Source organism: Luteimonas campi, from assembly GCF_051162505.1.
Classification (GTDB): domain Bacteria; phylum Pseudomonadota; class Gammaproteobacteria; order Xanthomonadales; family Xanthomonadaceae; genus Luteimonas.
Map to the genome: position 1 here is coordinate 1 of NZ_JBNWEM010000004.1, position 57009 is coordinate 57009.

Annotated in this window: 46 protein-coding genes and 2 tRNA genes (1 of these 48 only partly in view); 33 read left to right on the forward strand and 15 right to left on the reverse strand. The window is 70.1% G+C overall.

The window, feature by feature from the left end:
• The first annotated feature begins 67 nt into the window (after positions 1–67).
• The 3 genes from trmD (at position 68) to ACQYVW_RS12625 (ending at position 1950) form a co-directional block, all read left to right on the forward strand.
• Positions 68–802 carry a tRNA (guanosine(37)-N1)-methyltransferase TrmD gene (gene trmD / locus ACQYVW_RS12615; RefSeq protein ID WP_434947225.1) on the forward strand — a complete coding sequence of 245 codons (735 nt, stop codon included), beginning with the start codon at positions 68–70 and terminating at the stop codon, positions 800–802.
• Between the two features lie 134 nt (positions 803–936).
• The gene (gene rplS, locus ACQYVW_RS12620) at positions 937–1347 is read left to right on the forward strand and encodes a 50S ribosomal protein L19 (protein ID WP_434932376.1); all 411 of its coding nucleotides are present in this window, start codon (positions 937–939) and stop codon (positions 1345–1347) included.
• 195 nt (positions 1348–1542) lie between these two features.
• Positions 1543–1950: an RNA-binding S4 domain-containing protein gene (locus ACQYVW_RS12625; protein WP_434947226.1), complete on the forward strand. Its 408-nt coding sequence runs from the start codon at positions 1543–1545 to the stop codon at positions 1948–1950.
• 144 nt (positions 1951–2094) lie between these two features.
• Here ACQYVW_RS12625 and ACQYVW_RS12630 read toward each other — a convergent pair whose 3' ends face one another.
• On the reverse strand, positions 2095–4707 hold the full coding sequence (locus tag ACQYVW_RS12630; RefSeq protein ID WP_434947228.1) for a TonB-dependent receptor: 2613 nt from the start codon (positions 4705–4707) through the stop codon (positions 2095–2097).
• 711 nt (positions 4708–5418) lie between these two features.
• Here ACQYVW_RS12630 and mutS point away from each other — a divergent pair.
• The 15 genes from mutS (at position 5419) to ACQYVW_RS12705 (ending at position 23276) form a co-directional block, all read left to right on the forward strand.
• Positions 5419–8025: a DNA mismatch repair protein MutS gene (gene mutS / locus ACQYVW_RS12635; protein ID WP_434947229.1), complete on the forward strand. Its 2607-nt coding sequence runs from the start codon at positions 5419–5421 to the stop codon at positions 8023–8025.
• Positions 8026–8062: 37 nt separating this feature from the next.
• The gene (locus ACQYVW_RS12640) at positions 8063–8698 is read left to right on the forward strand and encodes a DUF937 domain-containing protein (protein ID WP_434947230.1); all 636 of its coding nucleotides are present in this window, start codon (positions 8063–8065) and stop codon (positions 8696–8698) included.
• A gap of 70 nt (positions 8699–8768) precedes the next feature.
• Entirely contained in the window at positions 8769–9965 is a 1197-nt protein-coding gene (locus ACQYVW_RS12645) for a BaiN/RdsA family NAD(P)/FAD-dependent oxidoreductase (protein ID WP_434947231.1), read from the forward strand.
• A 140-nt stretch (positions 9966–10105) separates the two neighbouring features.
• Complete coding sequence (gene katG / locus ACQYVW_RS12650) at positions 10106–12358, forward strand: catalase/peroxidase HPI (protein ID WP_434947232.1); 2253 nt, start codon at positions 10106–10108, stop codon at positions 12356–12358.
• A gap of 273 nt (positions 12359–12631) precedes the next feature.
• Positions 12632–13135, forward strand: a complete 504-nt coding sequence (locus tag ACQYVW_RS12655; protein WP_434947233.1) for a CinA family protein — start codon at positions 12632–12634, stop codon at positions 13133–13135.
• A gap of 31 nt (positions 13136–13166) precedes the next feature.
• Positions 13167–14846 (forward strand): ABC1 kinase family protein, encoded by a 1680-nt coding sequence (locus ACQYVW_RS12660; RefSeq protein ID WP_434947234.1) that lies wholly within the window; start codon positions 13167–13169, stop codon positions 14844–14846.
• A gap of 47 nt (positions 14847–14893) precedes the next feature.
• Positions 14894–15529: a transcriptional repressor LexA gene (lexA, locus tag ACQYVW_RS12665; RefSeq protein ID WP_434932384.1), complete on the forward strand. Its 636-nt coding sequence runs from the start codon at positions 14894–14896 to the stop codon at positions 15527–15529.
• Between the two features lie 161 nt (positions 15530–15690).
• Complete coding sequence (gene recA, locus ACQYVW_RS12670) at positions 15691–16725, forward strand: recombinase RecA (RefSeq protein WP_434932399.1); 1035 nt, start codon at positions 15691–15693, stop codon at positions 16723–16725.
• 228 nt (positions 16726–16953) lie between these two features.
• Positions 16954–17256 (forward strand): putative quinol monooxygenase, encoded by a 303-nt coding sequence (locus ACQYVW_RS12675; RefSeq protein WP_434932386.1) that lies wholly within the window; start codon positions 16954–16956, stop codon positions 17254–17256.
• Positions 17253–17744 carry a recombination regulator RecX gene (gene recX / locus ACQYVW_RS12680; protein WP_434932387.1) on the forward strand — a complete coding sequence of 164 codons (492 nt, stop codon included), beginning with the start codon at positions 17253–17255 and terminating at the stop codon, positions 17742–17744. The genes ACQYVW_RS12675 and recX overlap by 4 nt, the downstream gene beginning before the upstream one ends.
• Before the next feature lie 192 nt (positions 17745–17936).
• Positions 17937–20588, forward strand: a complete 2652-nt coding sequence (gene alaS / locus ACQYVW_RS12685; RefSeq protein ID WP_434947235.1) for an alanine--tRNA ligase — start codon at positions 17937–17939, stop codon at positions 20586–20588.
• A 158-nt stretch (positions 20589–20746) separates the two neighbouring features.
• Complete coding sequence (csrA, locus tag ACQYVW_RS12690; protein ID WP_434932389.1) at positions 20747–20953, forward strand: carbon storage regulator CsrA; 207 nt, start codon at positions 20747–20749, stop codon at positions 20951–20953.
• Positions 20954–21029: 76 nt separating this feature from the next.
• Positions 21030–21122: transfer RNA gene (locus ACQYVW_RS12695), tRNA-Ser, on the forward strand.
• A 59-nt stretch (positions 21123–21181) separates the two neighbouring features.
• Positions 21182–21258: transfer RNA gene (locus ACQYVW_RS12700), tRNA-Arg, on the forward strand.
• A 377-nt stretch (positions 21259–21635) separates the two neighbouring features.
• Entirely contained in the window at positions 21636–23276 is a 1641-nt protein-coding gene (locus ACQYVW_RS12705; RefSeq protein ID WP_434947236.1) for a right-handed parallel beta-helix repeat-containing protein, read from the forward strand.
• A gap of 39 nt (positions 23277–23315) precedes the next feature.
• Here ACQYVW_RS12705 and ACQYVW_RS12710 read toward each other — a convergent pair whose 3' ends face one another.
• Positions 23316–24017 carry a class I SAM-dependent methyltransferase gene (locus tag ACQYVW_RS12710; RefSeq protein WP_434947237.1) on the reverse strand — a complete coding sequence of 234 codons (702 nt, stop codon included), beginning with the start codon at positions 24015–24017 and terminating at the stop codon, positions 23316–23318.
• A gap of 527 nt (positions 24018–24544) precedes the next feature.
• Between ACQYVW_RS12710 and ACQYVW_RS12715 the strand changes: the two genes are divergently transcribed.
• Positions 24545–25657 (forward strand): glycosyltransferase family 4 protein, encoded by a 1113-nt coding sequence (locus ACQYVW_RS12715; RefSeq protein WP_434947238.1) that lies wholly within the window; start codon positions 24545–24547, stop codon positions 25655–25657.
• A 12-nt stretch (positions 25658–25669) separates the two neighbouring features.
• On the opposite strand, the gene ACQYVW_RS12720 is transcribed toward ACQYVW_RS12715, so the two are convergent.
• Positions 25670–27175, reverse strand: coding sequence for a pyridoxal-dependent decarboxylase, exosortase A system-associated (locus ACQYVW_RS12720; RefSeq protein WP_434947239.1), 1506 nt, complete (start codon positions 27173–27175; stop codon positions 25670–25672).
• On the opposite strand from ACQYVW_RS12720, the gene ACQYVW_RS12725 reads away from it, so the two are divergent.
• The 4 genes from ACQYVW_RS12725 (at position 27165) to ACQYVW_RS12740 (ending at position 33272) form a co-directional block, all read left to right on the forward strand.
• On the forward strand, positions 27165–28805 hold the full coding sequence (locus tag ACQYVW_RS12725; protein WP_434947240.1) for a hypothetical protein: 1641 nt from the start codon (positions 27165–27167) through the stop codon (positions 28803–28805). The two genes, ACQYVW_RS12720 and ACQYVW_RS12725, sit on opposite strands and share 11 nt — an antisense overlap.
• Positions 28802–30616, forward strand: a complete 1815-nt coding sequence (locus ACQYVW_RS12730; protein ID WP_434947241.1) for an FG-GAP repeat domain-containing protein — start codon at positions 28802–28804, stop codon at positions 30614–30616. Before ACQYVW_RS12725 ends, ACQYVW_RS12730 begins: the two co-directional genes overlap by 4 nt.
• Positions 30617–31142: 526 nt before the next feature.
• Positions 31143–32072, forward strand: a complete 930-nt coding sequence (locus tag ACQYVW_RS12735; RefSeq protein WP_434947242.1) for a class I SAM-dependent methyltransferase — start codon at positions 31143–31145, stop codon at positions 32070–32072.
• 72 nt (positions 32073–32144) lie between these two features.
• A complete protein-coding gene (locus ACQYVW_RS12740; RefSeq protein ID WP_434933773.1) occupies positions 32145–33272 on the forward strand; it encodes a glycosyltransferase family 2 protein in 1128 nt (375 codons plus the stop codon).
• Positions 33273–33301: 29 nt separating this feature from the next.
• Here the strand turns inward: ACQYVW_RS12740 and ACQYVW_RS12745 are convergent, their stop codons facing one another.
• From ACQYVW_RS12745 to ACQYVW_RS12795, 11 genes are read right to left on the reverse strand one after another with little or no spacing between them, the layout of a single operon-like run.
• Positions 33302–34303: a glycosyltransferase family 2 protein gene (locus ACQYVW_RS12745; RefSeq protein WP_434947243.1), complete on the reverse strand. Its 1002-nt coding sequence runs from the start codon at positions 34301–34303 to the stop codon at positions 33302–33304.
• Positions 34304–34329: 26 nt separating this feature from the next.
• Complete coding sequence (locus tag ACQYVW_RS12750) at positions 34330–35109, reverse strand: polysaccharide deacetylase family protein (protein WP_434933770.1); 780 nt, start codon at positions 35107–35109, stop codon at positions 34330–34332.
• A gap of 47 nt (positions 35110–35156) precedes the next feature.
• On the reverse strand, positions 35157–36341 hold the full coding sequence (locus tag ACQYVW_RS12755) for a hypothetical protein (protein WP_434947244.1): 1185 nt from the start codon (positions 36339–36341) through the stop codon (positions 35157–35159).
• The gene (locus ACQYVW_RS12760; RefSeq protein ID WP_434947245.1) at positions 36338–37534 is read right to left on the reverse strand and encodes a glycosyltransferase family 4 protein; all 1197 of its coding nucleotides are present in this window, start codon (positions 37532–37534) and stop codon (positions 36338–36340) included. The genes ACQYVW_RS12755 and ACQYVW_RS12760 overlap by 4 nt, the downstream gene beginning before the upstream one ends.
• Positions 37531–38184, reverse strand: a complete 654-nt coding sequence (locus ACQYVW_RS12765; protein ID WP_434947246.1) for a polysaccharide deacetylase family protein — start codon at positions 38182–38184, stop codon at positions 37531–37533. Before ACQYVW_RS12765 ends, ACQYVW_RS12760 begins: the two co-directional genes overlap by 4 nt.
• Before the next feature lie 8 nt (positions 38185–38192).
• Entirely contained in the window at positions 38193–39341 is a 1149-nt protein-coding gene (locus ACQYVW_RS12770; protein ID WP_434947247.1) for a glycosyltransferase family 4 protein, read from the reverse strand.
• Positions 39338–40447 (reverse strand): glycosyltransferase, encoded by a 1110-nt coding sequence (locus tag ACQYVW_RS12775; RefSeq protein WP_434947248.1) that lies wholly within the window; start codon positions 40445–40447, stop codon positions 39338–39340. Before ACQYVW_RS12775 ends, ACQYVW_RS12770 begins: the two co-directional genes overlap by 4 nt.
• Positions 40444–41799: a phenylacetate--CoA ligase family protein gene (locus ACQYVW_RS12780; RefSeq protein WP_434947249.1), complete on the reverse strand. Its 1356-nt coding sequence runs from the start codon at positions 41797–41799 to the stop codon at positions 40444–40446. Before ACQYVW_RS12780 ends, ACQYVW_RS12775 begins: the two co-directional genes overlap by 4 nt.
• Positions 41796–43352, reverse strand: coding sequence for an oligosaccharide flippase family protein (locus tag ACQYVW_RS12785; RefSeq protein WP_434947250.1), 1557 nt, complete (start codon positions 43350–43352; stop codon positions 41796–41798). The genes ACQYVW_RS12780 and ACQYVW_RS12785 overlap by 4 nt, the downstream gene beginning before the upstream one ends.
• A complete protein-coding gene (locus ACQYVW_RS12790; protein ID WP_434947251.1) occupies positions 43352–44623 on the reverse strand; it encodes an O-antigen ligase family protein in 1272 nt (423 codons plus the stop codon). Before ACQYVW_RS12790 ends, ACQYVW_RS12785 begins: the two co-directional genes overlap by 1 nt.
• A complete protein-coding gene (locus ACQYVW_RS12795) occupies positions 44623–45720 on the reverse strand; it encodes a polysaccharide deacetylase family protein (protein WP_434947252.1) in 1098 nt (365 codons plus the stop codon). The genes ACQYVW_RS12790 and ACQYVW_RS12795 overlap by 1 nt, the downstream gene beginning before the upstream one ends.
• 271 nt (positions 45721–45991) lie before the next feature.
• On the opposite strand from ACQYVW_RS12795, the gene ACQYVW_RS12800 reads away from it, so the two are divergent.
• The 3 genes from ACQYVW_RS12800 to asnB are packed head-to-tail and all read left to right on the forward strand — an operon-like array spanning position 45992 to position 49309.
• The gene (locus tag ACQYVW_RS12800; RefSeq protein ID WP_434947253.1) at positions 45992–46711 is read left to right on the forward strand and encodes a hypothetical protein; all 720 of its coding nucleotides are present in this window, start codon (positions 45992–45994) and stop codon (positions 46709–46711) included.
• 4 nt (positions 46712–46715) lie between these two features.
• Positions 46716–47327, forward strand: a complete 612-nt coding sequence (locus ACQYVW_RS12805; RefSeq protein ID WP_434947254.1) for a class I SAM-dependent methyltransferase — start codon at positions 46716–46718, stop codon at positions 47325–47327.
• Between the two features lie 44 nt (positions 47328–47371).
• Positions 47372–49309 (forward strand): asparagine synthase (glutamine-hydrolyzing), encoded by a 1938-nt coding sequence (asnB, locus tag ACQYVW_RS12810; protein WP_434947255.1) that lies wholly within the window; start codon positions 47372–47374, stop codon positions 49307–49309.
• Between the two features lie 436 nt (positions 49310–49745).
• Here asnB and ACQYVW_RS12815 read toward each other — a convergent pair whose 3' ends face one another.
• The gene (locus tag ACQYVW_RS12815; protein WP_434947256.1) at positions 49746–51137 is read right to left on the reverse strand and encodes a PQQ-dependent sugar dehydrogenase; all 1392 of its coding nucleotides are present in this window, start codon (positions 51135–51137) and stop codon (positions 49746–49748) included.
• A 31-nt stretch (positions 51138–51168) separates the two neighbouring features.
• Here ACQYVW_RS12815 and ACQYVW_RS12820 point away from each other — a divergent pair, with 31 nt between their 5' ends.
• The 7 genes from ACQYVW_RS12820 to ACQYVW_RS12850 all read left to right on the forward strand — a co-directional run.
• Positions 51169–51417, forward strand: a complete 249-nt coding sequence (locus ACQYVW_RS12820) for an acyl carrier protein (RefSeq protein ID WP_280943499.1) — start codon at positions 51169–51171, stop codon at positions 51415–51417.
• Between the two features lie 13 nt (positions 51418–51430).
• Positions 51431–52918 carry a class I adenylate-forming enzyme family protein gene (locus tag ACQYVW_RS12825; RefSeq protein WP_434947257.1) on the forward strand — a complete coding sequence of 496 codons (1488 nt, stop codon included), beginning with the start codon at positions 51431–51433 and terminating at the stop codon, positions 52916–52918.
• The gene (gene nadE / locus ACQYVW_RS12830) at positions 52915–53901 is read left to right on the forward strand and encodes an NAD(+) synthase (RefSeq protein ID WP_434947258.1); all 987 of its coding nucleotides are present in this window, start codon (positions 52915–52917) and stop codon (positions 53899–53901) included. The genes ACQYVW_RS12825 and nadE overlap by 4 nt, the downstream gene beginning before the upstream one ends.
• A gap of 4 nt (positions 53902–53905) precedes the next feature.
• Entirely contained in the window at positions 53906–54940 is a 1035-nt protein-coding gene (locus tag ACQYVW_RS12835) for a hypothetical protein (protein ID WP_434947259.1), read from the forward strand.
• 62 nt (positions 54941–55002) lie between these two features.
• Positions 55003–56247: a PQQ-dependent sugar dehydrogenase gene (locus tag ACQYVW_RS12840; protein ID WP_434947260.1), complete on the forward strand. Its 1245-nt coding sequence runs from the start codon at positions 55003–55005 to the stop codon at positions 56245–56247.
• 288 nt (positions 56248–56535) lie between these two features.
• Positions 56536–56808: a hypothetical protein gene (locus tag ACQYVW_RS12845; RefSeq protein WP_434947261.1), complete on the forward strand. Its 273-nt coding sequence runs from the start codon at positions 56536–56538 to the stop codon at positions 56806–56808.
• A gap of 80 nt (positions 56809–56888) precedes the next feature.
• On the forward strand, positions 56889–57009 hold the beginning of the coding sequence (locus tag ACQYVW_RS12850) for an SLATT domain-containing protein (protein ID WP_434947262.1). 512 nt of this gene lie beyond the right edge of the window; the window shows 121 of its 633 coding nt (coding positions 1–121); it begins with the start codon at positions 56889–56891; its stop codon lies beyond the right edge, outside the window.

Consider the following 57009-nt stretch of genomic DNA (forward strand, 5'->3'; position numbering starts at 1 on the left):
TCCCGAATCCCGAATCCCGAATCCCGAATCCCGAATCCCGAATCCCGAATCCCGAATCCCGGCCCCTATGCGCATCGACCTGATCAGCCTGTTCCCCGAATTCGTCGCGCAATGCGCGGGGTTCGGTGTGGTCGGCCGGGCGCAGGAGCGAGGCCTGGTGTCGATCCACGGCTGGAATCCGCGCGGCTATGCCGAGGGCAACTACCGCCGGGTCGATGACCGCCCCTTCGGCGGCGGGCCGGGCATGGTGATGCTGATCGATCCGCTGCGCGCCGCGATCCGCGCCGCGCGCGCGGCCGATCCGGCGCCGGCGCGGCTGATCTACCTCAGCCCGCAGGGCCGCCAGCTGACCCAGGCGCTGGTGCGCGAGCTGGCCGGCCGCGAGCGCCTGATGCTGCTGTGCGGGCGCTACGAGGGCGTGGACGAGCGGCTGGTGGCGGCGGAGGTCGACGAGGAACTGTCGATCGGCGACTACGTCCTGTCCGGCGGCGAACTGGCCGCGGCCGTGGTCATCGACGCGGTGGCCCGGCTGCAGGACGGCGCGCTGAACGACGCCGGATCCGCCGCCCAGGACAGTTTCGAGGCCGACGGGTTGCTGGACTGTCCGCACTACACCCGTCCGGTCGAGCACGCGCTGGGCACCGTGCCGGAGGTGCTGCTGTCGGGCAACCATGCCGAAATCGCGCGCTGGCGCCGGCGCCAATCGCTGCTGCGCACCCGCGCCCGCCGCCCGGACCTGCTGGAGGCCGCCGGGCTGGATGCCGCCGAACGCCGCTGGCTGGACAGCCAGCCGCCCGACTGACCGGGTGCTGGCCTGGGCCGGCTGATGCGGCTATAATGCGCGGCTGACCCGCCAGAGCGGGCAGCCAGCCAAGAGCGCGCGTCCACGTGCACCGCGCCTACAACGACTCCAACAGGCTCCACCGAGATCCCGCCATGACCACCAAGCCGTCCCTGAACACCCTGCTGCAGCAGTTCGAAACCGAACAGGTGCAGCGCCAGCTGCCCGACTTCGGCCCCGGCGACACCGTCGTCGTCAACGTGAAGGTGAAGGAAGGCAACCGCGAGCGCGTCCAGGCCTACGAAGGCGTGGTCATCGGCAAGAAGAACGCCGGCCTCAACTCCTCGTTCACCGTGCGCAAGATCTCGCACGGCTACGGCGTGGAGCGCGTGTTCCAGACCCACAGCGCCACCATCGACTCGGTCGAGGTGAAGCGCCGCGGCAAGGTCCGCGCCGGCAAGCTGTACTACCTGCGTGGCCTGGAAGGCAAGAAGGCGCGCATCAAGGAAGACCTGTCCGCGCACGCCAAGGCCAAGGCTGCGGCCGCGGCTGCCGCTGCCGAGTAAGGCAGGGCCTCCGGGTCACCGCAACGGCCGCCGCAGGGCGGCCGTTCGCGTTTCAGGCCCGTGTTGCGGGCCCCCGGGCGTTGGCCAGCCTTTGCCGGCGGGTGCGCATTGGCGCCAGCCGAAGACCGGAGCCGGCCGCCACGGGGCCCCGATGTCGACGCCACCGGCACGTCCCCGGCCCCAGGATCGATCTCCATGACAGAAGCAGCATCCGCGATGCATGCCGTGCGGCTCGATGTGTGGCTCTGGGCCGCGCGGTTCTACCGCACGCGCGCGCTGGCCAAGCAGGCGGTCGAAACCGGCAAGGTGGAGGTCGGCGGCCAGCGCGCCAAGCCCTCGCGCGCCGTGCGGCCGGGCGATGCGATGCGCATCGAGCGCAGCGGCGAGACCTTCGTGATCGAGGTCCGTCGGCTGTCGGACATGCGCGGGCCGGCGACGCGGGCGCAGGCGCTGTACGCGGAGACGGAAGCGTCGCGGACGGCGCGCGAAGCCGCCCGCGAACTCGCCCGGGCCGAGCGGACCGGCTATCGCGCCCCCGAGACGCGGCCCGACAAGCGGGCGCGCCGCCTGATCCGCGCGCTGGGCGACATCGACGCGAGCTGACAATTCGCGTCCGGCCCGCGCCGGCGCCACCGTCCAGGAGGGGCGCTTCTCCGGTCTGTGGGCAGCCTGATCGAGCTGTCACGAAGGGCCAGAAAAAAAGCCCGCGCATCCTGCGATGCGCGGGCTTTCCGACCGGCGGCCGGCTCAGTAACGAACGCGGAGCGTCACGCCGTACATCCGCGGTGCGGCGGGGAAGGCGTTGAAGGTGTTGAGCGGGTTGCCCGGATCCGGGAACAGCCCCTGCAGCGGCGCATCGAATCCGACCTGCAGATACTCGGTGTCGGTGATGTTGGTGCCCCACAGCTCCACCATCCAGCGGCTGTCTTCGGCACCGATGCCGAACCGGGCGTTGACCACGGTGTAGGACGACTGGTGCTTCTCGACGTCCAGGTCCGAACCAGTGTTGTAGTCGCCCATGTACTTCGCGCCGATGTTGAAGCGGCCGACCATTGCGTTGCTGAAATCCCACTCGTAGGTCACCGCCATCGAACCCGACCACTCGGGTGCGAATGGCATCGTCGCGCCGGGCAGCTTGTACAGCGCGCCCGATGCGCTGAGCGGCGTACGCTGCTGGAAGTCGACGCCCGGGATGTCGTCGCCGAACTCGGTATCGGCGTACATCAGGCCACCCTGCAGCATCAGGCCGGGCACCGCCTGAGGCTGCCACAGCATCTCCGCATCCAGGCCCTTGGAGGTCACCTTCGGGATCGAGCGCACCACGAAGCTGGTGCCCAGGAAGCTGTTGAGCTGGAAGTCCTCGTATTCCTGGTGGAAGACGGTGGCGTTGAGCAGCAGCGAGCCGTCCATCCAGGTGGTCTTGGCGCCCAGTTCGTAGCTGTCGACGAACTCGCCGTCGAAGGAGGTGTCCAGCACCGGCGTGATGCCCGCGCCGCTGGCCGAATCGCCGTCGGCCGACTGCACCCGGTCGAGGTTGAAGCCGCCGCCCTTGTAGCCGCGCGCCGCCGACAGGTAGGTCATGACGCTGTCGTTCCAGCGGTAGGCCGCCTTCAGCGTGCCCGACCACTCCTTCTCCTCGCTTTCCTGGAAGGTGTCGCGGCCGGGCGCGTTGTGCAACGCGTTGGCCCAGGGCAGGCACATGTAGCCGGCGATCTGGGCGCCGACGCCCGGGTTGCCGGGCGTCCCGGCCATGATCGCGTTCTGCACCGCCGTGGGTAGGCCGGCGAATGCGCTGCTGCGCGAGCTGAGCGCCGCGCGCAGCCGGGCATAGCGCGCCGGGTGGAGCGGATTCTGGTCGGTGAGCGCACCGGTACAGGCCAGGCTGCCGTTCGGATTGCTGTAATCGGAGGTCAGCTCCTTGTCCTCACGCGTGTAGCGAAGGCCGAGGGTGATGTCGAGCGCATCGGTGGCGCGCCAGGTGTTGTTGGTGAACAGCGCCAGGCTCTTGGCGTTCTGCTGGTAGCGGTCGAGCGCGCCGAGGCCGGTGAATCCGGTGCCGTAGGGCGTGCCGCCCACCTGCGACAGGAACGCGGCCGGCGGGATGTTCATCGGGTTGTCGAGCGGGATGCCGGCCGCGGCCAGGCCCTGTCCCACCAGCGTGTAGACCAGCGTCGAGACGTAGGGCTCATAGTGCGGGCCGACGCGGTAGCTCTCGTTGCGCGTCAGGTCCTCGTCGGAATAGAACATGCCGACCATCCAGTCCACGCGCTCGGTCGAGCCGGTCAGGCGCAGCTCCTGGCTGAAGGTCTCGAAGCCGGTATACGACTCGTCTTCCGTCGGGTTGCGGTACAGGAGGTCCGCGGTACTGAAGTCGTAATCGAGGCCGTTGATCGCCTCCCACTCGCGCGAAGCGGTGATCGAGGTGAGGGTGGCGCCGCCCAGGCCGCCAATATCCCAGTTGACCTCGGCCGAGACGCCGCTTTCCTTGATGTCCTGGGTGGTGGGGCGGTTGCTGTAGGCGACCCGGTCGAACGGGTCGTCGCCCGGTGCCGCCACGGCCTGGCCGCCGGCCAGCGCGTTGAGGATCGGGGCGGTGCCGCCGACCGTGGTCTGCACGGCGGTGCAGCAGTTCTCCTCGCGGCTGGTGAAGTCGCCCGAGAGCAGGATTTCCAGGTTCTCGGACGGTTCGAACAGCAGCTTGCCGCGTACGGTGTGGAAGTTCTGGTCGTAGTCCTCGTCCTCGACACGCGGGCCGTTGCCACGCTCCACATCCATCCAGCCGTCGCGCTTGCGCTTGGCGGCGTAGATGCTGAAGGCGGCCTGGTCGCTGAAGCTGTCGTTGTAGCTGCCCGCCACGCCCACCGCGCCGTAGTTGCCGGCGGTGATCTCGGCCTCGGCACTCTGCGTGTAGCTGGGTCGGCGGGTGACCACGTTGATCACGCCGGCCGACGTGTTCTTGCCGAACACGGTGCCCTGCGGACCCTTGAGCACCTCGATGCGCTCCAGCTGGCCGAGATCGCCGAAGCCGACGCTGTTGCGCGGCCGGTAGACGCCGTCGATCACCACGCCGACCGAGGACTCCAGGCCGACGTTGTCGCCGACCGTGCCGATGCCGCGGATGCGGGCGGTGGTGATCGCCTCGTTCTGGGTACTGGTGACGGTCAGGCCGGGCACGAGGATCTGCATGTCCTTGATGTCGCGGACGCTGGAGTCCTGCAGCAACTGTTCGTCCAGCGCGGTGACCGAGATCGGCACATCCTGCAGCGCTTCCTCGCGCTTCTGCGCGGTGACGGTGAGGGTCGCCAGGGTCCTGGTCTCCTCCGTCGGCGCAGGTTCCTGGGCGACCGCCGGGGCGGCCATGGAAACGATCGCTGTGAAAAGTGCGATGGCGAGTGTGCTGCGCTGCGGACGGCCTGGTGCCATGAGACTCCCCCAAAGTGATGAATGGCGATGCGGTGACGCGAAGCGGGTGCTGCGACAACGATGCGCGTCCGCCCGTAGCCGCGGGGCGGACCTCGGGCGACCGGCCTGCGTGGGGGACCGGCCGGTGCCCGGAAAAGCCTGGAGCGAACAAAAACCTAACATAACTGGCGAATTTGGGAAGCAGCCCATCCCATTCCGTATGGCGGGCCATCGCAGGGGCCTGTTCCCAGCGGCTCAGGGCCGGTGGAAGCGGCTGTTGGCCGTCTCGGGTTGTGCACTGCCGCAGGCCGGACACCCGCGCACGCGAAAGCGGGCGATGACGAAACCCTTGCGCGCACGCCGAACCGCAATGGGCGGCAGGGGGATGCACGCTGCAGCGCGGCGCACCGGTCGCCACGCGGCCGCCCTAATGGCCGGCCCATTCACCGGTCCACAGGCGCCCAGCTGCGGCGCAGGTTGAAGATGCACGCGAGGCCACATGCGCGCCAGCGACCTGGGGCCTGTGCCCGCACCGCGCAGGCCGGTGGACCCGGGCACGTGCGCTGCGCGGGAACGCCCGCGCCCCGGGCGGTGCCGGGGATGGAGCGCGTCGCCCGGGCGGCTACAATCCCGGGCCGACGCGCCGTCGCGCGTCCCGCCCCGGATCGAATGACGCTGGACAAGTCCCCCGAACACACCCCGCTCATGAAACAGTACTTCGCCGCCAAGGCGGAGCATCCGGACGTGCTGCTGTTCTTCCGGATGGGGGATTTCTACGAACTGTTCCACGACGACGCACGCAAGGCCGCGCGTCTTCTGGACATCACCCTGACCCAGCGCGGCAGCTCGGGCGGGCAGCCGATTCCGATGGCCGGCGTGCCGCATCATTCCGCGGAAGGCTACCTGGCACGGCTGGTGGCGCTGGGCGAATCGGTGGCGATCTGCGAGCAGATCGGCGATCCGGCCGCCAGCAAGGGTCTGGTCGAGCGCAAGGTGGTGCGCATCGTCACCCCGGGCACGGTCACCGACGAGGCTCTGCTCAACGAGCGACGCGACACCCTGCTGCTGGCGCTGGTACGCGGCAAGTCGGGCTACGGGCTGGCCTGGGCGGACCTGTCGGCGGGCCGGTTCCTGGTCAACGAGGTGGCCAACCAGGACCAGCTTGAAGCCGAACTCGCGCGGCTGGATCCGGCCGAACTGCTGTTGCCCGACGAGGACGGCTGGCCGGCCTCGCTGCACGAGCGCAGCGGCCTGCGTCGGCGTCCGCCGTGGCTGTTCGATGCCGAGAGCGGGCGTCGCCAGCTGCTGCGCTTCTTCGGCCTGCACGATCTCACCGGCTTCGGCATCGAGGATCGGCCGCTGGCGATCGCCGCGGCCGGCGCGCTGCTGGGCTACGTGGAGGAGACCCAGAAGCAGCGCCTGCCGCACCTGACCTCGATCGCGGTGGAGAGCGGCGATGGCGCGATCGCGATGAACGCCGCCACGCGCCGCCACCTCGAACTGGACACGCGCGTCGACGGCGACACCCGCCACACCCTGCTCGGCGTGCTCGACAGCACGGTGTCGCCGATGGGCGGTCGCCTGCTGCGGCGCTGGCTGCACCGGCCGTTGCGCGAGCAGGACACCGTGCGCCTGCGCCACGATGCCGTCGCCACCCTCATCCACCATCGCTGCGAGGACGCGCTGCGCGAGCGCTTCCGCGCGCTGGGCGACCTGGAGCGCATCCTGTCGCGGATCGCGCTGCGCTCGGCGCGCCCGCGCGACCTGTCGACGCTGCGCGATGGCCTGGCGATGCTGCCCGCGCTGCGCGAACTGCTGGCGCCGCTGGATGCGCCGCGCCTGCGCGCGCTGTCCGACCAGCTCGGCGAACACGATGCGGAGGCGACGCTGCTGGCGCAGGCACTGGTCGAACAGCCGCCGGTGCTGGCGCGCGATGGCGGCGTGTTCGCCGAAGGGTACGACGCCGAGCTCGACGAGCTGCGCCGGCTCAGTACCCACGCCGACCAGTTCCTGGTCGACCTCGAGGCGCGCGAGAAGGACGCCACCGGGATCGCCACGCTCAAGGTGGGCTACAACCGCGTGCACGGCTATTACATCGAGGTCAGCAAGGCGCAGGCGGGCAGGGCGCCGGGGCACTACACCCGCCGGCAGACGCTGACTAACGCCGAGCGCTACATCACCGAGGAACTGAAGGCGTTCGAGGACAAGGTGCTGTCGGCGCGGGAACGCGCGCTGGCGCGCGAGCGCCTGCTGTACGAACAACTGCTCGACGCGCTGGGCGCGCGGCTCGAGCCGCTGCGCCAGTGCGCGGCCGCGCTCAGCGAGCTCGACGTGCTGGCCGCCTTCGCCGAACGCGCGCAGGCGCTGGACTGGTCGCGGCCGCTGCTGCGATCGGAGCCGGGCCTGTGCATCGAGCGCGGTCGCCATCCGGTGGTGGAAGCGGTACGCGACGCGCCCTTCGAGCCCAACGACCTCATGCTCGAGTGCGATCCGGACGGGAACGGCCGCCGCATGCTGGTGATCACCGGCCCGAACATGGGCGGCAAGAGCACCTACATGCGGCAGAACGCGCTGATCGTGCTGCTGGCGCACATCGGCAGCTTCGTGCCCGCCTCGCGCGCGGAGATCGGCCCGATCGACCGCATCCTCACCCGCATCGGCGCAGGCGACGACCTGGCCAAGGGCCAGTCGACCTTCATGGTCGAGATGGCCGAGACCAGCTACATCCTGCACCACGCCACCGCGCAGTCGCTGGTGCTGATGGACGAGATCGGCCGCGGCACCTCCACCTACGACGGTCTGGCCCTGGCCGAGGCCTGCGCGCGCCACCTGGCCGCGATCAACCGCAGCTACACGTTGTTCGCCACGCATTATTTCGAGCTGACCGCGCTGGCCACGCCGGGCAGCGGGATCGCCAACGTGCACCTGGACGCGGTGGAACACCACGACGGCCGCGGCAACGAGACCCTGGTGTTCATGCATGCGGTCAAGGACGGCCCGGCCAACCGCAGCTTCGGCCTGCAGGTGGCCGCGCTGGCCGGCCTGCCGAAGGGCGTGATCCGCGATGCCCGTGCGCGCCTGGCCGAACTCGAGCAGCGTGGACACGACGCGGGCGCGGCGGCGCCGATGTCGGCGGCGCGCATCGACCAGCCGCAGCAGTTCGGGCTGTTCTCGCCATCTTCCGCGGCGCTCGAGGCGCTGGCCTCGATCGACCCGGACGAGCTGACCCCGAAGCAGGCGCTGGAAGCGCTGTATCGGCTCAAGGCGCTACAGTAACCATCCGCGCGTCGTGCGCGATCGCAGGAGGCCTGCCGTGTCCAGTTCCTTGACCGACCAGTTGTTCCAGCAACTCCAGGGCGCGCCGCTGCAGCAGATCGCGCAGCAGCTGGGGGTGGGGCAGGCGCAGACCGCCGGCGCGGTCAGCGCCGCGCTGCCGCTGCTGCTTGGCGCCCTGGGACGCAACGCCAGCCAGCCGCAGGGCGCCGACGCCCTGTTCGGCGCGCTGCAGAAGGACTTTTCCGGCGCTGGCGACCTGGGCGGGCTGCTGGGCGCGGTGCTCGGTGGCGCGCAGTCGCGCCAGACCAACGGGTCCGGCATCCTCGGCCACGTGCTCGGCGGCCAGCTTCCGCGTGCGGAAGCGGGCCTGGGACAGGCAACCGGTCTGGGCAACGACAAGGCCGGCCAGCTGATGAAGATGCTGGCGCCCATCGTACTCGCGTTCCTGGCGCGACAGCTGTTCCAGAACAGGGGAGAGGGTGCGCTGGCGCAGGGCGATGCGAGTGCGCAGTTGCTCGGCTCGATCCTCGGCCAGGAGCAGCAGCAGGTGCGCCAGCAGGGAGGCCTGGGCGGCGGTCTGCTCGGCGCGGTGCTCGACCAGGACGGCGACGGCCAGCTCGGCCTGGGCGACCTGCTGAAGATCGGCGGCGGCCTGCTGGGCGGCAAGCGCTGATTGCTGGCGTGGTGGCGTCGCGCCGGGCCGCAGCGGCCTGCAACCGGTGTCACGTCCGGCGCCTGATGGCGTGAGCGCATCGCTGCCCGCCGATGCCGATGTGGTGGTGATCGGCGCCGGCGCCGCCGGCCTGATGTGCGCGATCGCCGCCGGCGCGCGCGGTCGCCGCGTGCTGGTGCTCGACCACGCCAACAAGGTCGGCAAGAAGATCCTGATGTCCGGCGGCGGCCGCTGCAACTTCACCAACACCGGCACCACGCCGCAGAACTATCTCTCGGCCAATCCGCATTTCTGCAAGTCCGCGCTGGCGCGCTACACGCCGGCCGAATTCATCGCCATGGTCGATGCCCACGGCATCGCCTGGCACGAGAAGGAACTCGGGCAGCTGTTCTGCGACGAGTCCTCGAAACTGATCGTGCGCATGCTGCTCGACGAGGCCGCCGCCGTCGACGCACAGGTGCGGACGCATTGCGCCGTCGAACGCATCGAACGCGCCGGCGAGCGCCACTTCCGTCTGCGCACCGTACTCGGGACGGTGGAGTGCGAGTCGCTGGTCGTGGCGACCGGGGGGCTGTCGATCCCGAGCATGGGCGCGAGCGGCTTCGGCTACCAGGTCGCGCGACAGTTCGGCCACGAGGTCCTCGCCACCCGCGCCGGGCTGGTGCCGCTGACGCTCAGCGGCAAGCCGCTGGAGCGGCTGCAGGATCTGTCGGGCCTGTCGTTCGAGGTCGAGGCCCACTGCGGGGGCGCGGCTTTCCGCAACCAGATGCTGATCACCCACCGCGGGCTCAGCGGACCGGCCATCCTGCAGATCTCGTCCTACTGGCAGCCGGGGGAGGCGCTCAGCCTCGACCTGCTGCCCGGTCGCGATGCGGCCGCCTGGCTGGCGCAGCAGCAGCGCGAACGCGGCGCCGCCGAACTGCGGACCGTGCTGGGCGAGGTGCTGCCGCGGCGGTTCGCGCAGCGCCTGTGCGAGCACTGGCTGCCGAGCCGGCCGATGAAGCAGTACACCGCCCGGGAGCTGCAGCAGGTGGCCGCCGCGCTGGCCGACTGGCGGATCGCCGCCAGCGGCACCGAGGGCTATCGTACGGCGGAGGTGACGCTGGGCGGCGTCGCGACCGATGGCCTCTCTTCGGCCACCATGATGTCGCGCCACGTGCCGGGCCTGTTCTTCATCGGCGAGGTGGTGGACGTGACCGGCTGGCTGGGCGGGTACAACTTCCAGTGGGCCTGGGCGTCGGGCCAGGCGGCCGGCGGCGCGTGCTGAGCCACGATTGACGCGATGCATCAGAAGGCATGGCGATAGGTTCTGACTATCGCCTCCTTCACATCATTCGATTTCCTCAAGTGTCAGCGGCCCACTATCTTGACCGCTCACCGCCACACCAGCCCGGGGAGACGCCCAGCATGTCCGAGTCCAAGTGTCCGTTCCATTCCGCCGCGACCGGCGGCACCGGCAATCGCGACTGGTGGCCCCAGCAGCTGCGCCTGGACCTGCTCAACCAGCACTCCGAGCGCTCCAACCCGCTGGCCCCGGCGTTCGATTACGCCACCGAGTTCGGCAAGCTCGATTTCCACGCCCTCAAGGCCGACCTGCGCAAGCTGATGACCGACTCGCAGGACTGGTGGCCGGCCGACTTCGGCCACTACGGCGGCCTGTTCATCCGCATGGCCTGGCATAGCGCCGGCACCTATCGCGTCCAGGACGGCCGCGGCGGCGGCGGGCGCGGGCAGCAGCGCTTCGCGCCGCTCAACAGCTGGCCGGACAACGTCAACCTGGACAAGGCGCGGCGCCTGCTGTGGCCGATCAAGCAGAAGTACGGCCAGAAGATCTCCTGGGCCGACCTGATGATCCTCACCGGCAACGTCGCGCTGGAGACGATGGGCTTCCGTACCTTCGGCTTCGGCGCGGGCCGCGAGGACACCTGGGAACCCGACCAGGACGTGTACTGGGGCCGCGAGACCACGTGGCTGGGCGGCGACGAGCGCTATGCACGCGGGTCGGAAGGCGTCGAGAAGCCGGCCGACGAAGGCGTGCTGGTGTCCGACGACGATGCCGACGGCAAGGTGCACACGCGCCGGCTGGAGAACCCGCTGGCCGCGGTGCAGATGGGCCTGATCTACGTGAACCCGGAAGGCCCGGACGGCAACCCCGATCCGCTGCTGGCCGCGCTCGACATCCGCGACACCTTCGCGCGCATGGCGATGGACGACGAGGAGACCGTGGCGCTGATCGCCGGCGGCCACACCTTCGGCAAGACCCACGGCGCCGGCCCGGCCGACAATGTCGGTCCCGAGCCCGAGGCGACCGACCTGGACGCGCACGGGCTGGGCTGGCACAACCGTTACGGCACCGGCAAGGCGGGCGACACCATCACCTCCGGCCTGGAGGTCACCTGGACCCAGACGCCGGCGCAGTGGAGCAACCATTTCTTCGAGAACCTGTTCGGCTTCGAATGGGAACTCGAGAAGTCGCCGGCGGGCGCCCACCAGTGGGTGGCCAAGGATGCGGGCGAGGTGATCCCCGACGCGCACGACCCCTCGAAGAAGCATCGCCCGCGCATGCTCACCACCGACCTGGCGCTGCGCTTCGACCCGATCTACGGCCCGATTTCGAAGCGTTTCCTCGAAAATCCGCAGGCCTTCGCCGAAGCGTTCGCCCGCGCCTGGTTCAAGCTCACCCACCGCGACATGGGACCGCGCTCGCGCTACCTCGGTCCGGAAGTGCCGAAGGAGGAGCTGGTGTGGCAGGACCCGGTGCCCGCGGTCGACCATCCCCTGGTCGAGGCGGCCGACATCGCGACGCTGCAGCAGAAGATCGCCGCGACCGGACTGTCGGTGGCCGAACTCGTCTCCACCGCCTGGGCCTCGGCCTCGACCTTCCGTGGCGGCGACAAGCGTGGCGGCGCCAACGGTGCGCGCATCCGCTTCGCGCCGCAGAAGGACTGGGCGGTCAACCAGCCCGAGCAGCTGGACAAGGTGCTCAAGGCGCTGCAGCGCGTGCAGATGGAGTTCAATCTCGACGCCGCGGGTGGCAAGCAGGTGTCGTTGGCCGATCTGATCGTGCTGGCCGGCGGGGTGGGCATCGAGCAGGCCGCGAAGGCGGCGGGCATCGAACTCAGCGTGCCGTTCTCGCCGGGCCGCACCGATGCGCGCCAGGACCAGACGGATGTCGAGTCGTTCTCGGTGATGGAACCTTTCGCCGATGGCTTCCGCAACTACGTCAAGGGCGCCTCGTCGGTACCGGCCGAACACCTGCTGATCGACAAGGCGCAGCAGCTCACCCTGACCGCACCGGAGATGACCGCGCTGGTGGGTGGCCTGCGTGTGCTGGGCGCCAACCATGGCGGCAGCGCGCATGGCGTCCTCACCGACCGCCCCGGCGTGCTCGGCAACGACTTCTTCCGCAACCTGCTGGACATGCGCAACGAGTGGAAGGCGACCTCGAAGGCCGCCGACCTGTTTGAAGCGCGCGACCGCGCCAGCGGCGAGAAGACCTGGACCGGTACCCGCATCGACCTCGTGTTCGGCTCCCATTCGGTGCTGCGCGCGCTGGCCGAGGTCTATGCCAGCGAGGACGGCCAGGAGAAGTTCGTCAATGACTTCGTCGCGGCCTGGCACAAGGTGATGGAACTCGACCGGTTCGATCTCGGGCGCTGATGTCTGCACAATGAGGCGAGCAAAGCCCCGCGCATGCGGGGCTTTGATTTTGGGGCAGGCTGGCGCGTGCGCGGGCCCCGCGATCATGTGGATCGCAAATTTGGCAGGTGGCGTGCATAGAAGGGCGCGCCCGGCCTGGGGGGACAGCTGCGGCCGGCAGCCGCGTTCGCGGCTCGCGGCGCGCGGTCGGCTGCGATCCACAGCAGGCGCATGCCGCCTGCGGTCGCGCGCGGATTGGAGTAAAAAGGCAGCCCGATCCTGCAGTCTGTGCCGATGTCCGACCAAGCCTGTTCCGACGACGACCTGCGCCAGCTCGCCACCGGCGTCGGCGAACGCCTGCGCGACGCCCACCACATGCTGGTGACCGCGGAGAGCTGCACCGGCGGCTGGATCGCCAAGGTGGTGACCGACATCGCCGGCTCCTCGGACTGGTTCGATTGCGGCATGGCCGCCTACAGCTACGAGGCCAAGCAGGCGCTGCTGGGCGTGTCGCCGCAGACGCTGGAAGTGCATGGTGCGGTCAGCCGCGAGACTGCGATCGAGATGGTGTCCGGCGCGCTGGTGCATTCGGGGGCGTCGGTCGCGGTGGCGGTGACCGGCATCGCGGGCCCCGGCGGCGGCAGTGCCGACAAGCCCGTGGGCACGGTCTGGATCGCATGGAAGCGGCGCGGCGGCTATGCGCGCGCGCTGCTGTTCCAGTTCGACGGCGACCGCGAGTCGGTACGCAGGCAGACGGTCGCCGCCGCGCTCCGCGGCATCGAGGGCGTGCTGGCGTGATGTGCCGGTCACGCGAGGGAAGGGCGCGGTGATGTGGGAGGCGCTGGGCACGGTCCGCGACCTCGGTCGCCTGCAGGAAATCGCCCGGGTCCTGGTGCGCTACGGCTTCGGCGACATGGTGCGGCGCGTCGGCCTGGCGGGGGCGCTCGAGCGGGCAGGGCGCCTGGTGCACTGGCAGGCGGCGGAGGAAGGCCTGCTGCAGCTGGAGGCGCCGGCCCGTGTGCGCGCCGCGCTGCAGGAACTGGGGCCCACCTTCGTCAAGTTGGGCCAGGTGCTGGCCACGCGCGTGGACCTGCTGCCGCCGCGCTGGATCGAAGAACTGGCGGAGCTGCAGAACGCGGTGCCGCCGGTGGATTTCGAACGCGTGCGCCCGCAGCTCACCGAGGATCTCGGTGCCGATCCCGATGCGGTGTTCGCCAGCCTCGAGCACACGCCGATGGCGGCGGCTTCGCTGGCGCAGGCGCATCGCGCCACCCTGGCCGACGGCACGCCGGTGATCCTCAAGGTGCGCCGGCCGGGAATCCGCGATGTGGTCGAGGCCGACCTGCGCCTGCTCGCGCACCTGGCCGCGATCGTCGAGAAGCAGATGCCGGAACTGCGCCGCTTCCATCCGGCCGATACGTTGCGCCAGTTCGCGGCCTCGCTGCGCAACGAGCTGGACTTCGCCGCCGAGTGCCGCAACGCCGAGCGCATCGCGCGCAATTTCGAGGGTCACGCGGGGATCGTGGTCCCGACGGTGTACTGGCAATGGACCTGCGAGCGGCTCAACGTGCAGCAGCGTCTGGAGGGCATCCCCGGCAGGAACCTGGCCGCGGTCGATGCGGCCGGACTCGATCGGCGCGCGCTGGCGCGCAACGGCGCCGCGCTGGTGCTCAAGATGGTGCTGGAAGACGGCTTTTTCCACGCCGATCCGCATCCGGGCAACATCTTCTACCTGCCGGGCGGGGCGATCGGGGTGATCGACTTCGGCATGGTCGGGCACGTGTCCGAGCAGCGGCGCTTCGAGATCGTGCGCCTGTTGCACGGCCTGGTCGGGCAGGATGCGGCCGCGGTGTCGGAAGTGCTGGTGGACTGGACCGGCGACAACCCCGACATCGACGAGAGCCGGCTGCAGGCATCGGTGGAGCGCTTCGTCGACCAGTACCGGGGCGTCCCGCTCAAGGACCTGCGCATGGGGCGGATGCTGGGCGACGTGGCCGCGATCCTGCGCGGGCATGGCCTGACGCTGCCGCCGGACCTGGCGCTGATGATCAAGACCTTCCTGACCCTGGAGGGCATGGGGCGCCAGCTCGACCCGGACTTCGACATGGCCAGCGCCGCGCAGCCGTTCCTGGAACGCGCGATGCTGCGGCGCTACGCGCCCGCAGTGCTGGCCCGGCGTGGACGCCGCGCGCTGGCCGGGCTGTTCGACCTGCTGCGCGACATGCCCCAGGACGTGCACCGGCTGCTGCGCGCGGCACGGCGCGGCAAGCTGCGCGTGCACGTCGACGTCGACTCGCTCAAGGGCTTCGGCGACCAGGTCGACCGCGCGGTGAGCCGCCTGACCCTGGGCGTGATCACCGCCGCGCTGATCGTCGGCTCGTCGATCGTGCTCAACAGCGCCGGCGGCGTGTCGAGCGCCGGCCTGCGGGTGCTGGGCACGGTCGGCTTCGTCGGGGCCGCGCTGGGCGGCGTGTACATCGTGTTCTCGATCTGGCGCGGGGGGCGCTAGCCGGGAGGAGTTGCCGGCGCCGGGGTTTAGTAGTATTACTACTAACCATGAAGCTCACCGACACCCAGCAGGGCATCCTCGCGCTGATCGCCGAGCGGATCGAGGCCGAGGGCGTTCCGCCCTCGCAGACCGAGATCGCCCGCGCCTTCGGCTTCAGCAGTGTGCGCGCGGCGCAGTACCACCTCGAGGCACTGGAGGCGGCCGGCGCCATCGGTCGCGTGCCGGGCCGCGCGCGCGGCATCCGCGTGCTAGTGCCGGTCGGTGAGCCGGCGCCCGTTCCGCCGGCGGCCGGCGACGACGCGCTGCATCTGCCCGTGCTCGGCCAGGTGGCCGCAGGCCTGCCGATCGGGTCCGACATCGGCAGCGAGCAGATGGTGCTGATGGACCGCGCGCTGTTCTCGCCCGCCCCGGACTACCTGCTCAAGGTCAAGGGCGACTCGATGATCGACGAGGGCATCTTCGAAGGCGACCTGATCGGCGTGCACCGCACTTCCGACGCGCGCAGCGGGCAGATCGTGGTGGCGCGGGTGGACGACGCGATCACCGTGAAGCTGCTCAAGATCGGCCGCGACCGCATCCGCCTGCTGCCGCGCAACCCCGACTACGCCCCGATCGAGGTGCAGCCCGACCAGGACTTCGCCATCGAGGGCCTGTACTGCGGCCTGGTCAGGCCGAACCGCTGATGCCGGGCGCGGAGTTTTCCCACCGCCGCCAGGGGCGCGGCCCGGCATCCGGGGCTGGATCGGGCGGCTAGTGTCGATCCCGGTGCCGTCGTCGCAGCTTCTGCGATGGGCACCTGCAAGGATGCCCTCAACAAGAATTCAACATGACAAGGACCACCACGATGGACGAGAACAAGAAGCGCGCCCTTTCCGCCGCCCTGAGCCAGATCGAGAAGCAGTTCGGCAAGGGCTCGGTGATGCGCATGGGCGACGGCAGCGTCGAGCCGGCGGAGGTGGTCGGCACCGGCTCGCTGATGCTGGATATGGCGCTGGGGATCGGCGGCCTGCCGAAGGGGCGCGTGGTCGAGATCTACGGCCCGGAATCCTCGGGCAAGACCACGCTCACCCTGCAGACGATCGCCGAATGCCAGAAGGCCGGCGGCACCGCCGCGTTCATCGATGCCGAGCACGCGCTCGACCCGACCTATGCGCAGAAGCTGGGCGTCAACATCGACGACCTGCTGGTCTCGCAGCCCGACACGGGCGAGCAGGCACTCGAGATCGCCGACATGCTGGTGCGTTCCAACGCGGTCGACGTGGTGGTGGTCGACTCGGTGGCCGCGCTCACGCCGCGCGCCGAGATCGAGGGCGAGATGGGCGACCAGCTCCCCGGCCTGCAGGCGCGCCTGATGAGCCAGGCGCTGCGCAAGCTCACCGGCAACATCAAGCGCAGCAACTGCATGGTGATCTTCATCAACCAGCTGCGCATGAAGATCGGCGTGATGATGCCGGGCCAGAGCCCGGAAACCACCACCGGCGGCAACGCGCTCAAGTTCTATGCCTCGGTGCGCCTGGACATCCGCCGCATCGGCGCGATCAAGAAGGGCGACGAGATCATCGGCAACCAGACCCGCATCAAGGTGGTCAAGAACAAGATGGCGCCCCCGTTCAAGCAGGTCATCACCGAGATCCTGTACGGCGAGGGCATCAGCCGCGAGGGCGAGCTGATCGACATGGGCGTGGACGCCAAGCTCGTGGACAAGGCCGGTGCCTGGTACAGCTACGGCAGCGAGCGCATCGGCCAGGGCAAGGAGAACGCGCGCAACTACCTCAAGGAGAACCCCGAGGTGGCGAAGCGGCTGGAAGCCGAACTGCGCGAGAAGTTCCAGCCCGCGGACGCCAAGCGCGACGAGGACGATGCGGGTGCCGATGCCTGAGCGGATGATCTTCGCGGCCAGGGACGGCCATTTCTTGTGGCCCGCCCCCCGACGGGGGCGGGTTTCCGGCGTGGCCGGCGGCGGAGCCGGCGCCATGATCCGGGCGGGGCTCGTGCGATGCTGACCCGGCGTGGCGTACTGGCTTCGTCCGCCACCCTGCTGGCGGCTGCTGCCTGTCCGGGACTGGTGAGCCGGGATGCCAGGGCCGGGATGGCCCATGGAGGCGGAATGTACGGTCTGATCGGGAATGTCAGGGCGCAATCGGGCCAGCGCGACGCGCTGCTGGCGATCCTGCTGGAGGGCGTGGACGCACTGCCCGGATGCCGCAGCTACGTGGTCGCCGAGGACCCTGCCGACCCAGACGGCATCTGGATCACCGAGGTCTGGGACAGCGCCGACAGCCACCGCGCGTCGCTGGCGCTGCCCGCCGTCCAGGACGCCATCGCGCGCGCCAGGCCGTTGCTGGCCGGCTTCGGCCAACGCACCGAAACCAGGCCGCTCGGCGGGCATGGGCTTGCCCACGCGACATGAGCGACCACGCACCCAGGCCCCGCAGGCCGCGACAGCCGCCAACGCCCGTGCAGCGGGCGCTGGGGCTGCTGACCCGGCGTGAGCATTCGCGCAAGGAACTGGCCCGCAAGCTCGCCGCCCGCGGCGTGGAGCGGGACGAGGCACAGGCCGCGATCGTCAAGCTGGCCGACGCCGGCTGGCAGGACGATGCGCGTTTCGGCGCGTCGCTGGTGCGCAGCCGTGCCGGGAGCGGCTACGGGCCGTTGCACATCCGCGCCGAGCTGGGCCTGCACGGGCTCGACCGCGAGGCGGTCGACGTGGCCATGGCCAGTTTCGAGGGCGACTGGGACGAGGTGGCCCGCGACCTGGTGCGGCGGCGCTTCGGCGAGGCCGGTCCGCAGGACCCCGCGCAGCGGCGCAAGGCTGCTGAACTTCTGATGCGGCGCGGCTTCGACAGCGGCCGCATCCGGACGGCCACCCGGTTCGATCCCGACGATCCGGACCAGTAGCGGTCCGAGGGACCCGGCCGGGATGCCGTGCTGCCCCGGGAACGGGGAGCAACTGGCGAAGTGCCGCGCCGGCGGCGACTTGTACCGGCCGGTTTGCTAATCTGGCGTCTTTGCTGGGTTGTCTGCGCTGGCCAAGTGCCTCTTCGAGGTGTCGCGGGCGGGTTCAGGCCGCCGCCCGTCCCCAAGTACGCCATGACCACGTCCAGCCCCTACACCACCGCGCGCATCCGCAGCGACTTCCTCGACTTCTTCCGCGGCAAGGGTCACGAGATCGTGCCCTCGGCACCGCTGGTGCCGGCCAACGACCCGACCCTGCTGTTCACCAACTCGGGCATGGTCCAGTTCAAGGACGTGTTCCTGGGCGCGGAGAAGCGCGCCAATCCGCGCGCGGCCGACGTGCAGCGCTGCCTGCGCGCCGGCGGCAAGCACAACGACCTCGATTCGGTGGGCTACACCGCGCGCCACCACACCTTCTTCGAGATGCTGGGCAACTGGTCGTTCGGCGACTACTTCAAGAAGGAAGCGATCGCCTGGGCCTGGGAACTGCTGACCCAGGTGTGGAAGCTGCCGGCCGATCGCCTGCTGGTCACCGTCTACCACACCGACGACGAGGCCTACGCGCTGTGGCATGAGGTGATCGGCGTGCCGGCCGAGCGCATCGTCCGCATCGGCGACAACAAGGGCGCGCCCTACGCCTCCGACAATTTCTGGCAGATGGCCGACACCGGCCCCTGCGGCCCCTGCACCGAGATCTTCTACGACCACGGCCCCTCGCACTTCGGTGGCCCGCCGGGTTCGCCCGACGAGGATGGCGACCGCTACATCGAGATCTGGAACCTGGTGTTCATGCAGTTCGACAAGCAGGCCGACGGCACCCTGGTGCCGCTGCCCGCGCCCTGCGTGGACACCGGCATGGGCCTGGAACGCCTGGCCGCGGTGCTGCAGCACGTGCACAGCAATTACGAGATCGACCTGTTTCAGGCGCTGATCCGCGAGGCTTCCGCGCTGACCGGCACGCCCGATCTCGAGAACAAGTCGCTGCGCGTGATCGCCGACCACATCCGCGCCTGCTCGTTCCTGATCGTCGACGGGGTACTGCCGTCCAACGAAGGACGCGGCTACGTGCTGCGCCGGATCATCCGGCGCGCGCTGCGCCATGGCTGGATGCTGGGCACGCGAGGTCCGTTCTTCCACCGTCTCGTCGGCACCCTGGTGGGGCAGATGGGCGAGGCCTATCCCGAGCTCGAGGCCCGGCGCGAGCTGGTCGAGAAGGCGCTGCTCGCCGAAGAGGAGCGCTTCGCCGAGACGCTCGACGCGGGTATGAAGATCTTCGACGAGGTCGCGGCCAAATCCGGCGGCAGCATTCCCGGCGCCGATGCCTTCCGCCTGTACGACACCTACGGCTTTCCGCTCGACCTTACCCAGGACATCGCACGCGAGCGCGGCCTGGCCGTCGACGTCGCCGGCTTCGACGCCGCGATGGAGAGGCAGCGCGAGACCGCGCGCGCGGCTGGCAAGTTCGGCGGTGGCGTGCAGCTGCCGGCCGACCTGGTGGCGCAACTGCAGCCGACCCGTTTCCTGGGCTACGACCGCCTGCAGGCCGAGGGCCTGGCGGTGCTGGCCCTGCTCAAGGGCGGACGCCCGGTCGATGTGGTCGAGGCCGGCGACGAGGCCATCGTGATCCTCGACGCCACGCCGTTCTACGGCGAGTCCGGCGGCCAGGTGGGCGACACCGGCGAGCTGCACGGCCTGGACACGCGCTTCGCGGTGGCCGACACGCAGAAGCTGGCCGGCCAGTTTTTCGGCCACGTCGGTCGCCTCCAGGCGGGCATCCTGCGCCGTGGCGACGTGCTGTCGGGCAGCGTCGACGAGGCGCGCCGCGGCAGCATCGTGCTCAACCACAGCGCCACGCATCTGCTGCATGGCGCGCTGCGCGGGCTGCTCGGCACGCACGTGGCGCAAAAGGGCTCGCTGGTCGCGCCCGACCGCCTGCGCTTCGACTTCTCGCATTTCCAGCCGGTCGACGGCGAGGCGTTGGCGGAGATCGAGCGCCGGGTCAATCTCGAGGTGCGCGCCAACCATGCGGTCGTCATCGACGAGATGGGCATGCAGGAGGCGATGGACGCCGGAGCGATCGCGCTGTTCGGCGAGAAGTACGGCGAGCGCGTGCGCGTGGTGAAGATGGGCGAGTCGGTCGAGCTGTGCGGCGGCACCCATGTGGGTCGCACCGGCGAGATCGGCCTGTTCAAGCTCGTGTCCGAAGGTGGCGTCTCGGCTGGCGTGCGCCGGATCGAGGCGTTGACCGGTCAGGCGGCGCTGGATCACGTGCTGGCCGAGGAGCGTCGCCTGCGCGAGGCGGCAGGCCTGCTGGGCGGCACCACGGGCGAGATCGCCGACAAGCTGCGCGGCCTGCTCGAGCGCCAGAAGAGGCTCGAGCGCGAGGTCGAGGCGTACAAGGCCAAGGCGGCCAGCGGCGCGACTGCCGATCTGGGCGCGCAGGCGGCCGACGTCGGCGGCATCAAGGTGCTCGCCGCGCGTATCGAAGGTTTGGATGCCAAGGCGCTGCGCGACGCGCTGGACCGCTTGCGCCAGCAGCTGGGCGACACGGTGATCCTGCTCGCCGGTACCAGCGAGGGCAGGGCGGCGCTGGTCGCGGGCGTGGCCGGTGCGGCGGCCGGGCGGATCAAGGCCGGGGAACTCGTCGCATTCGTCGCGGGTCGCACTGGCGGCAAGGGTGGTGGCCGTCCGGACATGGCGCAGGGCGGTGGTGTCGATGGTCCGGAACTGACTGCCGCGTTGGCTGAGGTGCCGGGTTGGGTTGCGACCAGGCTGGGCCTGGGCTGATGTTGAGTATTTGCTCCATGACCTCTGTCGGTTGACCGGACGTCCAGTCCCCGACATCCTTCTCGTTTGTTCAGTTTGAAACGTGTGTTGGCAGCAGGCGCGTGCGCCCGGGCCGGGGGCGTTTCGGCACAGGCCAACGGCCTACGGAGATTTCCAAGATGTTGATTCTGACCCGCCGCGTCGGCGAGACCCTGATGATCGGCGATTCGGTCACCGTCACCGTGCTCGGGGTGAAAGGCAACCAGGTGCGCATCGGCATCACCGCACCGAAGGACGTTGCCGTCCATCGCGAGGAGATCTACCAGCGCATCCGCCGCGGCGACGAGCCCGATTCGCCGCGTGAGGCCGACGCCGACGGCAACTGATTTGCGGCGGCGACCGGGACTCCGGTATCCTTCGCGGCCTGTCGTGCGCGACCTGGTCGTCGCACGCGATCTACCCGGAGACTTGCCCGAGAGGCCGAAGGGGCTCCCCTGCTAAGGGAGTATGGGGTCAAAAGCTCCATCGAGGGTTCGAATCCCTCAGTCTCCGCCAGTTACATCGGAATGTTGACGGACCTGCATCGTCTCTTCATAATTCCGCTTCTGCGCAACGCGCCCGTAGCTCAGCTGGATAGAGCACCAGGCTACGAACTTGGGGGTCGGAGGTTCGAATCCTTCCGGGCGCGCCAAAACAACCGGCCAATGGCCGGTTTTTTTGTGCCCGGGCGACGGCCGGCACGGCTGCGCAATGGATCGCGCCGTGTCACGGCCCGGGACGCCGGATTGATCATCGGCAAGCGGTGTCCGCGCTGCCGGGTTGTGTGAACGATGGTGTCGAACGCCGGCGCACGGGCCGCGTGGCGCCGGCCTGGGACCGGCCGTGTGCCGCAGCAGCTCCATTCGCATCGGGATGCGCGTCCGACCGCGACTGCGAGGCACTGCCCGTTTCGGCGCGCGTTCATCGGACGGAAGGATTCGCCCCCTGGGCCGGGGGGTAAGATGCGCGCACTGTGGCCGTCACGCGGCCCGGGACAGGGGGTCCCGTTCCACACCGGAGTTCTCACGCATGCCTCGTCCCCTGTGCCGCGCCGCCCTTGCCTGTGCCTGCCTGGCGATGCCTTCCTTCGCCCTGGCCGCGACCTACACCGTCGGGCCCTCGGGGCGCCAGTACACCCAGCTTTCGACCCTGGTCGACAGCGTCGACCTGGGCCCCGGCGATATCGTCCTCGTGGATGGCGGAGCCACCTACAACGGCAACATCGTGGTGCGCAGCGCCGATCGCGGTGCGGCAGGCAACCCGGTGACGTTCCGCTGGAACCGTTCGGTCGGATCGACGCGGCCGGTGCTGAGCGGCGGCTCGCACACGATCAAGTTCCAGCAATCCAACCACGTGGTGTTCGAGGGGTTCGACGTGCGTGGCGGCACCTCGTCCTGCATCTTCAGCGAGGCGCACGACGTGACCGTGCGCGACACCATCGTGCGCGATTGCCCCTCGCACGGCATTCTCGGCGCGGACACCAACTCCGGTTCGTTCACGCTCGAGTACAGCGAGGTGTACAACTCCGGCTCGGGCACGCACCGCCATCCGATCTACATGCAGTCCGACCAGGTGGCGTATCCGGGTTCGGTGTTCCTGATGCGCTACAACTACGTGCACGACGGCAACGGCGGCAGCCTGCTCAAGAACCGGCACGAGCGCGCGCTGATCTATTACAACTGGTTCGAGAATTCGGCCTACCAGGAACTCGAACTGATCGGTCCGGACTGCGAAACCCAGCAGTCGGGCTGGACCCCGAACCTGCGGCGCGAGGACGTCGACCTGGTCGGCAACGTCATCGTGCACAGCTCCTCGTGGCGCAATGCGATCCGCACTGGTGGCGACCTCAACGGGCGCAGCCAGGGGCGCCTGCGCATGGTCAACAACACCATCCTGTTCAACCGCTCCGGGGTCGCCAACGCGGTGCTCGTCCAGCTGGGCCAGGAATCGCTGGAGATGCACAACAACGTGGTCTTCCAGACCGGCTCCGGCGCCGCACCCAACATCCTGCGCGTGCATGAAGCCTCCGAGGTCGAGACCCCGTATTGCGCACCGACCAGCCGCGAGCCCTGGACCAGCGGGCGCAAGGTCGCCGGCTCGAACAACTGGGTCCAGTCCTCGGCTGCGCTGGTGCCGGCCGAGTTGACCGGCACCTTGCGCGGAACGGATCCAGGGCTGGTCAACATCGGCCAACTGCAGTTGCGCCCGACGGCCAACAGCCCGCTGGTGTCGGCCGGTAATCCGCAGCCGCCGTCGCCCTCGGCGTTCCCGTTCCCATCTCCGCTGCTGCTGCCGCAGTTCGATCCGCCGCAGCGCGCCAGGCTGGCGATCGGTGCGCAGGTGGCGCGCGTGCCAGGTGCCCGCATCGACATCGGTGCCATGGAAGCTGCTGGCGGCGGCGGTGCGCGCCTGCGCCGCAGCGGCGCGCAGCCCCTGACCCCGGCCCGCGCTTCGCCGGCGCAGCCGGCGGCCGGCGCCGCGCCTCAGGCCGCCGCGGCGTCCCGTCCGTCGATGGAAGCGTCCACACCGGCGATGCCTGCCGCATCCGCGGCCGCGCTGCGCGCGCAGCCCGCGGAAGTCCGGATCACGCCGCCGGTGGTGGCGCTCTGGCAGCGCTGGGTGCGTTGGTTGGGCCGCGACCCGTTCGCCACCCAGCGCGCGCGGAACTGACGCGGCACCTGCGGCGCGGCCCGTCCGCTGCCGCGCCGCTCAGTCTTCGCGTCGTGCGAGGAACAGGGGATAGGGCGCCGGATCGATCAACCCGAGCGCGTTTCCTGCGACCTCGAACACGCCATTGACCAGATCCACCGCGTTGCGGCGCGCCTCGAAAGGCGGGTCGTAGAACGCTTCGCGCCGCAGGATGGTGAAACCATGGCGGCCGAGCAGGGCGGCCGCGTCCGCCGCGTCGTGATGGCGGATGCCCGGCGTCGGATGGCGGTCGCGCTCGCGCTGCCCGCTCAGGCGCCGCCAGACGCGCGGCAGGAACTGCGAGGTCTTGGTGGCGATGATCAGGTGGCCGCCGGGCTTGAGCACGCGGCGCAGTTCGGCCACGTAGGCCTCGTCGTCCGGCACGAAGGGCAGCACCACGATCGACAGCACGATGTCGAAACTGGCATCGTCGAAATCGACGCCGTCCGGCCGGCACCGGTCGAACGGGATCGGTGCGTACTGCTGGCGGGCGAACTCGACCCGGCGCTGCTCGACATCCACGGCATGGATGTCGGGATGGGTCCTGGACGCCGCCCAGGCGATGTCGCCCCAGCCGAAGCCGTAGTCGAGCACGCGCCCCTGCGGCAGCTCGCGCAGCAGCGAAAGCACCGCGCGATGGCGCCTGCGCTGGTGCGGATCCTGCGGCGCATCGCGGTAGAAATGCCGCGGAATGTCGCTGCTCGCGCGGGAATGTTCGATCACTGCATCCATCGGGCTCGATTCGATCCTGTTTGCGTGCCGGCAACGGCCGCAGCGGCGGCGGTACTGGCGAAGAAGGTCCCGGGCTGATACGGCATGAGCGCCCGGAATCGGCCAGCGAGGCTGCGGGATCGCCGGCACGCGATGCGAGCGCACGCAGGCGCTCGCCCGGCGGACCGTGAACCCGGCATCGCGCGGCATGGCCGATCGCAGGCCCGTCCAGCGTTTCTGTCTCTGTTCGCAGCGCCTGCACGGAACCCCCCGCCCGCAGGCCGACGGCGTCCAGCACTGGATCCACTGAATGAGCGTTGCTGCAGCTTTTTCCGGTTCGCCGCCGGACCCGACGATGTTGATGGTCGATGGACTGGACCGGTCGTGACGCCGGCGTGGCGGCATGCGAGAACGGGGCGCCGGCCCCGGGGACGGATGCCGATCGCCCGTCGGTCCGCGTCGCGCGGCGTCCCGGCCTGCGCCGCGTCGGCAAGGCCGCGTGGCATCCGGCCACTGGGCAGCGCGATGCCGGGGCCCGCATGAAGGTCCTGCACCTCACCCTGTCCTACAGCCATGGCGGACGCCGCGAGGCGATCGCCGCACTGGCATCGGGCTTGCGGGAATTCGGCGTGGGCAGTCACCTGGGCTGTCTGGATGCGTTTGGATCGGACGCGGCCGAACGGGCGCTGTTCGACGGCACCTTCAACCTCGACCGCCACGGCCTCTTCGACTTCGCCGCGCTGCGCCAGCTGCGCGAATACTGCCGCGCGCACGCGATCGACGTGGTGCATGCGCACGATGCCGCCAGCGAGGCGACCGCCGCCCTGGCGATGGGTCACGGAGGGCCGGCACTGCTGATGAGCTTCCACCGCACCCGCGGACTGGAAACCGCGCGCTTCCGCGACCGCCTGCGCAACGCGCTGGTCGGCCTGCGGGTCGGCGCGGTGGTCACCGCCTCGCAGGAGCGGCTGAGACACTACATCGGCCACAACTACGTGCGCGCCTCCAAGGTCTCGTGCATCCCGCTGGGCATCGATCTGGAGCGGTTCAAGCCCGACCCCGCGATGCGCGCGCGGACGCGGCGCCAGATCGGCGCGGGCGACGACACCCTCGTGATCGGGACCGTCGGTCACTTCGGGCCCGAGAAGGGCGTGGACCTGGCCATCGGCGCCTTCCAGGATTTCATGCGCCGCCAGCCCACGCGCGATGCGCGGCTGCTGCTACTGGGGCGCGGCGATCCGGAGCAGGAAGCGCGGATGCGGACGCTGGCCAACGGCGAGTTCGGCGACCGCATCCACTTCTGCGGTTTCCAGCCGCAGCCCGAGTACTGGTTTCCCGGCTTCGACGTACTGCTGCACGGTGCGCGCGACGAGGCCTTCGGCCTGGTGCTGGCCGAGGCCCAGGCCTGCGGCGTGCCCGTGGTTGCGGCACGCGTGGGCGGCATCCCGGAAGTGGTGTTGGATCGCCGTACCGGCCGCCTGGCGCCGGTGCCCGAGGCCGACGCACTGGCCGATGTCCTGCAGCAACTGAGCGCCAGCACCGCCTATCGTGGGGAACTGTCGCGGCAGGCCGTCGAACACGCGCGCCACCAGTTCAGCCGGCAGCGCTACGCCGGCGAGTATCTGGCCATCTACCGTCGTCTGCTGGGATAGTCCCGGGTCCGCCTAGACCAGCGCCTCGGCCACGTCCGGATGCCCGAGGAACTGCCGCGGGCTGGCCGAACGGCCGTAGGCGCCGGACTGGAACACCACCACCAGGTCGCCGGGTTCGGCATGGTCGAGCTCGACATCGTCGCCAAGCAGGTCGAGCGGCGTACACAGCGGGCCGACCACGCTGGCCTTTTCCCGCAGCCCGCCGGCGCCGTTGATCGCGATCGGATAGTTGCGGCGCATCACCTGCCCGAAGTTGCCCGACGCGGCCAGGTGCTGGTGCATGCCGCCGTCGGTGACCAGGAACACCTTGCCCCGCGACTGCTTGCGGTCCAGCACGCGGCAGACGTACAGGCCCGCCTCGCCGACGAGGTAGCGGCCGAGTTCGACCACCAGCCGCGCCTGCGGCCCGAAATCGCCGCCGGCGCGCGCGGCGAGCGCGTGCAGCGACTCGGCAACGGGCCCCAGGTCGAGCGGCCGGTCGCGGTCGCTGTACGGAATGCCGAAGCCGCCGCCGAGGTTGAGCGAGCGCAGCGGCGCGGGAAACCGGTCCTGCCAGGTCCGGACCAGTTCGTAGCTGCCCTGCTGCGCCTCGACGATCGCTTCGGCACGCAGGTTCTGCGAACCGGCGAAACAGTGGAATCCCTCGAACGCCAGCCCGGCGGCCGCGATCCGCTGCAGCAGCGCCGGCACCTGGTCGTCATCGACGCCGAACTGCTTGGCGCCGCCGCTCATCTTCATGCCCGATGCCTTGAGCTCGAAGGGCAGGTTGACGCGGATCGCCACCCGCGCAGGCGTGCCGTTGCGTTCGGACGCGCGCGCGAGGATGTCGATCTCGCGGAACGACTCGAGATTGACCAGGATGCCCGCCGCCTGCGCGCGCTGCAGCTCCGCTTCCTGCTTGCCGGGACCGGCGAAGCTCACGTGCTCGCGGTCGATGCCTGCGTCCAGGGCGACGCGCAGTTCGCCCGCCGAGGCGACATCGAAGCCGTCGACATGCGCGCGCATGAAGCCGGCCAGTGCCGGCATCGGGTTGGCCTTGATCGCGTAGTGCAGCAGCACCTCGCGCGGCAGCGCCGCGCGCAGGCTGCCCGCGCGTTCGGCCAGGCGGCTGCGGTCGTAGAGATAGCAGGGCGTTCCGCCGACTTCGTCGACCACGTTCGACAGCGGCCGGCCGGCCACCAGAAACTCGCCGTCCCGCGCCCGGGGCCAGCGCCATCCCGGACCTGCGTCACTGTTTGCCGTTTTTGGCGCCTGTACGTCCGGATTTGCCATGTATTCAACAAGCCATTGATTTGAAATAGGATACGCCGATTCCGGAGTGGTCAGACCGCGATCGGCACGCGTCACCCTGTCAGATTTCTGACCACAGGCTGTGACGTGTTGCCCACTGCTGTCGCCTGCCACAGGGGGCCGGGAACCCAACCCTATACTCCAGCCGGCCAAAAACGGGCCTAGCCCGTGGCTGGACGTCAGGGGTGCCTGCCAATGCCTGCCGGAGACATGACCCATGCTGCCCATCGCTGCTGCCAGACGCTGTGTGCCGCTGCTGCAGGTGCTCCTGCTGTGCGCCTTGCCTGTCCTGGCCGCGTGCTCGGAGCGCGCGGCGGCCAGAACGTCGGCGGCGAGCCAGGTTGCCGATGCGGTACCTGCCGGACCGTCCACCGTCATCACCCTGACGCCGAATGGTCCGGTCGAGGATCGTGAACTGGTCAGCCTGGGCATTCCCTTCGCCCAGGGCACGCTGACCGACGCCGGCCGCGTGCGCATTCTGGATGCCGAAGGTGCCGAAGTGCCGGCCTTCGTGCGGCCGACCCTGCGCTGGCACTGGAAGGACGACAGCATCCGCGCGGTCAAGGTGCAGTTCGTTGCCGACCCGCGCGCCCGCTATCGTTTCGACATCACCCAGCCGCGCACGGGTTCGATCGACGAGGTGCCTTACGACGAGGGCACGCGCCCGGGCAAGATGGATGCGCCGGTGCCGCGCGTGATCGCCACGCTCGATGCGGAATGGCTGGTGCAGTCGCAGATCGCAGGCCCGCAGCTGGCCTACGACCGGGGGCGCGACTACGACCGCTATGTCGACGGGCAGTGGGCCTGGGCGAAGGATGCGCCGTATTCGGGCGCGCACGCCTTCCTGTTCGACCGCGCCTCGGTGATCGGGCTGCAGTACCTGCGCAGCGGTCGCGCCGACCGCTTCGCCGAGTTCTACAACTCGGCCACCTTCTACCTCTCGAAGATCAAGCGCGAGGGCAATGGCGGCGGCTGGCCGGACTGCACCGGCGGCTGGGAGTTCGACGGCGTCAACGCCTGCGACCCCAAGTACAGCTACGTCACCCCGCACCTGCTGCTGGTCGCACTGGCCGGAGACGACACCCGGCTGGACGCGGCGACCGTGGTGCAGATGGCGGCCAACCAGTTCAAGGGCGGCTGGAGCACGCCGATGGGGCCGTACGCGGGCGCCGGGCAAGCCTGGACCGAACGCCAGGTCGGGCTGGCGCTCGAGCACCTGGTCGCGTCCTACGAGCTGACCGGCTCGCTGCAGACTCGCGGCCAGGTGCTGGACATCGTCGGCTGGCTCCACGACCACCAGCAGTCGCCGCCCGGCGGCGATCCCGTCACCGGTGCGTGGACCCATTCCTGGCAGGCCCACGAAGGCGCCGACTACGACGCGGCCACCGACGTGCGCGGCGCATCGCCGTGGATGACGGCCAACATCGCCGGCGGTTTGTGGCGCGCATGGCTGGTCACCGGGGACGAGCGCATCCCGGTGATGCTGCGCGATGCCGGCCGCTATCTCGAACAGCATGGATTCGTGCCTGACGAACTCGCCGGCAAGTGGCGCTCGACCTGCAACGCAGGCGGCACGATCGGCTGGTATTTCTCGTCGGCCACCGCGCCGCGCGAGCGGATCGTGGAGATCCAGGAAAGCGAAGGCTGGGGTTCGGACGCCCACAACCCGGAACTGCTGATGGTGGTCGCCGCCGCGCGCCACTTCGAAACGGATCCGGACTGGCGGGAGAAATTCTCGCGGCGGGCCGAACGCCTCGCCAACTACTTCAATCGCGAATGCGCCGCGGTCTCGCATACCCCGCGCGCATTCAACTGGCAACACCGCAACCCGGAGATGACATGGCTGCTCGCGCAATGACCCGTCCCCGCGCCCTGGCGCTGGCCCTGCTGTGCGCCTGTGCGGGCGCCTGCTTCGCCGACCAGGGCGGCGCCCCCGCGCCGCGCATGTCGGCCGCATCGGCGCCCGTAAAGGCGGCCGGCCCGCTGACTTTCGTCAACGAGGCCGCGCAGCGCGTGGATTCCATTCCCGATTCGCAGTACCGATTCGACGCGCTGTTCGTGGACTTCAACAGTGACGGCTGTCCCGACGCCTTCATCGTCTCGCACAGCGACTGGGGCGCGACCTCGCGCCTGTGGAACAACCGCTGCGACGGCAGCGGTACGTTCCAGCATGCGCCCAGCAGTCAGACCAATCATTACGTCTCGGGTAACCCACTCATCAGCGGCTGGGTCACGCGGCTGGATTTCAACGGTGACGGCAAGCAGGACTTCTGGGGCCGCCAAGGCAATGCGATGGGCGCGCGCTACCGCAACGGCTCCAGCGACGGCGCGCGTATGCCGCGCTTCGCCGGCAAGGAGAATGGCTGCGAGGGCTACTGCGCCTTCGGCGACATCACAGGCAGCGGCAACCTGGAAGTGGTGACCGACACGCGGCTGGTATCGAACATGTCTGGGCAGCAGTTGCGTCCGGCCTCGGGTGGCGCTGCGTACCAGGTCGTGGGCGACGTGACCGGCGATGGCTGGCCAGACATCGTCCAGCCCGCCCGCGGCGGCTACTGGCGCAACGATCGCGGCACACTGACCTGGGTTGCGGTGCCGGCCTTCAACGGCGGCAGCTTCATGCAGATGCTGCTGGCCGACTTCGACAACGATGGCGACCTCGATCTGTTCTACCTCGATGGCGCCCAGTTCAGCGCCAGCAACCGCGGCCTGCTCTACCGCAACAACGGCTCCGGTGGCTTCACCGACGTGTCTTCCTCGTCGGGGCTGGCCAGCATCGCCGTCAGCGACTACGGCAACATCATCGCGGCCGATTTCGACAACGACGGCTGGCAGGACCTGATGGCGGCAGGCGTCGGCGACTCGGTGCGGATCTACCGCAACAACGGCAACATGACCTTCACCGCGTCGACGACCACCAACTTCGGCCCGGCGTCCGGGACGGGTTCCAACGGCTGGGAGTCGGGCAAGCCGCGCGCGGACGTGGCCGATTTCGACAACGACGGCCGCCTGGACATCGTCAAGACCCAGTTCCAGAGCAACCTGGGCCTGTGGCGCAATACCACCAATACCGACGGCAACCGCTGGATGAAGGTGCGCGTGCGCGGCACCGCGGGCAACAGCGACGGCGTGGGCGCCAGCGTGCGCTGGTACAGGCCGGGCACCAGCCAACTGATCGCGCACATGCCGGTGCTGGTGGGCGAGCAGCATCCGCAGACGCATCTGCACACCGGGCTGGGCAACAATGCGACAGTCGATGTGGAGGTGCGTTTCCCCAACGGCGGGCCGACGCACCGCTTCGCCAACGTCGCCAGCAACCAGGAAATCATCGTCTACCGCAACGGCTGCAAGCTCGACAACTGGCGGCCCGGCAACGGCTGGCCGCTGGCCGCGCCGAGCAGCTGCTCGTTCGCCAGCGCGCCCATGCGGCGCAATGGCGGCGCGCCCCTGGCTCCGCCCAACGGCGCCTCCGCCGGGCGGGCGGCGGTCACCGCAGCGCCGGCGCCGGCGCGCAGCGTGGAGGCTGCCGGCAGCGCGGGCGAGCAGACGCCGGCCGCTGCGGTCGCCCCGGCTTCGCAGGCGCGGCAACTGCGCATCACTCCTGCCGCGCTGGTGCTGTGGCGCAGGTTCCAGGGCTGGATCAGGGCGGCACTGGCTGCCCTCGAATAAAGCGCCGGAGGGCGCCAGCCGGACGCAATACCGCGGCGGTGACATCGCGCGGCAGTGCCAAGCGCCTGCACGCCCCGTCCGCCCCGCGGTCCTGCCTCGAGGTGACAACGCTGCGCGGCGCCACGACGTGCCCGCGCAACTTCGCGGCCGCCTTCGTATTCTGCGCAGGGGCCACAGCGATCGCCGTGCAGCGTGGGCCATCCCCTGAGTGGGCGTGGCGATCCGCGCCCGACGGTGCCGGCCCCGCTGGCACTCCACGGGATGCGACCGCTCGGACAGGTGTACAGATAGCGGGCGTACCGGCTCGCACCGCACCGCAGCAGCGAAGCGCGGACTTCGCTCCCGTGACCGGATTCGCTACGCCGCTGCGTTTGCAGTCATAAGGCAGGCGGATGCACCCGCATCCACATGCCCCAGCGTACCGCCGGCTCGGTCCTCCAGGGACCGCGCCGCATGCCGGCGGGGCGCGTTCTACGGACACGGTGTCCGGCAAGTGCAGGGGGTGGCAGTGGCGGTTGCAGTCGTTGTGGAGGCATGTCCCGTTTGCGAGAGCGGCCGGTTCCGGAAGCTGCCCACGCCGGGGCGCTGGATCGGTACCGAGGTCTTCGATCCGTTGCGCGGCAAGCTGGGCCTGGTCGACTGTCGCGACTGCGGCCTGGCCTTCGTCAATCCCAGGCCGGCAAGCCAGCAGCTCGCCAGTTTCTACAACGGGAATACCTACGACTGTCACGAGACCGCGGGTTCGGCCTCGAGCGGGCAGGTGGCCGAGTTCCTGATGTCCCGCATCGAGCCGCAGCTGCCCGCCGATGCGCCGAGGACGTTGCTGGACTATGGCGCCGGCGGTGGCGGATTCCTGCTGGACATGCGCGCGCGCGGCTGGGACGTGCGCGGCTTCGAGCCGGGGCTGCGCGGCCGCGCCGCCTGCGAGGCCGCCGGTCTCGATGTCACCGGCGATGCCGGGACGCTGCCCTCGGCCGCGTTCGGCCTGGTGACGATGCACCACGTGTTCGAGCACCTGGAAGATCCCGGCGACGCGCTGTCCATCGTGCGCCGCGTGCTGGCGCCGGACGGGCGCCTGTTCATCGAGGTGCCGAACCTGCGTTCGCTGCGCGCTCGCCTGGCCTTGCCGGCGCTTTCGCGGCGGCTGCAGGTGGACGAGCGCTTCCGTGCCTTCCCGATCCACCTGGCCTACTACAGCGTCGACACGCTCACCCGGCTGCTGGCCCGCCATGGCTGGATCGTCCAGACCAGTTTCACCGTCGGGATGGGCCTGGACGAGTACCTGGTCGCGCCGCCACGCGCCGCGCCGGCTGCGCAGGCGACTGCGACCGACACGTCGCGCCGCCGCGCCGCCTCCCCGGATGGTTGGTCGCGCCGCCTGCGCAGACGGGTGCGGGATGCGTACCTCGGGATGGGAATCGGCGAGAATCTGGCGGTGATCGCGCGGCCGGCCTGAAGCCAGTCCGGCGCCGCGTCCGGCAGTGATGATCCGCTCCACTTCAGCGTGGCCATTCCGCCACGGAGGCCTATGTTCGCCATCGTCGTGTTCTGGATCGCCGCCGGGCTGCTGACCTATACGTATGCGGGCTATCCACTGCTCGTAATGGCGCAGGCGCGCCTGCGTCCCCGCCCGGTCCGGCGTGACGGCGACAGCCTTCCGGCCGTCACCGCGGTGATGACCGTCTACAACGGCGCGGCGGACCTCGCCGCCAAGCTCGACAACCTGTGCGCGCTCGACTATCCGCCGGGACTCCTCGACATCGTCGTGGTCTGCGACGGCTGCGGCGATGCATCGGGAGAGATCGCGCGCGCGCATCGCGGGCGGCCGGTTACCGTGATCGCGCACGCGCAACGCCGCGGCAAGGCCGCCTGCCTCAACGATGCGGTGGCGGCGGCCACGGGCGAGGTGCTGCTGATGCTGGATGTGCGCCAGCGCCTCGAACCCGATGCGCTGCGTCGCCTGGTCGCCTGCCTGGACGATCCTGCGGTGGGCGTGGCGGCGGGCGAACTGCGCTTCGAGGATCCCGACACCGGATTCGCGGCCAGCGTGGACGCGTACTGGCGCTACGAGAAGGCGATCCGCCTGGCCGAGAGCGCCAGCGGCTCGGCGATCGGCGTCAGCGGCGCGATCTACGCGGTGCGCCGCGCGCTGTTTCCCGTCGTGCCTGCGGGCACCGTGCTCGACGACGTGTACGTGCCGATGCAGGTGCTGCGCGCGGGGCACCGCGTGGTGCTGGAGGAGGGCGCGGTGGCCTGGGACCGGCCTTCGAGCAGCAGTACGCAGGAGCGCGGCCGCAAACTGCGCACTCTGGCCGGAAACTTCCAACTGGTGTCGCTGGCGCCCTGGCTGCTGCTGCCGGGCGTCAATCCTGCGTGGCTGCGCTTCGTCAGCCACAAGCTGCTGCGCCTGCTCTCGCCCTGGCTGTTGCTGCTGCTGGCCGGTGCCAGCCTGGCCCTGGCGGGGCGGCACTGGTTCTATCTGCTGGCGGCCGCGGGGCTGGCCGCATTCGTGCTGCTGGTGATCGTCGCCGGGGCGGTGCCGTCGCTGGCGCGGCTGCTGCCGGTGCGCATCGCGGCGGCGTTCGCGCACATGAACCTGTTCGCCGCGCAGGCGCTGTTCGCCTGGCTGGGCAACCGTCGCCTGCATCTGTGGTGAGCAGGCGCGGCCGGCGGCCGCGCGGCGTTTCAGCGCAGTTCGTGGCTCAGCTGCGGCGGCACGCCACCGGCGAGCAGCGGACGCGAGGCGCCGTCCGGATCGGGCAGCGGATCCCAGTCGCGGCAGAACAGCTTCTTCGCCACCTGGGTGGCGCGGTTGGCGATGCCGATCGGCGCGCCGAACCAGCGCGAGACGAGGAAGGCCTTGCGTCGCACCACCCAGTTGTACATCGACTGCTCGGAATAGAACTTGTAGCCCCAGCGCCGCTCGAACAGCCGCGACGACGGGCCGGTCAGCTTCGGTCCCCAGCGGAAGAAGAAGAAGCGCATGTCCGCCAGCGCCATGCGCGTGCCGAGGTTGTCGAAGTGGATCACCGAGGTCGGCTCGACCACCATCGTCCGGCCCATGGCCGCGATCTGCAGCGAGATGTCCAGGTGCTCGCGGATCACCATCGACGGCAACTCGATGCGCCTGAACACTTCGCCGTCGAACAGTACGCAGTGCAGTTCGAAGGTGCCCGTCTGCGTGCGTTCGCGCGGCAGGTCCGGCACCTCGGTGCGGCGGAAATGCTTGTGCTCGATGAGGTAGGGCGTGCCTTCCACGTCGACCACGCGGATCTCGCCGGTGTAGAGGTGGTTGCGCAGCGGCGCGCCGCGATCGACGCCCTCGCGCTCGAGGATCAGCGGCGTGACCACGGCGTTGCCGTCGCCCAGGGCCGCGAGCAGCGGCGCCAGCCAGCCCTCGGTCACGCGCGAGTCGTTGTCCAGCAGCACCACGGCCGGCGTGTCGACCAGCGGCTGCGCTTCGCGCAGCGCGTCCATCGGCGTGCGCAGGCCGAGCTCGAAGAAACGCACTTCGGCACGCCCCTGCAGCTGCTTGCGCACCGGCCCGATCACCGCATCGGGGTAGTCCAGGTCCATGATCCACAGCCGGAAAGGCTGCGGGGTGTGGCGGTAGACCGCCTCGACGCATTCGTCGAGCCCCGTGTAGCGGTCGCGGGGCGTGATGATGATCGTGACGACGGGATCCATCGGGGCTTCCTGTTTCTTGTTGTCGCTCAGCTGCCGCCGAAACTGCGGCGCCTGAGCCAGCGGTACGCGGGGCCGGCCCAGCGCTTGGCCGGTTTCTTGAGGTTCCACAGCAGCCACTGCCGCTGTCGCGCGGTGCCGGTGCCCTGGGCGAAGGCGGCAGCCGCCTCCGCGCCCATTCCGCGCTGCAGCGCGTAGCGCCCGATCAGCCAGGCCTCGCCACGGCGGACCACGCGGGTGGTGGGTTCCGACGTGAACAGGTAACGGATACCGCTGTCGAAGGCGGACGCGGCGACCGCGGGCGAATAGAAGCCGCCCGGAATCGAGGCCACGTCCACGCGCGCGCCGAGCACATCGGACAGGCGCGCGACGCTGTCGCGCCATTCGGCGTCGAGCGCCGCGGCGGGCAGCTGCGAGATGTCGGCCGGATGCGTCTGCGAATGGCTGCCGACGACATGGCCGGCGGCGGCGAGGGCGCGCAGGTCGGCCTCGCTGCAGAATCCCGAGGTGCCGATACGAGAACCGGTGATGAGGAAGTGGCCGCGCATGCCGAGCGCGTCGAGCAGGCGGGCGGCGGGCAGGGCGCTGACGCCGCCGTCGTCGAAGGTGAGCAGGCAGGCATCCGGCGCGAAGGCGTCGTCGGCGTCCACGCGCGTGAAGCGCAGCCCGGTGGCGGCCAGCCGCGCGAGCTGGGCCTCGTATTCGGGCCAGCGCAGCTTGTACGAGGCGGCGGACGGGCCCGGGAATCCGCTGGCGTCGTCCTCGCCGGCCGCCACCACGTCGTGGTACATCAGGCTGGCCACATTCATGGCGTGCGTCCCGCGCTCGCGGACGTTCGTGGCGTGCGCGTCCATGTTCATGCCGCGGTGGCCGCGGCGCGGTTGGGCGGCGGCGGCAGGATGAAGTCGCGCCAGTCGTTGGGATCGCCGCCATGGCCGGCCTCGGCCGCCTTGACGATGTTGTATACCTCGCGCGCGTTGACGTAATGCAGCACGTAGCGCTCGCCGTCGTTGTAGCGGGTCTCGAGGTGGCTGAACATCGCGTCCACGTCGGGGCCGAGCACCACGTCGGCTTCCTTCTCCGGCGCGCCATGGGTATGGATCTTGATGAAGATCCATTCCGGCCGGCCTTCGACATGGATGCCGGTTTCGACCCAGCCATCCACCCGGCCGGGCGTGGGCGGGTAGTTGGCGCGGATGTCGGCGTTCTCCACCCGCGGCACGAAGCCGTGGCGGCGGTCGCGCCAGTTCAGGCCCACAGGGCCCTGCACCAGCAGCAGGTCGCCGCTGGGCGTGCCACCGGCGCGCACCGGCACGCCGCGGTCGTGCGACTTGGGCCTGAGCGGATCGTCGGTGGCGTAGTAGATCGAGTTGACGGTGCTGGTCTGGGTATCGCTGGGTGCCGAGGGCATGGTGAAGTCGGCATAGCAGCCCAGCTCGCGCAGCAGGATCAGCTCGTTGTCCAGGCCGCACCAGCGTCCGTCCGGACGCGAGTTGTCCAGGCACCAGTTGCCGTGGATGAAGCCGAACATCACCTCGCCGGTTTCAGGATGGCGCGGCAGCGCGCCATGGCGTTCGTGCAGCAGCCGCTTGAAGCGCGTGATCGACTCGCGGAAGTTGGCTTCGGTGTCGTTGTCGTGGTGCAGGTGGACTTCCAGCTCGCCGTAGCCGTCGCGGCACAGTGCCTCGATCTTCTCCAGGTGCTCCTCGAGGTACTCCTCCTCGGGGTAGAAGAACCCGTGCTGCGGCTTGCGGCCATCGGCATCGCGATGACGGTCGGCCAGCGTCCGATAGTCGCGGCACCAGCGGTCCACGCGCGCGCGCTGCGTCTCCAGGTCCGGACGGCCGTGCATCGGTTCGTAATGGTCGACGAAGCAGAACATGATGTGGGTCGGGCCGGCATGCGGGGCGCGCGTCGGTCGGCGCAGCCAGGCCGGCAGCCAGATCTGCATGTTGCGCGCCCGGATGAAACGCGCCACCACGAGTGCGGCCGCCGCGGCCCCGGCCAGCGCCAGCAGGGCGATCCAGGCGAGCGCGCTCATGCCGTCGCCTCCCGTCCGCCCGGCACCAGCGACAGCAGCTGCTGGGCGTTGTTGCGCCAGCGGCGTTCGCGCTCGATATAGGTCCGGGCCGCGGCACCGACGCGGTCGCGCTCGTCGCCGCGGTCGCACAGCGCGATCACCTGATCGACGCAGGCACGGATGTCCTTGCGCGGGAACAGCCATCCGGTGGTCCCCGACTCGATCACCTCGGCCACCGGATCGTAGTCCGGCGCGACCACCGCCACGCCCATGGCCATCAGCTCGAACAGTTTCATCGGCGAACCGTACTCGTTGGAATCGGGCAGGAAGGCATAGTCCATGCACGCCACCCACTGCGGGATCTCGTGGTGCGGCACGCGGCCGGGCAGGCGGACGCGGTCGCCGAGGCCGCGCGCTTCCACCTCGCGGCGCACGGCCGGCAGGTCCTCGCCGTCGCCGACGATGAGCAGGGTGAGTTCCGGCGCTTCGTCCAGCCGGTCGATGATCGCTTCGACGAAGCCAGGCACGCCGTGCCAGCGCGCGAACACGCCCATGTGCCCGCAGACCACGCGCCCTTCCAGGCCCTGCGCGCGGCGCAGCGCATCGCGGTTGACGCGGCCGGGATCGAAGCGCGCGTCCACCGCGTTGGGCGAGACCACGCAGGGCGGCAGCTGGCCGTAATGGTCGGCCAGCAGGTCGCGGAAATAGGTCGAGATGAACACGATCCCGGTGGCGCGGGTCATGCACCAGCCTTCGATGCGGCGTGCGAGCGACTTCAGCCACAGCGGGCGCAGGCGCTGCACCACGGCCGAGTCGTTGATCTCCAGCACGATCGGAATGCCCTCGCGGCGCGCGATCCAGATCGTCATGAACAGGAACAGCGAATAGCGTTCGTAGATGAAATCGGGCCGGTGACGGCGGATCTCGGCGCGGATGCGCCACCAGGTGACCAGGTTGTAGCCCAGTTCGGCGAACTCGAACAGCACGCCCGGCAGCTTGCTGACCAGGGTGGCCAGATGGCCCTTGCGATCGGCGGCCGGCTGCGCGGATGCGGCAGGCGCGGCGCCCGAGCCGGCGTCCTTCTCCGGATCGGCACCCGGGAACGACAGCACGCGCACCTCGCAGCCCAGCTCGCGCAGCGCATTGGCCACGCCGCGGATATGCACGCCCTCGACCCGCTTGCCCTGGGTCCGGTGGTGGTACAGTACCTTCATCCGCGGCCCTCCGGCATCGCGCGGACCTCGAAGCCCTGCGCGCGCCATTGCGGCAGCAGACTGGCCAGGAGTTCGACGGTGGCGGCGGTGTCGTCGTGCATCAGGATGGTGTCCCCGGTGCGCGGCGGGTCGGCTTCGATCTGCGGAAGCAGGACCGGCGTCGGCAGCAGTTCGTAGTCGTGGCTGTCGTAGGACCAGAAGGCGATGTTGCGGCCGATGCGCGCGAAGTGCAGCAGCAGGTTGGCCGGCAGTTCGCCGCAGGGCGGCCGGAAGGGATGGGTGGCGCGTCCGCTGTAGGCCGACAGCGCGCTGTCGGTGCGCGCGATCTCCTCGACCTGCGCCGGCAGCGGCAGCGCGCCCATGCGCGGATGGCTCCAGGAATGGTTGCCCAGCGCATGGCCCTCGTCGACGATCCGGCGCGTGATCTGCGGATACTCGTCGATGCGGCTGCCGATCAGGAAGAACGTGGCGGTGGCGCCATGCGCGGCCAGCAGGTCCAGCACCGGTGGGGTGAACTCCGGATGCGGGCCGTCGTCGAAACTCAGGTACAGCACCTTGTCGCGCGTGGGCACGCGGGTGGTCACCAGCCGGGACGGCAGCAGCCCGAGCAGGCGGCCCTTGCGGGAACGCGGTTGGATGGGCCGGGTCATGGACATGCTCATGGCGTGGCGGCATCGCGGAGGATGCGGTCGAGGTGTCGGACATTGTCGTCCCAGCGGAAGCCCGCGGCGTGTTCGAGGATGGCCTCGCGCGACCAGTGGCGCTGCAGCGCGTCCGACAGCGCGCGCCCCAGGGCCTCGTGGTCATGCGGCGGCACCAGGATGCCCGCCTGCTCCGGCAGCACCTCCGGGATCCCGCCGACCCGCGTCGCCACCACCGGCAGGCCGCAGGCCATGGCTTCGAGCACCACGTTGGGCACACCCTCGTTGTGGCTGGGCAGGCTCAGCAGGTCGGCCGCCTGCATCCACACCGGCAGCTGGTCGTGGGGCCGGGCTCCGGCCAGCAGCACGCGGTCGGCAATCCCCAGCTGCTGTGCGCGCCGCGACAGCGTGCCGTCGGCCGCGCCACTGCCGACGAAGGCGAGCCGCGCACGCGGATGGTGGGCCAGCACGGCGGGAAAGGCTTCGAGCAGGTCAACGCAACCCTTGGCCGGCTTGAGGTTGCCGACGTAGAGCAGCAGCGGGCCGTCGTCCGGCAGCTCCAGCACGCGGCGCGCGGCGGCGCGGTCGCCGGGCCGGAAGCGCGCGGCATCGACGCCGTTGTAGAGCAGGTGCACGCGGTCGGCATCCACGCCCAGGGCGCGGGCCTTGCCGGCCAGCGCGTCGCTGACGGCGATCACCGCGCGCGCGCCGCGCAGGGCCGAGGCGATCTGCGGACGATGCAGCGGCTGCTCGGCCTGCACGTTGAGGTCGCTGCCATGCACCTTCACCACATAGGGCAGACCCAGCCTGCGCGCCAGCCGCGACGTGCCCACCGCGTCGGGATAGCCCCAGCTCGCCAGCAGCAGGTCGTAGCGCCCGCGCCGCAGCTGCGCGCCGCGCTGCGCCATCAGCGAGGCGTACCAGGCCAGCCCGTGCAGGCTGCGGCCGATGCGCGGCGGGTACCAGAAGGTGAAGTCGGCGCAGCGCGCATGCTGCAGCACCGGCGCCTCGCCGCGCGGGCCGCGGCGGCGGTCGCGGAAGTCGACCGCCACCATCACATCCAGCTCGTGGTACTGCCCCAGCCGATCGAACTGCTGGCGGTTGAAGCTCGCACGCAGCGGGTCCCAGGCGGTCGGGAACAGGTTGGTCAGCGCCAGCACCTTCATGCCTGCGCGCCCGCGTAGGCCTCGAGGTAACGGTTGGACATCACCTCGAAGGTGCCGTTGGACAGCAGCCACTCGCGGCCGGCCTGGCCCATCCGCGCCGCCAGCGCGGGATCGGACAGCAGCCGTTCCAGCGCGTCGGCGAAGGCCTCGGGCGCGCGGGCGGGCACCACCAGCCCGGTCACCCCGTCGCGCACGATCTCGGCGTTGCCGCCCACGTCGGTGGCCACGATCGGCAGGGCGCTCGCGCAGGCCTCGAGCAGGGCGATCGAATAGCCCTCCGACACCGAGGACATCGCGAAGATCGACAACGCCGGCAGCAGTTGCGGCACGTCGCTGCGGTCGCCGAGCAGGAACACACGGCCGCCAAGGCCCGCATTCGCGATGGCCGCTTCCACGGCGCCGCGTTCGGCGCCTTCGCCGGCGATCACCAGGGCGGCGTCGTCGCGCCGCGCACAGACCCGGGCGAAGGCCGCGACCATGGTCGGCAGGTCCTTGGCCCAGTTCAGCCGGCCGATGAAGCCCACCAGCTGCGTCTCCGGCGGCAGGCCCAGGCTGGTCGCCATCTGCGCACGCAGCTGCGCGTCGCGTTCGCGGAAGGGCTCGGGATGGATGCCGTTGGGCACCACCCGCAGCCGCCGGGTGGGCACCAGGCCGGCTTCGGCCAGGCGCCGGCCCGCGGCCTCGGACACCGCCACGGCGACATCGGCGAAATGCATCGACTGGCGGAACAACCATTCGCGACGGCTGGAGGGGGTGACATCGCCCATGCCATGGCGGGTGTTGACGATGCGGCGCAGGCCCAGCCCCATCGCGGCGGCCATGGCGTAGTAGTGCGGCAGCCCGTTATGGCTGTGCAGCACCTCGGTGCGCTGGCTGGACAGTGCCCGGCGCAGGCGCAGCAGGGCCCGCATGTCCGCGCCGTCGCGCTTGTCGCAGGCCACCACCGGGATGCCCTGTGAGGTCAGCTCGTGCGCCAGCGAACCGGCCTCGAACAGGCAAACCACCTGGCAGTCGTGGCCTGCCGCGGCCTGGGCCTTGGCGAGGTCGATGACCACGCGTTCCAGGCCGCCACGGTTGAGGTTCTCGACGATGTGGCTGATCCTCACTGCAGCCTCGACACGGTCACGCGCAGCTTGCCGCTGGCGGTCAGCGGAATGTCGTCGACGCGCTGCAGGTCGAGGTTGGCGTCGCTCCCCAGCACCTTGGCGAGCTCGCGGCGCACGTAGGCTTCCTGTTCGGCGCCGAACTCGGGGCCAGGCACCACCTTCAGGGTGAAGCGCTCGAGGCTGTCCTGCACCACCTGGAAGCGGCGCACGCCGGCCACGTCCTTGAGCATGTGCGGGAAGAACTCGCCCGGCAGCACGCGGCCATCGGGCGTGCGGATGGCGTCGAGACGGCGGCCGTCGATGCGGCTCAGCCGCGGCAGCCCGCGGCGACCGTGGGCATGCCACGGGGACTTGCGGCTGGCCACGTCGCCGTTGACATAGCGGATGAAGGGCATGCCCAGGTTGTGCAGGTCGGTAATGGCGAGTTCCCCGGTCTCGTTGCCGTCTCCGGCCTGTGTCGCGTCGGCCAGCTCGACCACCAGGTGGTCGGCGTTGACCAGCAACCCGTCGCGGTCCTCCGCTTCGCAGGCGATCAGCATGAACTCGCGGCACCCGTAGGTGTTGTAGGCCTTCGCCCCCGGGAACGCCGCCTCGATGATCGGCCGCTGGAAATCGTGCAGCGCCTCGGCGGCGCCCAGCACCGATACCACCCCGGGAATGCTGCGACCCCGCGCGAGCAACCATTTCGATAGACGGACAATCGGGTCGACATAGGCCACGATCACCTCGGGCCGGTACGCGGCGATGGTGTCGGCGTAGGCGGCCATGTTGTCGTCGCGCATCAGGAAGCTGTTGAGCATGCGGCGGTGGAAGGCCGCGTGGTACAGGCGCTCCTTGATCTGCGCCACCCGGCCGGGCTCGCCCACCGCGCCGCCCCAGAGGAAGAGGGTGCGCCGTCCCATGCGCGCGCCGGTCCAGCCGTAGCCGCGCCACATCACCGCCGAGCGCCGGTCGTTGCTTTCGCGGGTATAGCCGAAGCGCAGCGGCTCGCCGGTGGAGCCGCCGGTGGCCTTGAACAGCAAGCTGCCGCGCAACGAGTGCGCCTGCAGGTCCTCGAAGTGGCCGCGGATGTCGGCCTTGGTCAGCACCGGCAGGCGCGCGTAGTCGTCCATCGACCTGAGGTCGCCGGGTTCGAAGCCGATCGCCTCCCAGCGGCTGCGATAGAACCGCACCTGGTCCCAGCAGTGCGCCACCAGCGCCTGCAGCTTCGCCCACTGGATCGCCGCGATCTCGTCCGGGGAACGCCACTGGTTGGCTTCGTACTCGGCCAGGTAGCGCAGCATGCCGCGGCCGCGGAGCGCCTCGTAGGCCGGGTACAGCGCACGGCGGAAGGCGGTTTCGTAGAGGCTCATGCGGTGGCTCCGGCGCGACGCGACGCCCAGCCGAGCAGGCGGCCCATGAAGGCCGGCCGCCCCCGGGCGAGGCGCAGATGCAGTTGCTGCAGGTGCTGCAGGTCCGCCACGCTCCAGAAGCCCAGCAGCAGGGTGCCCACGGCATAGGCCGCGGCCAGCAGCACGCCGCCGAGCGCCAGCGACAGCAGCGGCACCGGCGGCAGCAGGGACTTGAGCAGCCAGGCCGCGGCCCCGGCGATGGCGGCCGCGGCCACCACACGGGCGATGCGTCCCCATTCCAGCCGGGCGCCGCTGTAGTGCATCGCCAGGCCGATCAGCAGCACGCTGCTCAGGAGACTGGCCGCGGCGTACGCGGCCACCGCGCCGGCCAGGCCCATGCGCTGGATCAGCACCACGTCCAGCAGCATCTTGACCGCCGCGCAGGCGAGGACGACGGTCATCAGGATGCGTTGCCGGTCCGCGCCCAGCAGGTAGCTCGATGCGCCCTGGCAGACCGTGGCCACGGCGCCCGCCGCCAGGCAGCCGGCGAACACGAAGGCCGCCGGCGCGAACGCGGCGCCATACAGCAGGCCGATGATCTCGTGCGCGAACAGCACGCCGAAGGCCACCAGCGGCGCGGCCAGCGCGGCCAGGTAGGTGGTCGACATCGCCAGCCGGCGGCTCGCCACCTCGCGTCCCTGCGCCAGGGCGTTGGCCATCATCGGCAGCAGCAGGGCGCCGAAGACGCCCGGCACCAGCAGCAGCGCGCCGCTGGAAAGCTGGTAGGCCACCTTGAAGTGGCCGGCCGAGGCGGAGGTGTCGAACAGGGTCAGGAACAGCACCTCCACCTCGCTGGCGGTGAAGAAGTTCACCGCCACCGTCACCGCCACCAGCGAGGTGTAGCTGCGCAGGCGCCGGCGCGTGTCCGCGTCCAGCGGCTGGCGCCCCTGCGCGGGAGGCAGCAGCGGCTCCACCTGCCGGCGCGAGATCCACCAGAAGATGAGGCTCGATCCGGTGAACGTGCCCAGGAACCATTCCATCGGGCCGTCCAGCCACCACACCAGCAGAATCATCAGCAGGTTGATCGGCGCCACGATCACGGCGATCGCGGCGATGGCGCGGAAGTTCTCGTAGCCCTTGGCGATGCCGACGTTGAGCATGTACGAGGCGCGCAGCGCGGTGGTGGCCAGCAGGATCACCAGCAGCAGTGTGTGGTTGAAGCCGGGCATGAGCCGCTGGCCATGGGTCAGGAACAGCACCGTGCCGCCCAGCAGCACCGCGGCCAGGAAGCCCGCCTGCACCCGCCAGGCCCAGGCCAGCAGCGAGCGGATTTCGGCATCGCGACCGGCGCCGCGCATCTCGGCGATGAACTTGATCACCGCGCTGGCGACGCCCGAGTTGGTGATCACCACGCCCGTGGCCACCAGCCAGATCACCAGGCCGTAGGTACCGAAATGCGCCGGCCCCAGGTGCCGCGCGATGATGATCGATGTCAGCATGCCCAGGAAATACTCGGTGTAGATGCCCACCGAGGAGAACAGGGTGTTGCGGATCACCTGGCCGCGCGTACTCATCAGCCGGCCATCACGAACAGGACCTTGACCACCAGCCACAGCGCGATCGCACTGCCTACCGCCAGAACGCACCACTTGAACCAGTCGCGCTGCACGCTGAACACGGGCAGGCCGCCCCAGCGCTCCTGCGCGCCGCCGTACCAGCCGGTCACCAGGCCGAGCAGGATGTAGAGCAGGATCACGTAGCTGCGGCTGAGGAAGAAGGCGCAGGCGAAGAAGCCGACCATCGAGATCAGCAGGGTCATCGCCACGCGACGCTCCTCGTCCCAGGCATGCTGGTGCTCCGGATCCTCCATCACCGCGGGCAGGCGCAGCACCATCACCGGCATCAGCGCGCAGTAGCCCACCATCGCCAGCCACACCGTGTAGCCGACGATGCCGGTCTCGGCCAGCACCAGCACGAACGAGTTGTGCGCGGTCAGCCAGGTGTGTTCGGTGAAGTTGCCCACGCCCACGCCGAACACCGGGTTGGCCAGGAACATCTGGATGCCGTCGTACCAGGTCTCGATGCGCCCATAGGCCGAGGCCTCGCCGGCATCGAGTTCCTGCATGCGCGTGGGCAGGGCCATCAGCACCGCCAGCCCGGCCGCGCCCAGGGTGCCGGCCACGATCAGGCCGCGGCGCAGCCACAGCCACACGCCCGCCATCGCCATCACCGCCAGGAACGAGCCGCGCGAGTCGGTCAGGTACACCCCGTAGAGCAGCGCGAGCGCCACCGACCACCAGAACAGTCGCCGCATCCCCATCGCGCCGCCGCGATGGCCCATCAGCAGGGTCATCGGGATCGACATGATGAACAGCATGGCCAGGTCGTTGGGATCGCTGAAGATGCCCACGTACTGGATGCGCCCGTCCTGCACGGTCGGCATGCCGGTCCAGCCCTGGCCCAGCTTCACCTGCTCGATGCCGTGGATGGTCAGCACCAGCGCGCACAGCGCGATCACCCACATCATCCGCAGCAGGTTCTTCGGCGAATGCCCGGCCTGCGCGATCAGCACCAGCGCGATCAGCGCCGGCAGGAAGTGCATGAAGCGCGAGATCGCGCCGCCCGCCCAGCCGTTCACCACCATCGTGAACATGCCGATCACGATGAACACGACCAGCAGCAGGTAGGTGGGCTGCTGGAACGGCCGGCGCTGGGAGCTGAGCATCCACATGCCCAGCGCACCCAGCAGCGCGATCGGCAGGATCGGGATGCCCATGTCGACGAGGGCGGGGTATTCCTGGGGACGGATCAGTACCAGCGCCAGCCAGACAAGCAAAAACACCATCACGATGGATAGACCCTCAGCGTCGAGGCGTGCGAGAACAGTTCCGGCGCGGCGACGATGCCCTGGAACCACGGCTCGCCGACATCCGATTCCACCGGCACGCGCAGCAGGCGGTAGCGGTTGTCCTGGTCGGGAGCGCTGACGCCGCTGACGTAGCTGAAGCCCAGCCGGAAACCCTGCGCGCGCACGGCCTCGATCACCCGCGCGTCGTAGGCGTCGGGACCGCCGACCGGATACGACACCGCGATCGCCGGTGCGCCGAGTTCGGCGGTCAGCCGCGCCTGGCATTCGCCGATCTCGGCGGCCAGCGCGTCGTCGGGCAGCTTGGCCAGCATCCGGTGGTGCACGCCATGGCCGCCGATCTCCATGCCGCCGTCGCGCATCTCGCGCAACTGGTCCCAGGTCATGGGGCGGCAGTCGGCATGCGGCGCCGTGCGCGGGCGGCCGCAGCGCGCCTGCAGCGCGTCGATCACGGCCTGCTGGCCGGCATCGTCGAGGTACTTGAGCCGGTCGAGCACCATCGAGGTGGTCGCATGGCGCGCGTCGCGGCCCGGGGGCAGGAGGACGTCGATCTCCAGTTCCGGGATGCGCAGCCGCGCCTCGTCCATCGTCACCACCAGGTGCGCCAGCCAGTCGTAGGCATAGGGCATGCCGCTGTCGATGTGGCCGGTGGACACGAAGAAGGTCGCCGGCACTCCGGTCTCGCGCAGGATGGGGAAGGCAACGTCGTGGTTGTCGTCGTAGCCGTCGTCGAAGGTGACCAGCACCGCATCGCGTGGCAGCGCGGGGCCGCCGTCGAGCGCGGCCGTCACCTCGCGGCAGGACACGGGGTTGAACCGCTCGGCAAGGTGGCGCATCTGGCTGCGAAACCCCTCGGGCGAGGCGCTGACCAGGGCGCGGTCGAACGCGAAATCCGGCCCGACCTCGCGCACCCGGTGGTAGGCGAGCACCCGCAGGTCGCGCCGGAACAGGCCGCGCACGGTGCGCATCAGCGGCAGCATGCCCCAGGCATGCGCGCGCTCGGCCAGGCGCTGGCGCCGGCTGCCGGGCGCGGGCTGCCGCCCGGATGCAGCGACGATGGCCGACTCAATCGACATGGCGCGCCTGGTCGCGGTCCGTGCGCACCGGCGATCGTTCCCGCCTCGAGCGGCGCATATCGTGTCCCCTGATGACAAGAGCGGCGGCGGATACATCCCTGGTCGGCGCGCCTGCGCCGGGGCCACCACAGGCGCCCCGTGCCGCCCTGGCGCAAGCATAGGCGCTCGCCGCGGGGACCGCCACGGCGCGCGCGTGCGCACGCCACTTCTGGCCGGGCAGGACGCCGTTTCCCGTACGCTGTCTCGAATCGACCGCCCGCTGAACCGCCCCATGTCCGACCAGACCGACTTCATCGCCCTGTACAGCGAGCTCGGGATCGAACCGGACTGCTCGCTGGACGGCCTGCGCATGGCGTACCGGCGACGCGTCGCGGACCTGCACCCCGACCGCGCGGGAGAGTCGGGCGAGGACACCCTCAAGACCCTCAACCTGCGCTACGCGGCGGCGCTGGAATTCCATCGCCATTACGGCCGGCTCCCCGGCGCGCCGGCCGCGCCCGCGCGCCGCGCACGCAGCAACGCCGAACCCCGCCGGGCGGCCCGCGTGGTGGTGGAGCCGGAGATGGAGGACGCGCAGCCCCGCCGGTCGTCGCGATTGATCGTGTATGGCATCTTGCTGCTCGCGGCGCTGCTGGTGTGGTGGCTTTCGCGCACCGGCGGACCGTCGGCCGGATTCAGTGGTGGTGTTGCCGGTAACGAACGTGGAACGGCGCGTCCTGCGGCCATGGCGCTGCGCCAGGGGATGGAGGCGCGCGACGTGGTGTCGATGCTCGGCGAACCGGTCAGTCGCGAACTGGGCGGCACGCACTGGCTGTACGGGCCTTCGTGGGTGCGCTTCGAATGTTCGAAGGTGATCGACTGGTACAGTTCGCCGCTGCAACCCCTGCGCGCATCGCGTCCGCGTCCCGGCGGCGAGCAGGCCGCCGTGCTGGCGCGCGCCGATGCGCGCCCGTGCCCACCGATGGCCGCGTCGGCCAGACAGGTCTGGTAATTCCATGCAGCGCATCAACGCCAAACTCAGGAAGGCCATCCGTCGCACCTGGATGAAGTACGCCATGCGCGGCGTCGGCGGCGCCGACAACTACGAGCGGCTCGACCTGGCCTACAAGCTGGGGGATCCATGGAACATGGAATCGGGGCTCGAGCAGGCGCGGTTCGCCGCCACCAACGCGCTGATCGAGCGCCATATCGGGCGCGTGGGCTCGCTGCTGGAAATCGGCTGCGGCGAAGGCCACCAGACCCGCGCGCTGCGGGCGCTGGCCGACGAGATCTACGGCATCGACGTCAGCCCCACCGCGATCGAGCGCGCGCGGGTGCGCGTGCCCGAGGCGCAGTTCGCCGCCACCGACGTCCACCAGCAGCCCTGGGGCGACGCGCGCGGCCGCTTCGACCTGGTCGTGGCCTGCGAGGTGCTGTACTACATCAAGGACATCCCGGCCACGATCGAGCGCATGCGCCATCTCGGCAAGGCCTGCATGGTCACCTTCTTCGCGCCGGCCCTGGTGCGGGTGGGGCCGCACCTGGAGGGAATCGAGGGCCTGCAGAAGGACTGGATGCAGCACCAGGGAGAAACCTGGCTGGTGTGCTGGTGGCGGAATCCCGAATGAACGCACGCACCGATCCCGCGTCCGCGCACGGGCGGGCCTGAGCCATGTGCGGACTCGCCGGCTACCTCGGCCACCCCGTCGAACAGGCGGGCGCGCGCCCGCTGCTGGAGCGCATGATCCATGCGCTCGCCCACCGCGGCCCGGACGGCTACGGCTTCCATGCCGAACCCGGCGTGGGCCTGGCCCATGCGCGCCTGTCGATCATCGACCTGAGCACCGGCGACCAGCCGATCCACAACCCGGCGCGCACCGTGTGGACGGTGTTCAACGGAGAGATCTTCAACTTCGTCGAGCTGCGCGCCGAGCTCGAGGCGCAGGGCCACGTGTTCTACACGCGCTCGGACACCGAAGTGATCGTGCACCTGTACGACCGCTACGGCGACCGCTTCGTCGAACGCCTCAACGGCCAGTTCGCGATCGCGCTGTGGGACGGTGCACGCCGCCGGCTGCTGCTGGCGCGCGACCGCGCCGGCATCCGCCCGCTGTACTGGACGCAGGCGCGCGATACGCTGTGGTTCGCCTCCGAGCCCAAGGCGCTGTTCGCCGCCGTGCCCGAGCGCGCGCGGCTGTCGCTGCCGGGCCTGCTGCAGGCCTTCAGCTACTGGGCGCCGCTGGATCCCGATACCGTCTACGACGAGGTTCACAGCCTGCCGCCGGGGCACGTGCTGAGCGTCGAGGCCGATGGCCGCCGGAGCCTGACCCGCTACTGGGACTGGACCTTTCCCGACGCCGCGCACACGCGCAGCTCGCACTTCGGCAGCATCGAAAAGGCGGCCGGCGAACTGCGCGAGCGCCTGATCGACGCGGTGCGCCTGCAGCTGCGCGCCGACGTGCCGGTGGGCGCCTACCTCAGCGGCGGGCTCGATTCGTCCGGGATCGTGGCGCTGATCCGTGGCTTCACCGATACGCCGGTGCGCACTTTCTCGGTGGCCTTCGACCAGGCCGAGTTCGACGAGAGCGCGCACCAGATGGCAATGGTGCGCCACCTCGGCACCGATCATTCCACGCTGCGCATCACCCCGGCCGACATCGGCGCGGCGTTCCCGCGCCTGGTCGCGCACACCGAGACCCCGGTCCTGCGCACCGCGGCGGTGCCGATGATGCTGCTGGCCGACTCGGTGCGCGCGCACGGCTATACCGTGGTGCTCACGGGGGAGGGCGCCGACGAGGTGTTCGGCGGCTACGACCTGTTCAAGGAAGCCAAGGTGCGCCGCTTCTGGGCACACCAGCCGGACTCGACGCTGCGTCCGAAACTGCTGTCGCGGCTGTACGGCTACTTGGAGAACTCGCCGGCGGCCAACCCCGCGTTCGCGGCCTCGTTCTTCGGCCAGGGGCGCGAGCACATCGACCGCGCGGTTTTCGCCCACGTGCCGCGCTGGACCACCTCGCAGCGCGCCTTCGCCTTTCTCGCGCCGGAGCTGCGCGCGCAGGCCGCGCGCTGGGATGCGCTGGCCCATGCCGAGGCGGGCCTGCCGGCCGGCATCGGCGACTGGGCGCCGCTGGCGCGCGACCAGTATGTCGAGGCCAAGACCCTGCTGGCGGGCTACCTGCTGGCCGCGCAGGGCGATCGCGCGGCGATGGCGGCTTCGATCGAGGGCCGCTATCCCTACCTCGACCACACGCTGATCGAGTTCGCCAACCGGCTGCCGCCGTCGTGGAAGATCCGCGGCCTCACCGAGAAGCACATCCTGCGCCTGGCCCTGGCCGACCTGTTGCCGGCCGACATCGCAAAGCGCACCAAGCAGCCCTACCGCGCGCCCGACAGCGCCAGTTTCTTCGTCGACGGCAGGCCGCTGGACTACGTGGCCGAGCTGTTCTCGCCGGAGAACCTGCGCGCCGGCGGCGTGTTCGACGTGGACGCGGCCTCGCGGCTGTTCGCAAAGGCGAAGGCGGGGAAGATGATCGGCTTTGCCGACAACCAGGCCTTCGTCGGGCTGTTGTCGACCTTGCTGTTGCTGCGGGAGCGGCCGTTGGCGGGGTGAGTGGGGAACTGCTCCGGCGCGGCGCTTGGCGGGTGGGTAGGGCTGCTTCGGTTACAGCAGTCGGGCGGTCTGAGGCTTCGCTCCGGTGGCCCCCACCCCAGCCCTCCCCCGCGCGCGGGGGAGGGGGGCGAAAGCGCTGACGGACGTTTTTTGCTTCCATCGCGAGCGGAGGGGAGTGGGGTGAGATGGGCTATTTCGGTTATGGCAGTCGGGCGGTTTGAGGCGTCGCTCCGGTGGCCCCACCCCAGCCCTCCCCCGCGCGCGGGGGAGGGGTGAAAGCCGCTGACGGGCGCTCTTCTGCTTCCTCTGCGAGCGTGCAGGAACTGACACCCGCCGGCCGGCGGTCGCTCTTCTCCTTCCCCCGCTTGCGGGGGAAGGCCGGGATGGGGGCCGGCTCCGACGCCACGCACCCCACACGCAGCCGCGCGAAAAACCTCTACCGCGTCTGCTCTGCCACGGGCTTCCCGGCAGGCTCCCTTGTGGGCTCCGCTGCCGGCGCCGTTGCCTGCTCCGTTGTCGACTCCGCTGCCGGCGCCGTTGCCTGCCCTGTTGTGGGTTCCGTTTTTGCCCCCGTTGCCGCCTCCCTGCCATGCCCCCCGGCCGGCTCCAGCCGCAACAGCTTCCCGTCCTTCCCGTCGGTCAGCAGGTAGACCAGCCCGTCCGGCCCGACGCGCACGTCGCGGATGCGGTCGCGCCCCTGCAGCAGGCGCTCCTCGTGCACCACGCGCGTGCCGTCCAGCTCCAGCCGGATCAGCGCCTGTCCCGCCAGCGCGCCGACCAGCAGGTTGCCGCGCCACGGGGCGATCGCGTCGCCGTCGTAGAAGGCCATGCCGCTCACCGCGGGCGACTTCGGCCAGTAGTGCAGCGGGTCCTCCATGCCTTCGGCGCGATCCCCGACCGCGCCGGGCACAGGCTGCCCCGAATAGTCCAGCCCGTGCGTGACCAGCGGCCAGCCGTAGTTGCGCCCGGCCTGCGGCAGGTTGATCTCGTCGCCGCCCATCGGGCCATGCTCGTGGTTCCACGGCACGCGCGTGCGCGGATACAGGGCCATGCCCTGGATGTTGCGGTGGCCGTAGCTCCAGATTTCCGGGCGCGCGCCGTCCTGGCCAACGAAGGGATTGTCGTCCGGCACGCGTCCGTCCGGATGCAGGCGCACCAGCTTGCCCTGCAGGTGGTCGAGCAGCTGCGCCTTGCCCGCGTCGCGGTTGTCGCCCGTGCCGATGTAGAGCATGCCCGCGTCGTCGAACACGATGCGCGCGCCGACATGCGTGCCGCTCGACAGCTTGGGCTCCTGCCGGAACACCACCTCCACGTCCTCCAGCCCGCGCTCGCCCAGCCGCCCGCGCGCCACCGCGGTGCCCGCCTTGTTGCCGCGCCAGTTCGGTTCGCCGTAGGCGATGTAGACCAGCCGGTCCTCGCTGAAGGTGGGCGAGGGCACCACGTCCAGCAGCCCGCTCTGCCCCTGCACGAACACCTCCGGCACGCCGTCCAGCGGCGCCGACACGGTGCCGTCCGCCCCGATCCGCCGCAGCCGGCCGGGCCGTTCGGTCACCAGCATTGTGCCGTCGGGCAGCAGCGCCAGCGCCCACGGATGCACGAATCCATCGGCCAGAACGCGCAAGGCCAGGGCGCCGCGCTCGGTCTCCAGCAACTCCGGCTGCGCGTCCGCGAGGCTGCGCGGCGTGGACTCGATGTCCTGCCCGCTGTCCGGATCGCGTTCTAACCCACAGGCCGAGAGCGCAGCGGCAATGGAGAGGCATCCCGCCGCGAACAGCGCGGCACCTGGTTTGAGTGGGCGCCGCGAAGCGCGCGAGTCATCGGTCACCATCTTTTTTCCACCGTGGGAGCATCGGAGCGACATGAGCCGGCGTCAGCAGATCAGGCAGTTCATCCTCGGCAATTTCCTGTTTACCGACGACGAGTCCGCCATCGCCGATGATACGTCGCTGATCAAGCAGGGCATCGTCGACTCCACGGGGATCCTGGAACTGATCGGCTTCATCGAGGAAACCTGGCCGGTCAACGTGCCGCCGGAGGACATGACCCCGGCCAACTTCGACAGCCTCGAATCGATCGACCGCTACCTCGACGTCCGGCTCGCGGCCTGACGGAACCCGCACGATGGAGACCCTGGTCGCGCGGCTGGAACGCACCGCCGCGGCGATGCCCGACCGCACCGCGCTGCAGCAGGACGGGCGCCGCCTGGACTACCGGGGGCTGCACGCGGCGGCGCTGGACTTCGCGCACAGCCTGCGCGCGCGCGGCATCGCCCCCGGCGACCAGGTGGCCCTGGTCCTGCCCAACTGCATCGAAGCGGTGGTGGCCTGGTACGGCTGCTGGCGCGCCGGCGCCATGGTGGTGCCGCTCAACGCCCAGGCGCGCGAACGCGACTTCCTGCCCTGGCTGGAGCACAGCGGCGCCCGTCTGCTGATCCATGACGGCAGCGGGGACGCGGCGCGTGCCGCAGCCGCGGCCGATGTGCCGGTGCTGCCGGCGCAGCAGTGCCTGGCGGGCGAGGGCGATGGCCTGGGCGACGATGCGGCGGACCTGCTGCCGCCCGATCCGGACGCGCTGGCCGCCATTCTCTACACCTCCGGCACCACCGGCGCGCCCAAGGGCGTGGCGCTGAGTCATCGCAACCTGGCCGCCAACACCGCCTCGATCCTCGATTCGCTGGGCCTGCGCGCCGACGACAGCACGGTCAGCACGCTGCCGTTCTACTACGCCTACGGCGCCTCGGTGCTGCACACCCACCTGGCGGTGGGCGCGCGCATCGTGCTCGAGGACAACCTGGTGTTCCCGCACCTGATCACCGAGGCGCTGGCGCGCGAGCGCGCGACCGGATTCTCGGGGGTGCCGTCCACCTTCGCCCTGCTGCTCGACCGCGGCCAGCTCGATCGCCACGACCTGTCCAGCCTGCGCTACCTCACCCAGGCCGGCGGTGCGATGGCGCCGGCGATGGCACGACGCGTACGCGCCGCGTTCCCGCAGGCGCGGCTGTTCGTGATGTACGGGCAGACCGAGGCCAGCGCCCGCCTGACCTGCCTGCCGCCCGAGCGGTTCGAGGACAAGGCCGGCTCGGTCGGCCTGCCGATCGCCGATGTCGAGATCCAGGTGCGGCGCGAGGACGGCAGCCCGGCCGAAGCCGGCGAACCCGGCGAGGTCTGGGCCCGCGGCCCCAACGTCATGGCCGGCTACTGGCAGGCGCCCGAGGCCACCGCCGCCACCCTGGTCGACGGCTGGCTGCGCACCGGCGACGAGGGCCAACTCGATACCGATGGCTACCTGTGGCTGTCCGGGCGTCGCAGCGACATGATCAAGACCGGCGCCCACCGCGTGCACCCGCAGGACGTGGAAGAAGTGATCGCCGAACTGCCCGGCGTGCGCGAGGTGGCGGTGGCCGGCCTCGACGACAGCCTGCTCGGGCAGGTCGTGGCCGCCTTCCTCGTGCCCGGCGACGATGCGCCGACCGAGATGGCGGTCAAGGCGCATTGCCGCCAGCGTCTGGCAACGTACAAGATTCCAAAGCAGGTCGCCTTCGTGAGCGAACTGCCCAAGACCGCGTCAGGCAAGATCCGCCGCGCCGCATTGACCCAGGGGAACCCATGAGCCGTCTCGATCCGTCCGTGCTTGACCTCGACTACGCCGCCGAAGCCGACCGGATCGCCGCGCGCCTGCGGCAGATCGTCGCCCGCGACCTGCATCGTCGCGGCCTGGTCGTCGCGATCTCCGGCGGCATCGACTCCACCACCTGCGCCGCGCTCGCCGTGCGCGCGCTGGGGCCGGAGCGCGTGTTCTGCCTGATCCTGCCCGAGCGCGATTCCAGCGACGACAGCGCGGTGCGCGCCAACATCCTGGCCGAGCACCTGGGCGTGCGCGTGCAGACCCACGACATCGCCCCGGCCCTGGCCGCCATCGGCTGCTACGAGGCGCGCGACAACGCCGTGCGCAGCGTGCTGCCGGGCTATGGCGATGGCTGGAAGTTCAAGATCGTCATCGCCGGCGGCGCGCAGGGGCTGATCAACCGCTTCCGCATCGTGGCCGAGGATCCGGCCGGCGAGCGCCACGAGAAGGACCTGCCGCTCGAGGCCTACCTGACCATCGTCGCGGCCACCAACTTCAAGCAGCGCATCCGCAAGACGCTGGAGTACTTCCACGCCGACCGCCTCAACTACGCGGTCACCGGCACGCCCAACCGGCTGGAGTACGACCAGGGCTTCTTCGTCAAGAACGGCGACGGCTCCGCGGACGTCAAGCCGATCGCCCACCTGTACAAGAGCCAGGTCTATGCGATGGCGCGCCACCTCGGCGTGCCCGAGCGCGTGAGCTCGGCCACGCCCACCACCGACACCTATTCGCTGGCGCAGGGCCAGGACGAGTTCTACTTCGCCCTGCCGTACGCGCAGATGGACCTGGCGCTGTGGGCGCTCAACCACGGCCATCCGGCATCCGAACTGGCTACAGCGCTGGGCGTGTCCGAAGCGCAGGCGCAGGCGGTATACGACGACATCCAGGCCAAGCGCCGCACCACCGCCTACCTGCATCGCCCGCCGGTGCTGGTCGAGCCGGTGGCCGAACTGCCCGGGCACTGAGCCGATGGTCGCCAATCCGGCCTATACCGTCCACGCCGCCGACGTGGAGCGCGACCGCGAGCTGATCCTCGGCCTGTGGCGCGGCAACCTCGGCGACGAGTCGCGCATGGCGCGCAAGTACGACTGGTTCTACCGCGAGTGCCCCTACGGCGCGCCGCTCACCCTGCTGCTGCGCCACGAGGAAAGCGGCGCCTGGGTGGGCGTTGCCACGGCCGGCCCGCGGCAGATGATGCTGGGCGGCAAACTGGTGCAGGCCGGCGTGCTGGTGGACCTGGCGGTGCTGCCGGCGCACCGTTCGCTGTTTCCGGCGCTGTCGCTGCAGATGGCGCTGATGGAGGCGGGCTCCAGGCGCTTCGAGCTGATGTACGGCTTCCCCAATCCCAAGGCCGCCGCGGTGTTCAAGCGCGTCGGCTACGTGCCGCTGTGCAAGCTGGTGCGGCACGCGCGCGTGGTGCGGCACGTCGGCTACGTACGCCGCCGCCTGCCCGCGCCCTTGGCATGGCCGGCGGGCCTGCTGCTCGACGCGGTCGACCACGTGCGGCTGACGGGCCGGAGCGCAGGCACGCGCGGCGAGTGGCTGGACCAGGCCGACGAGACGCTGTCGGCGCTGTGGTCGCCCGATCGCGCCGGCGACGGCCCGGTGTCGATCCGCGACCTGACCTTCCTGCGCTGGCGCTTCGACCAGTCGCCGCTGGTGGACGTGCGCTACCTGCTGGTGCGCGGGCGCGACGGCACGGCGCTGGCCTGGTTCGCCTGCGAGTCGCGCGAGGGCATCCTGTACGTGCACGATTTCTGGGCGGCCCGCGGCGTGGCGGGACCGTCGAAGGCGGAGGTGGCCACGCTGCTGCGCTGCGCGCGCGAGGGCGGCCATACCGCGGTCTCGATCGAGCTGGGCGCGGCGGCGGCCGGAGTGGGGCTGCTGGGCAACGGCTTCGTGCCGCGCGAGCCGCGCCCGGTGTTCTGGCATCCCTGCGGCGAGACCCTGGAGGCGGTGGCGCCCGCCGACCTGTGGCTGACCGCCGCGGACGAGGACGAATAGCGCACGCGCCTTCCGCGCGGGCGAGGTGGGGCGGCCCCTCCCATGGCCGCGAAGGAGGCTGCATGGACAGGAAGTGGAGTGCGCTGGCGCTGGCCTGGCTGCTGGCATCTGGTGGCGGCTCGGCGGCATCGCCCGCAGCGAGCGAAACGGTCGCGCTGGCGGGGCAGGACAGCGCCGCGCGCGCGCCCGGCATCCATGCCGAACAGGTGGTGCATGACGGGCTGACCTCGCCCACCGCCATCGCCAGCCCGCGCGACGGCAGCGGCCGCATGTTCGTGATCGAGCGCGAAGGCCGCATCCGCGTGCTCGACCGCGACGGCAAGCTGCTGCCCGAGCCGTACTACAGCCGCGACGTCACCACCGCCGACACCGAGCAGGGCCTACTGGGCCTGGCCTTCGACCCGGACTTCCGCAGCAACGGCCGCCTCTACATCGCCTACAGTGGCGCCTCGGAGGGCGAGCGCCACGGCCTGGTGCTGCGCCGCCTGCAGGCCGCCGATCCTGCCGCCAACCGCTTCAGCGGCAAGGACGAGCTGCTGATGCGGGTGAAGGGCCTGGTGGCCAACCACAACGGCGGCGACATCCGCTTCGGCCCCGACGGCCTGCTGTACTGGAGCATCGGCGCCGGCACCGGTGAGCCGCGCGACCACCCCCACGCCACGGCCACCGACAACCTGCTCGGCAAGATCCTGCGCATCGACGTGCGCGACGGCGCCAAGGGCGCGAAGAACCGCTGCGGCGAGACCGGCCGCGCCGCCTACGCCATCCCGGACGGCAACCCCTTCGCCGGCCAGCGCAGCCAGTGCGGCGAGATCTGGCTGCACGGCCTGCGCAATCCCTGGCGCTTCAGCGTGGATGCGGACGGCGCGGTGTGGATCGGCGACGTGGGCAAGGACCGCGAGGAAGTCAGCGTCTGGCGCGACGGTATGCCGCGCGACCTCGGCTACCCGCGCTGCCAGGGCAGCCACGACTATCCCTCCACCGGCGCCATCGACTGCCCGGCCCGCACCGGCACCGCCGGCCCCGTGTTCGAGTACGCCGGTCGCGAGAAGGGCCGCTGCGCGGTGACCGGCGGCATCGTCTATCGCGGCAGCAACGTCGCGCTCAAGGGCGCGTACGTGTTTTCCGATTCCTGCTCCAGCGAACTGCTGGTGGGGCGGATGTCGAGCATCGGGAGGCTGGAAGTGGCCTCATTGATCAGCGGGGTGGCGCCGGGTTACGGGACGATCGCTTCGTTCGGGGAGGACGAGGAGGGCGAGCTGTGGTTTGTGAACCATTTGAATGGTGGGGTTTATCGGGTGAGGTGAAGGGACTGTTCTCGACCCTAAATCGATCACTGGGTCTGGACACAGGCCTCCATGTTGCGGCGACTCCTTGCGACGGATCTCACCCAGTTCCTGGCTGATAACAATTACCGCCGCTAACTAGACGTCTTTCCCAGGTCCCCCGAGCAGTCAGTTTCCTAGCCAAGTCCGATCGACAGATTCCGTGAGGAATTACCAGATTGACGGGACGCATAAGAAGCAACATGCTCCTTTATACACCCCTGATCAGGGGGCTACTACGCATTAGCCGCTTAACAACACGGAGGGGTCATGGCTCATCAAGTCACGCTCGACATCGCGACAAAGTTCGTGTTGCATAAGGACGTCAAGTTCGAAGTCAAGTCCAATAGCAAGAAGCTCGGCACTCTACTGATTAGTAAAGGAAACATCGAGTGGCTTCCCAGTGGCGCATCTGTAAACAAGAAGCGCCTAACCTGGTCTCAGTTCAAGACGCTGATGGAAGGCACAGGCAAGCCGGCAAAGGTCAAGAAGCGCGCTTCGAAGAAGGCCGTCAAGAAGACAAAAGCTGCGCCCAAGGCCTGATTCACGCGGCTAACAGTTAATTCAAGCTGACGCCGCTTCGCGGCGCGGCTTAACTCAAGCGTTAGCGGGCAGGGGGAGTTATGAGTGAGCTCGACAACCGTTTGAAGGAACTCTTGCGGCGCACCAAGATCACGACAAAGTCCAGATACCGAGCTAGCGAACGCCTCGAACGCCACCACAAGCTATCGCAATGGACTGTGT

What these genes read in the sequence shown, in the direction of transcription:
- ACQYVW_RS12625 (WP_434947226.1), top strand. Translation starts at nt 1,543, where the DNA reads ATGACAGAAGCAGCATCCGCGATGCATGCCGTGCGGCTCGATGTGTGG.
- mutS (WP_434947229.1), top strand. Translation starts at nt 5,419, where the DNA reads ATGACGCTGGACAAGTCCCCCGAACACACCCCGCTCATGAAACAGTAC.
- ACQYVW_RS12815 (WP_434947256.1), bottom strand. Translation starts at nt 51,137, where the DNA reads ATGGTGACCGATGACTCGCGCGCTTCGCGGCGCCCACTCAAACCAGGT.
- ACQYVW_RS12750 (WP_434933770.1), bottom strand. Translation starts at nt 35,109, where the DNA reads ATGAATGTGGCCAGCCTGATGTACCACGACGTGGTGGCGGCCGGCGAG.
- trmD (WP_434947225.1), top strand. Translation starts at nt 68, where the DNA reads ATGCGCATCGACCTGATCAGCCTGTTCCCCGAATTCGTCGCGCAATGC.
- ACQYVW_RS12835 (WP_434947259.1), top strand. Translation starts at nt 53,906, where the DNA reads ATGGTCGCCAATCCGGCCTATACCGTCCACGCCGCCGACGTGGAGCGC.
- ACQYVW_RS12765 (WP_434947246.1), bottom strand. Translation starts at nt 38,184, where the DNA reads ATGACCCGGCCCATCCAACCGCGTTCCCGCAAGGGCCGCCTGCTCGGG.
- ACQYVW_RS12760 (WP_434947245.1), bottom strand. Translation starts at nt 37,534, where the DNA reads ATGAAGGTACTGTACCACCACCGGACCCAGGGCAAGCGGGTCGAGGGC.
- ACQYVW_RS12730 (WP_434947241.1), top strand. Translation starts at nt 28,802, where the DNA reads ATGACCCGTCCCCGCGCCCTGGCGCTGGCCCTGCTGTGCGCCTGTGCG.
- ACQYVW_RS12800 (WP_434947253.1), top strand. Translation starts at nt 45,992, where the DNA reads ATGTCCGACCAGACCGACTTCATCGCCCTGTACAGCGAGCTCGGGATC.
- ACQYVW_RS12845 (WP_434947261.1), top strand. Translation starts at nt 56,536, where the DNA reads ATGGCTCATCAAGTCACGCTCGACATCGCGACAAAGTTCGTGTTGCAT.
- recA (WP_434932399.1), top strand. Translation starts at nt 15,691, where the DNA reads ATGGACGAGAACAAGAAGCGCGCCCTTTCCGCCGCCCTGAGCCAGATC.
- asnB (WP_434947255.1), top strand. Translation starts at nt 47,372, where the DNA reads ATGTGCGGACTCGCCGGCTACCTCGGCCACCCCGTCGAACAGGCGGGC.
- ACQYVW_RS12780 (WP_434947249.1), bottom strand. Translation starts at nt 41,799, where the DNA reads ATGAGCCTCTACGAAACCGCCTTCCGCCGTGCGCTGTACCCGGCCTAC.
- ACQYVW_RS12840 (WP_434947260.1), top strand. Translation starts at nt 55,003, where the DNA reads ATGGACAGGAAGTGGAGTGCGCTGGCGCTGGCCTGGCTGCTGGCATCT.
- ACQYVW_RS12825 (WP_434947257.1), top strand. Translation starts at nt 51,431, where the DNA reads ATGGAGACCCTGGTCGCGCGGCTGGAACGCACCGCCGCGGCGATGCCC.
- ACQYVW_RS12755 (WP_434947244.1), bottom strand. Translation starts at nt 36,341, where the DNA reads ATGAGCGCGCTCGCCTGGATCGCCCTGCTGGCGCTGGCCGGGGCCGCG.
- ACQYVW_RS12805 (WP_434947254.1), top strand. Translation starts at nt 46,716, where the DNA reads ATGCAGCGCATCAACGCCAAACTCAGGAAGGCCATCCGTCGCACCTGG.
- ACQYVW_RS12715 (WP_434947238.1), top strand. Translation starts at nt 24,545, where the DNA reads ATGAAGGTCCTGCACCTCACCCTGTCCTACAGCCATGGCGGACGCCGC.
- ACQYVW_RS12820 (WP_280943499.1), top strand. Translation starts at nt 51,169, where the DNA reads ATGAGCCGGCGTCAGCAGATCAGGCAGTTCATCCTCGGCAATTTCCTG.
- ACQYVW_RS12705 (WP_434947236.1), top strand. Translation starts at nt 21,636, where the DNA reads ATGCCTCGTCCCCTGTGCCGCGCCGCCCTTGCCTGTGCCTGCCTGGCG.
- ACQYVW_RS12660 (WP_434947234.1), top strand. Translation starts at nt 13,167, where the DNA reads ATGTGGGAGGCGCTGGGCACGGTCCGCGACCTCGGTCGCCTGCAGGAA.
- rplS (WP_434932376.1), top strand. Translation starts at nt 937, where the DNA reads ATGACCACCAAGCCGTCCCTGAACACCCTGCTGCAGCAGTTCGAAACC.
- nadE (WP_434947258.1), top strand. Translation starts at nt 52,915, where the DNA reads ATGAGCCGTCTCGATCCGTCCGTGCTTGACCTCGACTACGCCGCCGAA.
- katG (WP_434947232.1), top strand. Translation starts at nt 10,106, where the DNA reads ATGTCCGAGTCCAAGTGTCCGTTCCATTCCGCCGCGACCGGCGGCACC.
- ACQYVW_RS12745 (WP_434947243.1), bottom strand. Translation starts at nt 34,303, where the DNA reads ATGGATCCCGTCGTCACGATCATCATCACGCCCCGCGACCGCTACACG.
- ACQYVW_RS12740 (WP_434933773.1), top strand. Translation starts at nt 32,145, where the DNA reads ATGTTCGCCATCGTCGTGTTCTGGATCGCCGCCGGGCTGCTGACCTAT.
- ACQYVW_RS12675 (WP_434932386.1), top strand. Translation starts at nt 16,954, where the DNA reads ATGTACGGTCTGATCGGGAATGTCAGGGCGCAATCGGGCCAGCGCGAC.
- ACQYVW_RS12725 (WP_434947240.1), top strand. Translation starts at nt 27,165, where the DNA reads ATGCTGCCCATCGCTGCTGCCAGACGCTGTGTGCCGCTGCTGCAGGTG.
- ACQYVW_RS12655 (WP_434947233.1), top strand. Translation starts at nt 12,632, where the DNA reads ATGTCCGACCAAGCCTGTTCCGACGACGACCTGCGCCAGCTCGCCACC.
- recX (WP_434932387.1), top strand. Translation starts at nt 17,253, where the DNA reads ATGAGCGACCACGCACCCAGGCCCCGCAGGCCGCGACAGCCGCCAACG.
- ACQYVW_RS12720 (WP_434947239.1), bottom strand. Translation starts at nt 27,175, where the DNA reads ATGGGCAGCATGGGTCATGTCTCCGGCAGGCATTGGCAGGCACCCCTG.
- alaS (WP_434947235.1), top strand. Translation starts at nt 17,937, where the DNA reads ATGACCACGTCCAGCCCCTACACCACCGCGCGCATCCGCAGCGACTTC.
- ACQYVW_RS12770 (WP_434947247.1), bottom strand. Translation starts at nt 39,341, where the DNA reads ATGAAGGTGCTGGCGCTGACCAACCTGTTCCCGACCGCCTGGGACCCG.
- ACQYVW_RS12795 (WP_434947252.1), bottom strand. Translation starts at nt 45,720, where the DNA reads ATGTCGATTGAGTCGGCCATCGTCGCTGCATCCGGGCGGCAGCCCGCG.
- ACQYVW_RS12790 (WP_434947251.1), bottom strand. Translation starts at nt 44,623, where the DNA reads ATGGTGTTTTTGCTTGTCTGGCTGGCGCTGGTACTGATCCGTCCCCAG.
- lexA (WP_434932384.1), top strand. Translation starts at nt 14,894, where the DNA reads ATGAAGCTCACCGACACCCAGCAGGGCATCCTCGCGCTGATCGCCGAG.
- ACQYVW_RS12785 (WP_434947250.1), bottom strand. Translation starts at nt 43,352, where the DNA reads ATGAGTACGCGCGGCCAGGTGATCCGCAACACCCTGTTCTCCTCGGTG.
- csrA (WP_434932389.1), top strand. Translation starts at nt 20,747, where the DNA reads ATGTTGATTCTGACCCGCCGCGTCGGCGAGACCCTGATGATCGGCGAT.
- ACQYVW_RS12630 (WP_434947228.1), bottom strand. Translation starts at nt 4,707, where the DNA reads ATGGCCGCCCCGGCGGTCGCCCAGGAACCTGCGCCGACGGAGGAGACC.